Origin of the sequence: Streptomyces sp. NPDC056373, from assembly GCF_042262425.1 — a bacterium.
Taxonomy (GTDB): domain Bacteria; phylum Actinomycetota; class Actinomycetes; order Streptomycetales; family Streptomycetaceae; genus Streptomyces.
In genome coordinates this window covers 500,741-555,398 of sequence record NZ_JBHJPX010000001.1, presented here as the reverse complement: position 1 = coordinate 555,398, position 54,658 = coordinate 500,741, and the positions used below count along the sequence as shown (strand labels likewise).

Sequence of the window (54,658 nt, the reverse complement as noted above, 5' to 3'; positions counted from 1 at the left end):
TTCGGGCCGATGATCCACCCGACGCGCCAGCCGGTCATCGCGTACGTCTTCGCGACGCCGTTCACCACGACGCACTTGTCGCGCAGCTCGGGCAGCACCGCCGGCAGCGACACGGCGGAGGCGTCGCCGTAGACGAGGTGCTCGTAGATCTCGTCGGTCATCACCCACAGGCCGTGCTCGACGGCCCAGCGGCCGATGGCCTCGGTCTCGGTCTCGCTGTAGACCGCGCCGGTCGGGTTGGACGGCGAGACGAAGAGGACGACCTTCGTCTTCTCCGTGCGGGCCGCCTCCAGCTGCTCGACGGTCACGCGGTAGCCGGTCGTCTCGTCGGCGACGACCTCCACCGGGACGCCCCCGGCCAGCCGGATCGACTCCGGGTAGGTCGTCCAGTACGGCGCGGGCACGATGACCTCGTCGCCCGGGTCGAGGATCGCGGCGAAGGCCTCGTAGATGGCCTGCTTGCCACCGTTGGTGACCAGGATCTCCGAGACGTCCGGCTCGTAGCCCGAGTCACGCAGGGTCTTCGCGGCGATCGCGGCCTTCAGCTCGGGGAGGCCGCCGGCCGGCGTGTAGCGATGGAACTTCGGGTTCGAGCAGGCCTCGATCGCGGCCTGGACGATGTAGTCCGGGGTCGGGAAGTCCGGCTCGCCGGCGCCGAAGCCGATCACCGGACGCCCGGCGGCCTTGAGGGCCTTGGCCTTGGCGTCCACGGCGAGAGTGGCGGACTCGGAGATCGCGCCGACTCGGGCGGAGACCCGGCGCTCGGTGGGAGGGGTTGCAGCGCTCATGGACCCCATCGTTTCAGACCGGAAACGCGCGCGGCACGGGGGTTTCACAGACTGAACAACGTCGGGCAAACCCTTGAACAACAGTGCGGATCGCCCGCCCGGCCTGGGCGATCTTCAGCGGATTCACGTCAGTCCCGCCCCCGTTCCGCAGGCGATCTTCCGTCAACGAGCCCTCCTGCGGGCCCTTTCTGTTCGACGACCGGCCGCGGAGCACGTACACTCTCACCTCGTTGGCCTCTCGCAGGCCGCGCCCGTTCGGTGCACACCAAGCATCCGGACGGATGCGGTACGTTGGGGGACACACAAAGGGTCGTAGCTCAATTGGTAGAGCACTGGTCTCCAAAACCAGCGGTTGGGGGTTCAAGTCCCTCCGGCCCTGCTACACACTCCATCGCCAGGATGTGTGCGCATGTACGTACAGCAATGCACCGCCGTGCGGCTCAGACCGGGCGCGGCACGGCCACGACCCGGAATCAGGTGAGGACGAGTGACGGACGCCGTGGGCTCCATCGACATGCCTGATGCCCAGGACGAGGCGCCGGAGTCCAAGAAGGCCCGCAAGGGCGGCAAGCGCGGAAAGAAGGGCCCGCTGAAGCGGCTCGCCCTCTTCTACCGCCAGATCGTCGCGGAGCTGCGCAAGGTCGTCTGGCCGACCCGCAACCAGCTGACGACCTACACGACCGTGGTGATCATCTTCGTGGTCATCATGATCGGCCTGGTCACCGTGATTGACTATGGGCTCAGCCACGCCGCGAAGTACGTGTTCGGCTGAGCAGTCCGCGAAGAGCGCCGAGGTACCCGGCGCTCCTTTCGCATGTTCCACCCCTATGTATCCAGGAAGAAGCAGCCACCGTGTCTGACCCGAACGTGAACGACGCCATCGAGCCGGTCGAGTCCGTCGAGGACGAGCTCGACATCGTCGAGGGCGCGGACAACGAGGACACCGAGGCCTCCTCCGAGGCCGAGGCTGCCGACGCCGTCGCGGACGACGCCGCCGAGGCGGAGACCGAGGACGACGAAGAGGCCGCGGAAGAACTCGAGGAAGAGCCCGAGGACGACCGCGACCCGATCGAGAAGCTCCGCGAGGAACTGCGGGTCCTGCCCGGCGAGTGGTACGTCATCCACACCTACGCCGGCTACGAGAACCGCGTGAAGACCAACCTCGAGCAGCGCGCCGTCTCGCTGAACGTCGAGGACTTCATCTTCCAGGCCGAGGTGCCGCAGGAAGAGGTCGCGCAGATCAAGAACGGCGAGCGCAAGACGATCAAGCAGAACAAGCTCCCGGGCTACGTCCTGGTCCGTATGGACCTGACGAACGAGTCCTGGGGCGTCGTCCGCAACACGCCCGGCGTCACCGGCTTCGTGGGCAACGCCTACGACCCGTACCCGCTGACGCTGGACGAGATCGTCAAGATGCTCGCCCCCGAGGCCGAGGAGAAGGCCGCCCGCGAGGCCGCCGAGGCCGAGGGCAAGCCGGCTCCGCAGCGCAAGGTCGAGGTCCAGGTGCTGGACTTCGAGGTCGGCGACTCGGTCACCGTCACCGACGGCCCGTTCGCCACGCTGCAGGCGACCATCAACGAGATCAACCCTGACTCGAAGAAGGTCAAGGGCCTCGTCGAGATCTTCGGTCGCGAGACGCCGGTCGAGCTTTCCTTCGACCAGATCCAGAAGAACTGACTTCCGGATTCACCGCTTCCGCGCAGGTCAGGCGATCGCTCGAGCGTCCGCCTGACCTGCGCGGTTTTTGGCCGCGCATCTATACCCGTTATCGTTGTGCGGTATGCCTGCGTCCGGGTGGTCCCCGTGCACAGGCAGGACCCGAATCGAAAGGACCCGGAGAGCTATGCCTCCCAAGAAGAAGAAGGTCACGGGGCTCATCAAGCTCCAGATCCAGGCCGGTGCCGCCAACCCGGCCCCGCCGGTCGGCCCCGCGCTGGGTCAGCACGGCGTGAACATCATGGAGTTCTGCAAGGCCTACAACGCCGCGACCGAGTCGCAGCGTGGCTGGGTGATCCCGGTGGAGATCACGGTCTACGAGGACCGTTCCTTCACCTTCATCACCAAGACGCCGCCGGCCGCGAAGATGATCCTGAAGGCCGCGGGCATCGAGAAGGGCTCCGGCGAGCCGCACAAGACCAAGGTCGCGAAGATCACGCGTGACCAGGTCCGTGAGATCGCCACGACCAAGATGCCCGACCTCAACGCCAACGACCTGGACGCCGCCGAGAAGATCATCGCCGGCACCGCCCGTTCCATGGGCGTCACGGTCGAGGGCTGAGCCCCAACCTCCATCAGCAGAAGTGGCAGGGCCTGCTCGGCCCGGACCACGACTCCTAAGAATCCACAGGAGCAGTAGTGAGCAAGCGCAGCAAGTCCCTTCGCGCTGCGGACGCCAAGGTCGACCGGGAGAAGCTCTACGCCCCGCTCGAGGCCGTCCGTCTCGCCAAGGACACCTCCACGACCAAGTTCGACGGCACCGTCGAGGTCGCCTTCCGCCTGGGTGTCGACCCGCGCAAGGCCGACCAGATGGTCCGTGGCACCGTGAACCTTCCGCACGGCACCGGCAAGACCGCCCGGGTCCTGGTCTTCGCGACCGGTGACCGTGCTGCGGCCGCGGAGGCCGCGGGCGCCGACATCGTCGGCTCCGACGAACTGATCGACGAGGTGGCGAAGGGCCGTCTGGACTTCGACGCCGTCGTCGCCACCCCGGACCTCATGGGCAAGGTCGGCCGCCTCGGCCGCGTGCTCGGTCCGCGTGGTCTGATGCCGAACCCGAAGACCGGCACCGTCACCCCCGACGTGGCCAAGGCCGTCACCGAGATCAAGGGCGGCAAGATCGAGTTCCGTGTCGACAAGCACTCGAACCTGCACTTCATCATCGGCAAGTCGTCCTTCGACGACACCAAGCTGGTGGAGAACTACGGCGCCGCGCTGGAGGAGATCCTCCGTCTGAAGCCGTCGGCCGCCAAGGGTCGCTACATCAAGAAGGCCGCCATCAGCACCACGATGGGCCCCGGCATTCCGGTCGACCCGAACCGCACCCGCAACCTCCTCGTCGAGGAGGACCCGGCTGCGGTCTGAGCCTGAGGCTCACCCAACCGGTCACGGGCCCCGCACCTCTTACAGGTGCGGGGCCCGTTCCCTTTTCCGGTACGTACGCCGGTGGCCTGGGTTAACGTGCGGGAACCGGATGCGAACGGGGGGACGTATGCAGGGCACGACCGTGCGCCGCGTGGGCCTGGTGCTCGCGGCGACAGCGCTGACGGGGGTGGCCGCCTGCACGTCCCAGGAGTCCTCCGGCACCCACGGCCGGGACGACCGCGCCGCACAGGGCCGGGCCCTCGCAGCCCTGCGCGCCGCGGAGCGCGCCACCGAGCACGCCGAGTCCGCCCGGGTGGAGTCCACGACGACCATGGGCTCGCTGATGTCCATGACGGCCGACGGCTCCATCGGCTGGAGCGACGGCATCACCGGCACCCTCACCATCACGTACACCGGCGGCACCATCGCCGACACCATGAGACGGCTGGGGACCACCTCGATGGAGGCCCGCTACCTGCCCGAGGCGTACTACGCGCGCATGGGCGAGAAGTTCGCCGAGCAGACCGGCGGCAGGCGCTGGATCCGGTACGCCTACAAGGACCTCGAAGCTCTCGCCGGAGGCTCCGGCGCCCACCTCGGCGACCAGATGCGCAGCACCACGCCGAACCAGTCCGTGAAGCTCCTGCTGTCCTCCGGCGACGTCAGGAAGGTCGGCGAGGACACCGTCGGCGGCCGGTCCGCGACGCACTGGTCCGGCACGGTGACGGCGGCCGACGTCGCCGATGACGGCCTGCGCAAGCAGCTCACCGAGGCCGGCGTCACCACCGAGACCGTCGACATCTGGATCGACGAGCGGAACCTGCTGGCCAAGAAGGTCGAGAAGGCGCGGACGGCCACCGGCGTGATGATCCAGACCGTGCACTACGCCGACTACGGCGTTCCGGTCCGGGCCGAACGGCCCCCGCGGTCCGACACCGGGGACTTCGAGGACCTGATGCGCGAGCAGCCGCGCACGCCCTGAGGCCCCGCCCCGACTATTTCAATAGATCACATGTGCCCTCTGGGATACGCTCACGGCCTTGCTGTGAAGCAAGCATGTATTCCTTGGGGGGAAATGATGAGGACACCTTTACCTGCAGCCGGGGCGTGCGCCCTGCTTCTGGCCGTCGGCGCCGTCGGTTGCGGATCCGGGCAGTCGCCGGAGATGACGCCCGCGGCGGCCGTCGCCAAGGCGGCGAAGAACACGGAGGACATCACGTCCCTCCAGTACCGCCTGAAGGGCACGGTCCCGCAGTCGGGCCGCGTCGAGGGTGAGGCGGCCATGCGCCTGAAGCCCACGATCGCCATGAGCATGAAGATGACGGCGCCGGACCAGGCCGCCGGCCAGAGCGTGGAGATCCGTCTCGTCGACAAGGCCATGTACCTCGGTGGGGGAGCCGAGATGGCCAAGGAGATGGACGGCAAGCGCTGGCTGAAGTTCGACCTGTCCGGCTCCGACGCCGCCAAGGACCTGGACAAGATGGGGTCCCCGAGCCAGGCCGAGCAGAACCCGGCGGCGGAGTCGACCTTCCTCAAGGGCGCCAAGGACGTGGAGAAGGTCGGCAGCGAGAAGGTCGACGGCGTCGAGACCACCCGTTACACGGGCACGGTCACCCTCGCGGACCTGCGCGCCTCGCTCAAGGACGACAAGGCGGCGACCCGCAAGCAGCGCGAGAAGAGCATCAAGCAGTACGAGAAGCTCGGTGTCGACAAGCTCACGATGGACATGTGGGTCGACGGCGAGGACCACACCAAGCAGTTCCGCATGAAGGGCCAGGCCGACAAGGGCCCGATGGACATGACCATCACCTTCCTCGACTACAACAAGCCCGTCACCGTCACGGCCCCGCCGGCCAAGGACGTGGCGGACCTGGGCGAGATGTTCAAGGAGCTGGGGCAGAGCTGAACCGCCCCACGCCGATCCGCCGTACGGGCGGATTTGCCTCACGGTGAACGTTCCCGTACTCTCCTACAGAAGCCAAAGACCGCTGGTCGTTACCGCGCGCTCATCAGAGGGCGCGGTGGCCGAAGGATCCGCTGAACGGCGGACGACCCGCGCAGGTGACACTGGAAAAGCTCCCGGAGCCCGCCGCCTCGTGTGTGTGTGAAACCGGTTGAGCTACGCCCCGTGCGCTTGCGCCGGGGCGTTTCGTTTTCCCCAGTCCTCCTTCGGGTCCGCGCGGTCCGAATCACCCGGAAGGAGGCCGAGGCTCATGGCGAGGCCTGACAAGGTCGATGCCGTCGAGGAGATGCGGGACAAGTTCCGCAACTCCAACGCTGCTGTCGTTACCGCGTACACCGGTCTCACCGTCGCGCAGCTCCAGAAGCTGCGTCGTTCACTCGGTGAGAACGCTCAGTACCGTGTGGCGAAGAACACGCTGACCAAGATTGCGGCCAACGAGGCCGGGATCACGACGCTGGACGACCTCTTTGCGGGTTCGTCGGCCGTCGCCTTCGTGACCGGTGACCCGGTCGAGGCGGCGAAGGGTCTCCGTGACTTCGCCAAGGACAACCCCAACCTCGTCATCAAGGGCGGCGTCCTTGACGGCAAGGCGTTGTCCGCCGACGAGATCAAGAAGCTTGCGGACCTCGAGTCCCGCGAGGTTCTGCTCTCCAAGCTGGCCGGTGCCATGAAGGGCAAGCAGTCCCAGGCTGCCTCTGTCTTCCAGGCGCTGCCGTCGAAGCTCGTCCGCACCGTGGACGCGCTCCGTGCCAAGCAGGACGAGCAGGGCGGTGCCGAGTAACTCGGCTCGCATCCCGGCCGCCGCTGCCTGAACGCGGCGACCGTCGCGGGCCAGTAGTACGCCCGCCTCACATGTACATCCGGCACCTGCCGAATTAGTGGAAGGACCGCCAATCATGGCGAAGCTCAGCCAGGAAGACCTGCTCGCGCAGTTCGAGGAGATGACCCTCATCGAGCTCTCCGAGTTCGTGAAGGCGTTCGAGGACAAGTTCGACGTCACCGCCGCCGCTGCCGCGCCGGTCGTCGTCGCCGGTGGTGCCGCTGGTGGCGCCGCTGCCGAGGCCGCTGAGGAGCAGGACGAGTTCGACGTCATCCTCACGGGTGCCGGTGACAAGAAGATCCAGGTCATCAAGGTCGTGCGTGAGCTGACCTCCCTGGGTCTGAAGGAGGCCAAGGACCTCGTGGACGGCGCCCCGAAGCCCGTTCTCGAGAAGGTCGCCAAGGACGCCGCCGAGAAGGCCAAGGAGTCCCTCGAGGGCGCCGGCGCCTCCGTCGAGGTCAAGTAAACCCTTCCGGATCCGCCAGGATCCACGACACGTCCCGCTGGACGTGTAACGCGTAAGCGCGGAAGAGCGATCATCCATCCGGGTGGTCGCTCTTCGGCGTTCTCGGGGGCGGGCCACGGTTGCCTTGAAGCCCCGGTGACGAGGGGTATGGTGATCTTCGTCGTGTCACCGGGCGGCCCCGGATCGGGCAGGGGGGCCTTGACGAACCGCACGCAGCGCGCAATTCTCAGGACGCGTCGTCACAGGATCCGAATCCGAGGCATGGATCGGCGACGAAGAGGGCAGTATCAACGTGCGTTGAGGGCAGCGCCTTGTCGCAGGAGTGGAACAACGAGGGTGAACACGGGTTCCAGAACCCGCACTGGACATCAGTGTGCCAAGTGGCTACACTGACCCTTTGCGCTGCCTGTTAGCTGTCCCCTGCCCGTCACCAGGGGTCTGCCCTCGCCCGAGCATCGATGACAAGAAGTGTCTGACCTGGCCTTTCAGCCCTGTCGGCACAGCTTGTCTCCGTGTACGGGAGAGGGGCCGGTACGCGCGTAGTGAGTCCGAGCCCTCGGAAGGACCCCCTCTTGGCCGCCTCGCGCAACGCCTCGACCGCGAATACGAACAACGCCGCCAGCACTGCCCCGCTGCGCATCTCTTTTGCAAAGATCAAGGAGCCTCTCGAGGTTCCGAACCTGCTCGCGCTGCAGACCGAGAGCTTCGACTGGCTCCTCGGCAACACCGCCTGGCAGAGTCGGGTCGAGGAGGCTCTCGAGAACGGTCAGGACGTCCCCACCAAGTCCGGGCTCGAGGAGATCTTCGAGGAGATCTCCCCGATCGAGGACTTCAGCGGGTCGATGTCGCTGACCTTCCGCGACCACCGCTTCGAGCCGCCGAAGAACTCCATCGACGAGTGCAAGGACCGCGACTTCACGTACGCGGCCCCGCTCTTCGTCACCGCCGAGTTCACGAACAACGAGACCGGCGAGATCAAGTCCCAGACCGTCTTCATGGGCGACTTCCCGCTCATGACGAACAAGGGCACCTTCGTCATCAACGGCACCGAGCGTGTCGTGGTGTCGCAGCTCGTCCGTTCGCCCGGCGTCTACTTCGACTCCTCCATCGACAAGACGTCCGACAAGGACATCTTCTCCGCCAAGATCATCCCCTCCCGGGGTGCCTGGCTGGAGATGGAGATCGACAAGCGCGACATGGTCGGTGTGCGCATCGACCGCAAGCGCAAGCAGTCCGTCACCGTCCTGCTCAAGGCGCTCGGCTGGACCACCGAGCAGATCCTCGAGGAGTTCGGCGAGTACGAGTCCATGCGCGCCACCCTGGAGAAGGACCACACCCAGGGCCAGGACGACGCGCTGCTCGACATCTACCGCAAGCTGCGTCCGGGCGAGCCCCCCACGCGTGAGGCCGCGCAGACGCTGCTCGAGAACCTCTACTTCAACCCCAAGCGCTACGACCTGGCCAAGGTCGGCCGCTACAAGGTCAACAAGAAGCTGGGTGCGGACGCTCCGCTGGACGCGGGCATCCTGACCGTCGAGGACATCATCTCGACGATCAAGTACCTGGTGAAGCTGCACGCGGGCGAGACCGAGACGGTCGGCGACAGCGGTACGAACATCGTCGTCGAGACCGACGACATCGACCACTTCGGCAACCGCCGCCTGCGCAGCGTCGGCGAGCTCATCCAGAACCAGGTCCGTACGGGTCTGGCGCGTATGGAGCGTGTCGTCCGCGAGCGGATGACGACCCAGGACGTCGAGGCGATCACGCCGCAGACCCTGATCAACATCCGGCCGGTCGTCGCCTCCATCAAGGAGTTCTTCGGCACCAGCCAGCTGTCGCAGTTCATGGACCAGAACAACCCGCTGTCGGGCCTCACCCACAAGCGCCGCCTGTCGGCTCTTGGTCCGGGTGGTCTCTCCCGTGAGCGGGCCGGCTTCGAGGTCCGTGACGTGCACCCCTCGCACTACGGCCGCATGTGCCCGATCGAGACGCCCGAAGGCCCGAACATCGGTCTGATCGGCTCGCTCGCCTCCTACGGCCGGGTCAACGCGTTCGGCTTCGTCGAGACGCCCTACCGCAAGGTGTTCGAGGGCCAGGTCACCGACGAGGTCGACTACCTGACCGCCGACGAGGAAGACCGCTTCGTCATCGCGCAGGCCAACGCGCCGCTCACCGACGACCTCCGCTTCGCCGAGGCCCGCGTGCTGGTCCGCCGCAAGGGCGGCGAGGTCGACTACGTCACCGGTGAAGACGTGGACTACATGGACGTCTCGCCGCGCCAGATGGTGTCGGTCGCGACCGCCATGATCCCCTTCCTCGAGCACGACGACGCCAACCGTGCCCTCATGGGCGCGAACATGATGCGTCAGGCCGTGCCGCTGATTAAGTCCGAGGCCCCGCTCGTCGGCACCGGCATGGAGTACCGCTCCGCCGTCGACGCCGGCGACGTGGTCAAGGCCGAGAAGCCCGGTGTGGTCCAGGAGGTCTCCGCGGACTACATCACCACCGCCAACGACGACGGCACGTACATCACGTACCGGCTGGCCAAGTTCGCCCGCTCCAACCAGGGCACCTCGGTCAACCAGAAGGTCATCGTCAACGAGGGCGACCGGATCATCGAGGGCCAGGTCCTGGCCGACGGTCCGGCCACCGAGAACGGCGAGATGGCGCTGGGCAAGAACCTGCTCGTGGCGTTCATGCCGTGGGAGGGTCACAACTACGAGGACGCGATCATCCTGTCGCAGCGCCTCGTGCAGGACGACGTCCTCTCCTCGATCCACATCGAGGAGCACGAGGTCGACGCCCGTGACACCAAGCTCGGCCCCGAGGAGATCACCCGGGACATCCCGAACGTCTCCGAGGAGGTCCTCGCCGACCTCGACGAGCGCGGCATCATCCGCATCGGTGCCGAGGTCGTCGCCGGTGACATCCTCGTCGGCAAGGTCACGCCCAAGGGCGAGACCGAGCTGACGCCCGAGGAGCGCCTGCTGCGTGCGATCTTCGGTGAGAAGGCCCGTGAGGTCCGTGACACCTCGCTGAAGGTCCCGCACGGCGAGATCGGCAAGGTCATCGGCGTCCGCGTCTTCGACCGCGAGGAGGGCGACGAGCTTCCCCCCGGTGTGAACCAGCTGGTGCGCGTCTACGTCGCGCAGAAGCGCAAGATCACCGACGGTGACAAGCTCGCCGGCCGTCACGGCAACAAGGGCGTCATCTCGAAGATCCTGCCGATCGAGGACATGCCGTTCCTGGAGGACGGCACCCCGGTCGACATCATCCTCAACCCGCTCGGTGTGCCGTCCCGAATGAACCCGGGTCAGGTCCTGGAGATCCACCTCGGCTGGCTCGCCAGCCGCGGCTGGGACGTCTCCGGCCTCGCGGACGACTGGGCGCAGCGCCTGCAGGCCATCGAGGCCGACCAGGTCGCGCCGGGCACCAACGTCGCCACCCCCGTCTTCGACGGTGCGCGTGAGGACGAGCTGGCCGGTCTGCTGAACCACACCATCCCCAACCGCGACGGCGAGCGCATGGTGCTCCCGACCGGTAAGGCGCCGCTGTTCGACGGCCGCTCCGGCGAGCCGTTCCCGGAGCCGATCTCGGTCGGCTACATGTACATCCTCAAGCTGCACCACCTGGTCGACGACAAGCTGCACGCCCGGTCGACCGGTCCGTACTCGATGATCACCCAGCAGCCGCTGGGTGGTAAGGCCCAGTTCGGTGGCCAGCGCTTCGGTGAGATGGAGGTGTGGGCGCTGGAGGCTTACGGCGCCGCGTACGCCCTCCAGGAGCTGCTGACCATCAAGTCCGACGACGTGACCGGCCGCGTGAAGGTCTACGAGGCCATCGTCAAGGGCGAGAACATCCCCGAGCCCGGCATCCCCGAGTCCTTCAAGGTGCTCATCAAGGAGATGCAGTCCCTGTGCCTCAACGTGGAGGTGCTGTCCTCGGACGGCATGTCCATCGAGATGCGCGACACCGACGAGGACGTCTTCCGCGCTGCGGAGGAGCTTGGCATCGACCTGTCCCGGCGTGAGCCGAGCAGCGTCGAAGAGGTCTGACGGGAGTTCGGCGGCCTTCGTCATGAAGGCCGCCGGCCCCAGGACCCCCGTATCAGACCCCATGACTTACAACCCTGAGAGGGATTGACGCATAGTGCTCGACGTCAACTTCTTCGACGAGCTCCGGATCGGTCTGGCCACCGCTGACGACATCCGTCAGTGGAGCCACGGCGAGGTCAAGAAGCCCGAGACGATCAACTACCGCACGCTCAAGCCCGAAAAGGACGGACTCTTCTGCGAGAAGATCTTCGGTCCGACCCGGGACTGGGAGTGCTACTGCGGCAAGTACAAGCGTGTCCGCTTCAAGGGCATCATCTGTGAGCGGTGTGGCGTCGAGGTCACCCGTGCCAAGGTGCGCCGTGAGCGGATGGGCCACATCGAGCTGGCCGCCCCGGTCACGCACATCTGGTACTTCAAGGGTGTTCCGTCGCGCCTGGGCTACCTGCTCGACCTGGCGCCGAAGGACCTCGAGAAGGTCATCTACTTCGCGGCGTACATGATCACGTACGTCGACGAGGAGCGCCGTACGCGCGACCTGCCCTCGCTGGAGGCTCACGTCTCCGTCGAGCGCCAGCAGATCGAGCAGCGCCGCGACGCCGACCTGGAGGCCCGCGCCAAGAAGCTCGAGACCGACCTGGCCGAGCTGGAGGCCGAGGGCGCCAAGGCGGACGTGCGCCGCAAGGTGCGCGAGGGTGCCGAGCGCGAGATGAAGCAGCTGCGCGACCGTGCGCAGCGCGAGATCGACCGCCTCGACGAGGTGTGGAACCGCTTCAAGAACCTCAAGGTCCAGGACCTCGAGGGCGACGAGCTGCTCTACCGCGAGCTGCGTGACCGCTTCGGCACGTACTTCGACGGTTCGATGGGTGCCGCGGCGCTGCAGAAGCGCCTGGAGTCCTTCGACCTCGACGAGGAGGCCGAGAAGCTCCGCGAGATCATCCGTACCGGCAAGGGCCAGAAGAAGACCCGTGCGCTCAAGCGCCTGAAGGTCGTCTCCGCGTTCCTGCAGACCAGCAACAGCCCCAAGGGCATGGTGCTCGACTGCGTGCCGGTCATCCCGCCGGACCTGCGTCCGATGGTGCAGCTGGACGGTGGCCGCTTCGCGACCTCCGACCTGAACGACCTGTACCGCCGTGTGATCAACCGGAACAACCGCCTGAAGCGCCTTCTCGACCTCGGTGCGCCCGAGATCATCGTGAACAACGAGAAGCGCATGCTCCAGGAGGCCGTGGACGCGCTGTTCGACAACGGCCGTCGTGGCCGTCCGGTCACCGGTCCCGGTAACCGCCCGCTGAAGTCCCTCAGCGACATGCTGAAGGGTAAGCAGGGCCGCTTCCGTCAGAACCTGCTCGGCAAGCGTGTGGACTACTCCGCGCGTTCCGTGATCGTCGTCGGTCCGCAGCTGAAGCTGCACCAGTGCGGTCTGCCGAAGGCGATGGCGCTGGAGCTCTTCAAGCCGTTCGTGATGAAGCGCCTGGTCGACCTGAACCACGCGCAGAACATCAAGAGCGCCAAGCGCATGGTCGAGCGCGGCCGCACGGTCGTGTACGACGTGCTGGAAGAGGTCATCGCGGAGCACCCGGTTCTGCTGAACCGTGCGCCCACGCTGCACCGCCTCGGCATCCAGGCCTTCGAGCCGCAGCTGGTCGAGGGCAAGGCCATCCAGATCCACCCGCTCGTCTGCACCGCGTTCAACGCGGACTTCGACGGTGACCAGATGGCCGTGCACCTGCCGCTGTCCGCGGAGGCGCAGGCCGAGGCCCGCATCCTGATGCTGTCCTCGAACAACATCCTCAAGCCGGCCGACGGCCGTCCGGTGACGATGCCTACCCAGGACATGGTCCTCGGTCTGTTCTTCCTCACCACCGACGGCGAGATGCGCGACCTCAAGGGCGAGGGCCGTTCCTTCGCCTCGGTCGCCGAGGCGATCATGGCCTTCGACGCGGGCGAGCTGTCGCTCCAGTCGAAGATCGACGTCCGCTTCCCGGTCGGCACCATCCCGCCGCGTGGCTGGCTGCCGCCGGCGCGCGAGGAGGGCGAGCCCGAGTGGCAGCAGGGTGACAGCTTCCGGCTGAACACCACCCTGGGCCGTGCGCTCTTCAACGAGCTGCTGCCCGAGGACTACCCGTTCGTCGACTACGAGGTCGGCAAGAAGCAGCTCTCCGAGATCGTCAACGACCTCGCCGAGCGCTACCCCAAGGTCATCGTGGCGGCGACGCTCGACAACCTGAAGGCGGCCGGCTTCTTCTGGGCGACCCGCTCCGGCGTGACCGTGGCCATCTCCGACGTCGTCGTTCCCGAGGCGAAGAAGGAGATCGTCAAGGGCTACGAGGCGCAGGACGAGAAGGTCCAGAAGCAGTACGAGCGCGGTCTGATCACCAAGGACGAGCGCACGCAGGAGCTCATCGCGATCTGGACCAAGGCGACCAACGAGGTCGCCGAGGCGATGAACGACAACTTCCCGAAGACCAACCCGATCTTCATGATGGTGAACTCGGGTGCACGAGGCAACATGATGCAGATGCGTCAGATCGCCGGTATGCGTGGTCTGGTGTCGAACGCGAAGAACGAGACGATCCCGCGTCCCATCAAGGCCTCCTTCCGTGAGGGCCTGTCCGTGCTGGAGTACTTCATCTCCACGCACGGTGCCCGTAAGGGTCTGGCGGACACCGCTCTGCGTACCGCCGACTCGGGTTACCTCACGCGTCGTCTGGTCGACGTCTCCCAGGACGTCATCATTCGCGAGGAGGACTGCGGCACCGAGCGCGGTCTGCGTCTGAAGATCGCCGACCGGAACGCCGAGGGCGGGCTGATCAAGACGGAGGACGTCGAGACCTCCGTGTACGCGCGCTGCCTCGCCGAGGACATCGTGGTCGAGGGACAGGTGCTGGCCCCGGCCGGTACCGACCTGGGCGACGTCCTCATCGAGGAGCTCGTGCAGCGCGGCGTCGAGGAGGTCAAGACCCGCTCGGTCCTGACCTGCGAGTCCGCCGTCGGCACCTGCGCGATGTGCTACGGCCGTTCGCTGGCCACCGGCAAGCTGGTCGACATCGGTGAGGCGGTCGGCATCATCGCCGCCCAGTCCATCGGTGAGCCCGGCACCCAGCTGACGATGCGTACCTTCCACACCGGTGGTGTGGCCGGTGACGACATCACCCAGGGTCTGCCGCGTGTCGTCGAGCTCTTCGAGGCCCGTACCCCGAAGGGTGTCGCCCCGATCTCCGAGGCCCAGGGCCGCGTGCGGATCGAGGAGACCGAGAAGACCAAGAAGCTCGTCGTCACCCCGGACGACGGCAGCGACGAGACGGCGTTCCCGATCTCGAAGCGTGCCCGGCTCCTGGTCAGCGAGGGCGAGCACGTCGAGGTGGGCCAGAAGCTCACCGTGGGTGCCACCAACCCGCACGACGTGCTGCGCATCCTGGGCCAGCGTGCCGTCCAGGTCCACCTGGTCGGCGAGGTCCAGAAGGTCTACAACTCGCAGGGTGTGTCGATCCACGACAAGCACATCGAGATCATCATCCGGCAGATGCTGCGCCGCGTGACGATCATCGAGTCGGGCGACGCCGAGCTGCTGCCCGGCGAGCTGGTCGAGCGCTCGAAGTTCGAGCACGAGAACCGTCGTGTGGTCCAGGAGGGTGGTCACCCGGCTTCGGGTCGTCCGCAGCTCATGGGTATCACCAAGGCCTCGCTGGCGACGGAGTCCTGGCTGTCGGCCGCCTCCTTCCAGGAGACGACCCGAGTCCTGACGGACGCGGCGATCAACGCCAAGTCCGACAGCCTCATCGGCCTCAAGGAGAACGTCATCATCGGTAAGCTCATCCCGGCCGGTACGGGCCTGTCCCGCTACCGCAACATCCGGGTCGAGCCGACCGAGGAGGCCAAGGCCGCGATGTACTCGGCCGTCGGCTACGACGACATCGACTACTCGCCGTTCGGCACGGGCTCCGGCCAGGCCGTTCCGCTGGAGGACTACGACTACGGTCCGTACAACCAGTAAGCGAGTCGCTTGAGTCGAAGGGCGGCCACCCTGCGGGGTGGCCGCCCTTCGGCGTTCCCTGGGGGCCGCGTCTCGGGTGGGTCGGCCTGCACGCCGTTCCGGCGGGCTTTCAGTGCCTCGCGGTGTACTGAGGTGAGTCCGGGGCGTGTGCCCGCTCCGGAGCGCGTCTGTCGGCTGTCTGGCCGATCTGCGACGCGCACCGGTGCCGGAACCTCCGCTTCGGCGCATCATGGAAGGACTCCGGTCCCCGGGGAGGTGCTCCGTGTCGCAGTCGCACTATCCGTCCTGGCAGCCCTGGCAGGGCTCCGGTGCCCCGTCGATGCTGGCGTCGCACGCCGATCGGGAGCGGGCCGTGGACGTGCTCAGAGCCGGGTACGGCGAGGGGCGGATGGAGCAGGGCGAGTTCGAGAAGCGTGTGGGGCGTGCGTACGCGGCGCGGACCGTGGGGGAGCTGGCGCTGCTCGTCGCGGATCTGCCGCAGGGGCCGCTGCCGGCGTCGGGGGTGTCCGTGCCGGCGACGTTCATGCCCGTGCCGCGGGCGCGGACCAATGGCAAGGCCGTCGCGGCCGGGGTGTGCGGGCTGCTGTGCGTGCCGACGATGGGGCTGACCGGTATCCCGGCGGTCGTACTGGGGCATGTGGCCCGGGCCGAGATCCGCAGTCGCGGGGAGCTGGGGGACGGGCTCGCGCTGACCGGCCTGGTGCTCGGGTGGTTGTCCACGGCGGGCTGGGCACTCGTTCTGGTGTTGCTCACGGTGGTGTCCGTCGTAGCATCGTGAAGGTATGCAAAAAGGACAGTCACCGTCGAATTGAAGATCGACAACGGCCGGGGGGCTTGACATGTCCCGCATGGCGATGCGGGCGGTGCCCATTTGTTTTGACCGCAGCGAATGCGGTAGGTACGCTCAGACCTTGTGCCTGGGGTGTGCCCTGGCCCGCGTGTGTGCCATGAACCGCACGGCGGGCTGACACCGGCCACCGTAATCTGCGCTGTTTCTGCCTCGCGGCGGAAGTCCGCGGGTTCGACACACCCGACCGCGTGGGTCGGAGATGTTCCAGGTTAGCTTCACCATTCGGCACACAGAAACCGGAGAAGTAGTGCCTACGATCCAGCAGCTGGTCCGCAAGGGCCGGCAGGACAAGGTCGAGAAGAACAAGACGCCCGCACTCGAGGGTTCCCCTCAGCGCCGGGGCGTCTGCACGCGTGTGTTCACGACCACCCCGAAGAAGCCGAACTCGGCCCTGCGTAAGGTCGCGCGTGTGCGTCTGACCAGCGGGATCGAGGTCACCGCTTACATTCCGGGTGAGGGACACAACCTGCAGGAGCACTCCATCGTGCTCGTGCGCGGCGGCCGTGTGAAGGACCTGCCGGGTGTTCGCTACAAGATCATCCGTGGCTCCCTCGACACCCAGGGTGTCAAGAACCGCAAGCAGGCCCGTTCCCGCTACGGCGCCAAGAAGGAGAAGTAAGAATGCCTCGTAAGGGCCCCGCCCCGAAGCGCCCGGTCATCATCGACCCGGTCTACGGTTCTCCTCTGGTGACGTCGCTCATCAACAAGGTGCTGCTGAACGGCAAGCGCTCCACCGCCGAGCGCATCGTCTACGGCGCCATGGAAGGTCTGCGTGAGAAGACGGGCAACGACCCGGTCATCACGCTGAAGCGCGCGCTGGAGAACATCAAGCCGACCCTCGAGGTCAAGTCCCGCCGTGTCGGTGGTGCGACGTACCAGGTTCCGATCGAGGTCAAGCCCGGTCGCGCCAACACGCTCGCGCTGCGCTGGCTGGTCGGTTACTCCCGCGCCCGTCGCGAGAAGACCATGACCGAGCGTCTGCTCAACGAGCTTCTCGACGCCTCCAACGGCCTCGGTGCCGCTGTGAAGAAGCGCGAGGACACCCACAAGATGGCCGAGTCCAACAAGGCCTTCGCGCACTACCGCTGGTAGTCGCTACCCACATCGAGACCGAGAGAAGACTGAAGCCTTATGGCTACCACTTCACTTGACCTGGCCAAGGTCCGCAACATCGGGATCATGGCCCACATCGACGCGGGCAAGACGACCACCACCGAGCGGATCCTGTTCTACACCGGTGTGTCTTACAAGATCGGTGAGGTCCACGACGGCGCTGCCACCATGGACTGGATGGAGCAGGAGCAGGAGCGTGGCATCACGATCACGTCTGCTGCGACCACCTGTCACTGGCCGCTCGAGGACAACGACTACACCATCAACATCATCGACACCCCGGGTCACGTCGACTTCACCGTCGAGGTGGAGCGCTCCCTGCGTGTGCTCGACGGTGCCGTGACGGTGTTCGACGGTGTCGCCGGTGTCGAGCCGCAGTCCGAGACGGTGTGGCGTCAGGCCGACCGTTACGGCGTGCCCCGCATCTGCTTCGTGAACAAGCTGGACCGTACCGGCGCCGAGTTCCACCGCTGCGTGGACATGATCTCGGACCGCCTGGGCGCCCAGCCGCTGGTCATGCAGCTGCCGATCGGTGCCGAGGCGGACTTCAAGGGCGTCATCGACCTCGTGACGATGAAGGCCCTGGTCTGGTCGGCCGAGGCGACCAAGGGCGAGATGTACGACACCGTCGACATCCCGGACACCCACGCCGAGGCTGCCGAGGAGTACCGCGGCAAGCTGCTCGAGGCCGTCGCCGAGAACGACGAAGAGCTGATGGAGCTGTACCTGGAGGGCACCGAGCCCACCGTGGAGCAGCTCTACGCCGCGATCCGTCGTATCACCATCGCGTCCGGCAAGAGCGGCGGCACCACCGTCACTCCCGTGTTCTGCGGCACCGCGTTCAAGAACAAGGGCGTTCAGCCCCTGCTCGACGCGGTCGTGCGCTACCTGCCCACCCCGCTCGACGTCGAGGCCATCGAGGGCCACGACGTCAAGGACCCGGAGCAGGTCATCGCGCGCAAGCCGTCGGAGGACGAGCCCCTCGCCGCGCTGGCGTTCAAGATCATGAGCGACCCGCACCTCGGCAAGCTCACCTTCGTCCGCGTGTACTCCGGCCGCCTCGTGTCCGGCACCGCCGTGCTGAACTCGGTGAAGGGCAAGAAGGAGCGCATCGGCAAGATCTACCGCATGCACGCGAACAAGCGTGAGGAGATCGAGTCGGTGGGCGCCGGTGACATCGTCGCCGTGATGGGTCTCAAGCAGACCACCACCGGTGAGACGCTGTCCGACGACAAGAACCCGGTCATCCTGGAGTCCATGGACTTCCCGGCGCCGGTCATCCAGGTCGCCATCGAGCCCAAGTCGAAGGGCGACCAGGAGAAGCTGGGCGTCGCGATCCAGCGCCTCGCCGAGGAGGACCCGTCGTTCCAGGTCCACTCGGACGAGGAGACGGGCCAGACCATCATCGGCGGTATGGGCGAGCTGCACCTCGAGGTGCTGGTCGACCGCATGCGCCGTGAGTTCAAGGTCGAGGCCAACGTCGGCAAGCCGCAGGTCGCCTACCGCGAGACGATCCGCAAGGCCGTCGAGCGCGTGGACTACACCCACAAGAAGCAGACCGGTGGTACCGGTCAGTTCGCCAAGGTGCAGATCGCGATCGAGCCGATCGAGGGCGGCGACGCCTCGTACGAGTTCGTGAACAAGGTGACCGGTGGTCGCATCCCGAAGGAGTACATCCCTTCGGTCGACGCCGGTGCGCAGGAGGCCATGCAGTTCGGCATCCTCGCCGGCTACGAGATGACCGGCGTGCGCGTCACCCTGATCGACGGTGGCTACCACGAGGTCGACTCCTCCGAGCTGGCGTTCAAGATCGCCGGTTCGCAGGCCTTCAAGGAGGCCGCGCGCAAGGCCAGCCCCGTGCTGCTCGAGCCGATGATGGCCGTCGAGGTCACCACGCCCGAGGACTACATGGGTGAGGTCATCGGCGACATCAACTCCCGCCGTGGTCAGATCCAGGCCATGGAGGAGCGGGCCGGTGCCCGCGTCGTGAAGGGCCTCGTGCCCCTCTCGGAGATGTTCGGCTACGTCGGAGACCTCCGCAGCAAGACGTCGGGTCGCGCAAGCTACTCGATGCAGTTCGACTCCTACGCCGAGGTTCCCCGGAACGTCGCCGAGGAGATCATCGCGAAGGCCAAGGGCGAGTAACGCACCGCGTCTACACGCCGTAGGCTTGACTCCGGTGCTCGAGGGGCATTCCGCCGCAATCGTGGTGAGAATGCCCCGAGGCCCGGGCTTTCCAGCAAAGATCACCTGGCGCCGATGAGTAAGGCGTACCAGAACCACTCTCAGGAGGACCCCAGTGGCGAAGGCGAAGTTCGAGCGGACTAAGCCGCACGTCAACATCGGCACCATCGGTCACATCGACCACGGTAAGACGACCCTCACGGCCGCCATTACCAAGGTGCTGCACGACGCGTACCCGGACCTGAACGAGGCCTCGGCCTTCGACCAGATCGACAAGGCTCCTGAGGAGCGCCAGCGCGGTATCACCATCTCCATCGCGCACGTCGAGTACCAGACCGAGACGCGTCACTACGCCCACGTCGACTGCCCCGGTCACGCGGACTACATCAAGAACATGATCACGGGTGCGGCGCAGATGGACGGCGCCATCCTCGTGGTCGCCGCCACCGACGGCCCGATGCCGCAGACCAAGGAGCACGTGCTCCTGGCCCGCCAGGTCGGCGTTCCGTACATCGTCGTCGCCCTGAACAAGGCCGACATGGTGGACGACGAGGAGATCCTGGAGCTCGTCGAGCTCGAGGTCCGTGAGCTCCTCTCCGAGTACGAGTTCCCGGGCGACGACGTTCCCGTCGTCAAGGTCTCCGCTCTGAAGGCCCTCGAGGGCGACAAGGAGTGGGGCAACTCCGTCCTCGAGCTCATGAACGCCGTCGACACCGCGATTCCGGAGCCGGAGCGCGACGTCGACAAGCCGTTCCTCATGCCGATCGAGGACGTCTTCACGATCACCGGTCGCGGTACGGTCGTCACCGGCCGTATCGAGCGTGGTGTCCTGAAGGTCAACGAGACCGTCGACATCATCGGCATCAAGCAGGAGAAGACCACCACCACGGTCACCGGCATCGAGATGTTCCGGAAGCTCCTCGACGAGGGCCAGGCCGGTGAGAACGTCGGTCTGCTCCTCCGTGGCATCAAGCGCGAGGACGTCGAGCGCGGCCAGGTCATCATCAAGCCGGGCTCGGTCACCCCGCACACCGAGTTCGAGGCGCAGGCCTACATCCTGTCCAAGGACGAGGGTGGCCGCCACACGCCGTTCTTCAACAACTACCGCCCGCAGTTCTACTTCCGTACGACGGACGTGACCGGCGTGGTGACCCTCCCCGAGGGCACCGAGATGGTCATGCCGGGTGACAACACCGAGATGAAGGTGGAGCTCATCCAGCCCGTCGCCATGGAGGAGGGCCTGAAGTTCGCCATCCGTGAGGGTGGCCGGACCGTGGGCGCCGGCCAGGTCACCAAGATCAACAAGTGAGTCCTCGGACTGGCTTGAGGGTCTACTGACCTGAGTGGCTCGAAGGGGCCCGTACGACTTCGGTCGTGCGGGCCCTTTTGCTGTTGGTGCACCATGTGTGGGGGACCGTGAGTGTGGGGGACATGAGTAGCAAGCACGTGCGGAAGATGCTGAGGCGGATGGCGAGCGGGGAGCCCGTCGAGGTCGCGCCCGCCATCGCGACGTTGACGAAGCTCAGCCGACTCGCCTTCATCGCCCAGCAATTCGGTTATGAGTACGCCGACATACGGCAGGGCGGGGGACCGCAGGGCGACGGGTACGTGTTGCTGATCGTGCCCGACCCGAGCCCGGAGGCCCGGGCACGGGCCGAGCGGAACCGGACGGCGTACCCGGACGCGGGCGACGGGGGCGCGCTACCGCCCCTCGACCCCGAAGCGGTCGAGATCCTCAAGGCCCGCATCACCTTCGACATCACCGCCAAGTACACCGACAGGCAGCGGATCCTGATGACAGCCGTCGGCGCCGTTCCGCTGGCCCTGCCCATCGGATTCGGGCTCGGCGCGGGCGTCACGGCCGTCGTCATCACGGTCGCCGTCTGGGCCGCGGTGATGGCCCTCGTACCGGTAGGGATCACCGTCAACCGGCGCTACAGAACCAAGCACGCCGCACTTCTGCAGGCCGCCGGGTTCACGCCGGTGACCGACTCCACCGGGCGGATGCGTTACATGCCACCGGGCGGGCAGCCACCCGGGCACGGCAATCCGTTCGCCACGGGGGCGTGACGCCGACGGTGTGACGCGGGGCCGGATCACTGCATGTTCTGGACGTGCCGGTGGTCCGGGGACGCCCGGCAGACATAGAGCTGCATGCTGTAGCTCCGGCCGATGTCCAGCTGTGTGTCGCGCGCCGGGCCGAGGAAGTGGTAGCCGTCGTAGCCGGCGTCCTCGACCGGCCGCCAGCTTCCGCTGCCGCCGTCCCACTCCGTGCCCTCGAGGGTGAGCAGGGGGCGGACTCCCGCACCGCACTCGGGGCAGGACATGGGGAACGGATCGGAGAAGCTCCACGGGGCGTGACCGCCGGCCTTGCTGCCCGGGGCGACCGCGAGGTCGTACTGGTAGCAGACCTCGGCCTCGCCCTCGTCGGCCTCCTCCTCGTTCTTCTCCTCCCACGCGTCGATCCGCTCGGCGAGCTCCTCGGGCAGTTCGTGCGGTGCCGGGTACTCGGTGACGGGCTCGGGGTGCAGCACGCAGGGCTCGGGCAGGTAGCCGGCGTTGCCGATGACGGACGGTTGCGGGGCGGCGGTGAGGGGGTTCCGCACATCGGCCGCGGTACGCCAGCGCAGCTCGGTGTACGGCAGACAGTCCGGGTCGTGGTCGAACGGGCACCACAGCACCTGAAGCAGATCGGCACCGCCGGGGCAGGGCAGGCCAGGAACGTCGGCGGCGTACAGCTGGGCGACGGGCACCAACGGGACGGGCCCGTCCTGCGGTACGCGGGTCTTCTCGGTCGCCCGGCCGACGACCACCCGCTCCTCGTCGGTCAGGAGTTCCTCTCCCTCCGCGCGTGGGCGGGCCCAGGCCTCGGCGAGGATCCGCCGCCGCAGCCGGACGCCGACCGGGTCGAGCCCGTGGTGCCAGGGGCCGGTGTGCTCGGGGCAGCCGGGCCATGGCTCACCGGCCGGCCACAGCAGGGGCCCGCCGATGGAACTGTCCGCCGCGGTCGGCGCACCGGCCCGGGGATGCAGCCGCACGGCGGTGCGGGCGAGCGGGGCGAGCTCGGGGTAGAGGGCGGTGATGTCGAGTGGCCGGGGTGGTGTGGTGCGGGGCATGGGCGCAGGGTACGTCCCGGAACCGGGGTGCTGGAGGTCGGTGTCGCCCAAGGTTTGCCGGTCGAGGGAGGGGAGGGTGCCGTAACCGTCCATGTGCCAGGGGCCGTCGGTGCTCGGGTTGCCGGTGGTGGCGGTGGTCGTCCGGCGGGCTGGTGGACGGGGGTGGGGACAAGCCCCCGGGACGGCCTGGACGGCCGGGGCCGGAGCCCGGTCGGCGACCCGATCGCGGATGCGGACATCGACTTCACGAAGCTCCCCGTGCATCCGGCACCGCCGAAGGGCTCTCCCTTCCGGACGGTGGAGGAATCGCAGGCGCTCAGTGAGTCAACCGAGGGCCCAGGAGCGGCACAAGCCGGTCCCTGAGGAGGCCGCGCGCGGGCTCCATGGACATCCAGAGCAGCTTGTGACGCGTCCCGTCGGCCATCGTCAGTGTCATGCCGGAGGTGGTCAGGCCGCCGTGGATCCGGGCGTACGTGATCTCGGCGAGCGGGAGCACCTTGTTGGTGCGGTGGGCGGAGCGGATGGTGCCGGGGTCGAAGGCGAGGGTCTGGAACGTGTCCGGGGTGGCCAGTTCGGGCCCGACGAGCCCGACCATCATGGTGGTCGGCACGCCGCCGCGAACGCGGACCAGATGATCGGGGAGGAGCCACAGCTCACCGTGGATCCAGTCCAGCCAGCCGGTCGTGCAGGTACGGGCGATGAGCTGCGCCGGCTGCAGGCCGACCCGCCCGGCGCGGGCCACCGCCTCGTCGAGCAGCGCACCGACCGCCTGCACGGAGGCGACCCGCCGGGACTCCTGGACGGCCCCGCCCCCGCCCCCGCCCCTGCCGACGATCGGCGCAGTGAAGTGGAGACGCGCGTGCCCGCTGCAGTGCACCTCCACCAGCAGCCCTACAGCCCAGCCCGCGGCACTGAAGTGCACCGCCAGCCACTCGCGATCGTCGGCCCAGGGCACGGGAGACACCTGGATCTCGTCCGAGGCCCATGCCGGCCTGCGCCGCTCGATCTCCGCACGGGCCATGTCCATGGCTATCGCCTGTCTCGTCCGTCTCACTCGCTGATCTTGTCGCACCTCGCCCTCGCACGATGGGACGATGGCCGGACTTGTGATCGAGCGAACGAAAGGCCGGCGCCATGGCCCGCTACATGGAGACCCTGACCGTCGAGCGGGGCGGTTTCCGGATCAAGGTGCCGGAGTCGTGGTGGGAGTTCGACGTACGGCCGGAGTCGCGGGACGACTCCATCCGGCAGATGGTGAGCGAACGGGTGCGGCAGCGCCCCGAGTTGGAGCAGTACCGGGACGCCTACGTCGACTTCCTCAGGAAGGCCGCCGCGGACGCCTGGAAGTCGGGCGCGATGTACTGCGGCTGCATGGCGGAGAGCTTCGGCGGGGACACGCCGATCACGGGTTCGGTGACCGTCTCGCTCGTTGGCGGCCGCGACGAGCGGGGCGAACCGCTGTCGAACGACCCCGCCGTCATCGCGAGCCAGCTCGCGGTCAAGGAGGCGAAGCGGGAAGGCGACTCCTGGCGCAAGGTCACGACGGTCGACATCCCCGGCGTCGGCCCGGCCGCCCGCACCCACGGCATCGAGGACATCGAGGTCCCCGGCGACGCCCTCAACCGCACCATCCGAGCCGTGCTGATGCAGACGTACATCCCCGTGCCGGGCCAGGAGGGCAAGGTCGCCCTGGTCGCCGGCAGCAGCCAGGTCCTCGACCTCGCGGACTCCTTCTTCGACATCTTCGACGCGATCACGTCGACGTTCCGGTTCACGGGCTGATCGATGTCCCGGGGGTGGGACTGGGAGAGCGGCGAGGGCCTGCTGCGGCTGGATGACCCCGAGGAGTGGGACGCTGCGTTCGAACGTGGCGAGAGCCGTCTGGGGACGGCGGCGATCAGCTTGGCGTATCACCGCTCGCCGGCGGAGTTGTCCCTGCGGATCGTCCGGGCGATGTGGTTGCCGGACGAGGGGGAGCGGGGCTTCGCCTTTACGGCGACGGGACATGTCGCCTGCCTGAATGGGGAGTTGACGCCGGAGCTGTACGCGGCGCTGCGTGCCGAGGGCCCCGGCGGACTCGCCGCGCATCCCACCCGGGACACCCTCACCTTCGTACCGTTCCGGACGCTGCCGCCGTGGTTCAAGTGGCGGTGGGTGTACGTGACGGTGGGGGACAGGCTGGAAGCCTGGTGGCTGCGGTGCGTGTACGCCGTCGGGGACGCCTGGCGGGCCGTGCGCCGTCGCGGCGCTTGATGCCGGTCCTCGCGGTTCACGATCCGAGCCCTGCCATTCCGTCGAATGGTTGTGCCTTGTAAGTTCACGTGTGCATACGGTTGTTGCTGTAGATGTGCACGTGACGGGGGTTGCGGTATGGCGGGGCACAGGCCTGCGGACTGGCATGTCCTGGACTTGGACAAAGATCCGACGCCCGGTGATCCGCAGCGGGTCCGCACACTCGCGAAGCACCTGCACGACTTCGCCGATGACGTGTCCGACGCACTGCGTCTGGTCAAGGGCATGGCGGGGGAGGGCACGCTCCTGGAGTGGGCGGGCAAGTCGGCGGACGTCTTCAAGGAGGACTTCGCGGATGTGCCGAAGAACCTCAAGAAGCTGAAGAAGTCCTATGAGATGTGCGGGGACGCGCTGGCGGACTTCTGGCCGAAGCTGGAGCGGGCGCAGTCGCTGGCGGACAAGGCCCTGCGCAAGGGCCGGGAGGCCCGCGACAGCCTCTCCTCGGCGCAGTCCCGCCTCGCCTCGGCTGACTCGTGGGTGACGCGGGCCGGCAAGGAGGCGGACAAGTACAAGGACGACCCGACGGGCAGCAAGTCCGACGGGGACAAGCCGGACGAGGCCAAGGTCCGGGCAGCCACCCGCGACGTCCAGCACGCCAAGTCGGCGCAGACGAAGGCGCAGTCGGACGTCTCCGACGCGCAAGATGCTCTCGCTGCGGCGAAGAAGATGGCCGAGGACGCGCGCAAGATGCGTGACGACGCGGCGCGTGAGGCGAAGTCGAAGATCGACGAGGCGTCGGACGCCGGCATTCAGAACCGGTCGTGGTGGGAGGAGGTCGGCGACTGGTTCGTCGACAACTGGGACACCATCGTCGCCGCCTGCAAGATCGTCGTCACCGTGGTCGGAATCGTGGCGATGATCATTGGCGGTCCGATCCTCGGCGCGATCGTGCTGATCGCGGCGCTGGTGGTGCTGGCCGACACGCTTTACAAATACTCGAAAGGGCAGGCCTCTCTATGGGACGTGGGCCTGGCCGCGTTGGACTGCATACCCGGCATGAAGGGCCTGACCACCCTCGGCGGACTGGCCAAGGGCATGAGAGCGCTCGGCAAGACCGGCCTCAAGGGCATGGCCATGGGCGTCAGGGGCCTCGGCAAGAACGCGAGCCTTTTCGGCCGGCAGATGAAAAAGCTCATCACCCGTGGCGACCCCGTCGATCTGGCGACCGGGGAGATGGTCATGTCCGCCACGGACGTGACATTGGACGGGGTCCTCCCGCTCGTCCTGGAACGCCATTACCGTACCCGCGTCCGAAGCGGGCGGCTCCTGGGGCCGAGCTGGACCAGCACGCTCGACCAGCGCCTCCTGCTCGACGAGAGCGGTGTGCGGTTCACCGTCGCCGACGGCATGGTGCTGCACTATCCCGTCCCCGACATGGACGCCCCGGTCCTGCCGGTGGCAGGCCCGGCCTGGCCGCTGAGCTGGGACGGGAGCGCCCAGGGCGAACTCGTCGTGCACCGTCCCGAGACTGGGCACACCCTGCGGTTCCGCCCGTTGCCGGACCGGCCGGCCGCCGAACTTCCGCTGGCGGAGATCCGCGACCGCAATGGCAACACGATGGGCGTGGCCTACCGGTCGGACGGCACACCGGAGGAGATCGTCCACCACGGGGGCTACCGCATCGGCGTGACCTGCGAAAACGGCAGGATCACGGAGCTGGCTCTGACCAGTCACCCCGACCGGCCGACCCTGGTGCGCTACGGCTACGACGCACGCGGCAATCTCGCAGCCGTCCGCAACTCCTCCGGTCTGCCCCTGTGTTTCGCCTACGACGACAGCCGGCGCATCACGGGGTGGGAGGACCGCAACGAAGTCCGGTACCGCTTTGAATACGACGAGCATGGCCGCTGCGTGGCCGGTCACGGCAAGGACGGTTTCCTCTCCTACACCTTCGCCTACGACGACGAAGCCCGGCGCACGGTCGCCGTCGACTCGCTGGGGCATGCCACGCACTACCAGTTCAACGGCGCTTACCAGCTGATAGCGGAGACCGACGCGCTCGGCCACACGGTCACCCAGGAGTGGGACGACCGAGACCGGCTGCTCAGGCGCACTGACCAACTGGGTCGTGAGCTCCGCCTCGAGTGGGACGACGCGGGCCGCCCGGCGACCGTGAGGCTGCCCGACGGATCCGTCTCGACGACCCGCTACAACGAGCTCGGGCTGCCGGTGGAGATCACCGAGTACGACGGCGGCGTCATCCGCCAGGAGTGGGACGAACGCGGCAACTGTAGGTCGCTTACGACCGCCGACGGAGCCACCATCGTGTTCGCCCGCGAGGCGACCGGGGCGCTGACCTCCCTGACGGACGCGACGGGTGCGACCCACCACTTCAGCAACAACCGGGCCGGGCAGGCGATTTCAGCCACCGACCCGCTCGGTGCGGTCTCCACGTACACGTACGACCCGTTCGGCCGGTGCGCCACGGTCGTCGACCCCCTGGGCGGCCGGACCCGGCGGACCTGGTCGGTGGAGGGTCTCCTCACCTCCCGGACCGACCCCGACGGCAGCGTCCAGCGGTGGACGTACGACGGCGAGGGCAACCAGCTCACCCACACCGACGCACTCGGCCGGACCACCACCTGCACGTACGGCGCCTTCGATCTGCTCACCTCGCGCACGACACCGGACGGCGTCCGTCACACCTTCACTCACGACACGGAACTGCGGCTCCTCCGTGTTGCCGACGCACGCGACCTGACCTGGGACTACCGCTACGACGCGGTCGGCAACACGGTGGCCGAGACGGACTTCGACGGACACACGCTCACGTACACCTACGACCCTGCCCGCCAGCTGCTGAGCCGCACCAACGCGGTCGGGCAGACAGCGGCGTTCTCCTACGACGAGGTCGGCAACCGGATCCGGACCGTACTGGACAGCAGGGTGACCACATTCGTCCACGACCGCTCCGGCCGACTCGTGCGAGCCGCGGGGCCGGACGCCACGGTGGCGTACGAATACGACAGCGGAGGGCGGGTCACCGCCGAGACAGTCCTCGGGAGGGTCCTCGCCACGGCGTACGACGTCGGGGGCCGCCCGGTACGCCGGACCACGCCGAGCGGCGCCGTCACGACGTACACATACGACCCCGCCGGGCATCGCATCCGGCTCGGGGCCGCCGGCCACACCCTCGCCTTCGCCCACGACGGCCTCGGTCGCGAGACGAGCCGGAGCATCGGCTCGGCCCTCACGCTCACCCAGGACTGGGACGCGAGAGACCGGCTCAGCACACAGCGGCTGAACTCCCTGGGCAGCCCCTCCCCGCTCACGCACCGCAGTTACACCTACCGTCCCGACGGTCACGTCACCGCATGCCAAGACCGCTCAGACGGACGCCGCACCTACGGCCTCGACCCGGTGGGGCGCGTCCTCAGCGTTCGCGCGGGGGAGAGGACGGAGTCCTACGCCTACGACGAGCACGGCAACCAGACGCGGGCGGTCTGGCCGGACCGCTACGGTGCCATGGAAGCCCGCGGTGAACGCCTCTACGAGGGCAACCGTGTGCTGCGCGCCGGCGATGTCCACTACGAGTACGACGCCGCCGGACGGGTCGTGCTGCGCCGCCGGACAAGGCTGTCACGCAAGCCCGACATCTGGCGCTACACCTGGGACGCCGACGACCGTCTCACCTCGGTCGTCACCCCTGACGGAACGGTCTGGCGCTACCTGTACGACCCGCTGGGACGCCGGATCGCCAAGCAGCGGCCGGCCTCCGACGGCGAGGGCATCGCCGAGGAGACCCGGTTCACCTGGGACGGCCCCCATCTGGTGGAGCAGACAACCGTCCGCGCCGATTCACCCGAGGTGTCCACACTGACCTGGGAGCGAGACGGCACACGCCCACTGACCCAGACGGAGCGCATCACCCTCGCCGACGCGCCTCAGGAGATCGTTGACGAGAGGTTCTTCGCCATCGTCACCGATCTGGTCGGCACCCCGACCGAGCTGGTCTCGGAGACCGGTGACATCGCCTGGCGCTCCCATGCCACCCTCTGGGGACTCCCGGCACCGGACGAGGCGTACGACGCCACCACCCCGCTGCGCTTCCCGGGTCAGTACTTCGACCCCGAGACGCAGCTCCACTACAACTTCTTCCGGTACTACGACCCGATCAATGCGGCCTACCTCAGCTCCGACCCGCTCGGGCTGGACGCGGGCCCGAACCCCAGGGTGTACGTACCGAACCCGCTGTCGTGGCTCGACTACCTTGGGCTGCTGACCTGCGCCGAGAACGCTGACCTGTTGGCGAAGAACCTGGCGAGAGAAGGGCGGGGGAAGGGGGTGGGCGAAGCCGCCGCCCACATCGTGCCGTCCGGCATGAAGCGCAACAGGGCGGCGGAGAGCCGCGCCCTGCTGGAGAGGTACGGCGTCGACATCAACGACGCGGTGAACGGGATCCCGCTGGGGCATCCGCGGCCGCACAACTTCACGCACCGCAAGCCGTTCCTGCTGCGTCTGAACACCCATCTGGAGACCACGGTGGACCGGATGACGGCGGCCGGACACGGAGCCCGCGCCATCCGCAGCGCGCTGCGCTCGGAACTTCGCTCCATCGGGCAGCAGGTCGAGAGGGAGCTGGCGAGCGGGCAACCGGCGGCGAACGCAGTGTGGACGGCTCCGTGATGGACTGTGCCGGTGTGACGATGGACAAGGATGGTGACGCAATGACTGACGTGCCCGGTGGAGCGCTGTCGGTATACCGGCTCCTGCCGAGCCTCAGTGAGTACCAGCAGCTGCATCTCGACAGTGTCGGAGTGCGTCAGCTCATGCGCTGGCAGAGTGCCGGCGACGGTAAGGAGCCGCCCGTCCGGCTGAGCGCGGAGTGGATGGGCGAGCGGCGTTGGGCCAAGAGCGAGTTCCCCTCCGGCAGACCGGGCGCCCCCGTACTCAGCCGGCGTCTCGCCGACGGCTTGGGGGAAGCGTTGTCGTCGGCCGGTCGTCTGGTGCCCGTCGAGATCAAGGGCGCCAAGTACGATGAGTACTTTGTCTACCTGGTGGAACAGGTGGTCGACTGCCTCGATCTGCGCAAGTCGTCGAAGCCGAGGCGGCTGGACGGGGAAGTCAGGAAGCCGGTGTACCGCGTCGAGGAGCTGCCGACGCGGCTTGCCGCTTTCCGGCTGCCGCAGTTTCCTGGTGCGGTCCAGTGGAACGGCTGGGCGGCCGACCGGCTCGTACACCTCACCGGGGACCAGATCGAGAAGCGTCTGACCTGGTCCCAGGACCCGGCACTCAAGCCACACCCCGATCCCTGGGGTATCTGACGAAGCGCTCGGGGGCCCGGGCCCGAGCGGCTGGGCGGTGGACCGCCCGAAGGGCCATCCTCGCCCTCGCTCGCCCACCGGTTTGACCTACGTCACCCCCGGGGTATTCTCTCCGGCTCGATTGGCGTAGCCGCCGCCCCATATGGCAGACTGTCCGAGTTGCTCGGTCGAGTGTTGATGCTGCGCGCCTCCCGCCGGGGGGACCGGAAGCGAGTCCCACAGTACTCGTCGCCCTAACTGCCGTAAGGCAGCGCTGGGGCGGACGTACGGGAATCTTTCGGGAAGTGCGGTGCGGCACTGGCCAGGCACCCGGTGGGCCTTCGCCCCCGGCCTGCGGTTCCGGAAGGGCCGTGCGTAATCCCGCAGGGATGTTCGAACAAGGGACATCCGTGTCAGCGAGAGTGCGACACGCCCGACCGCGTGGGTCGGAGGAACGAAGGCAGCAGAAGGAATCCGCCGGGTTCCAGAGCGTTAGAGAGACAGGACTACTGAGTAGCCATGGCGGGACAGAAGATCCGCATCCGGCTCAAGGCCTACGACCACGAGGTCATCGACTCCTCGGCGAAGAAGATCGTCGAGACGGTGACCCGCACTGGTGCGTCGGTCGCGGGCCCGGTGCCGCTGCCCACTGAGAAGAACGTGTACTGCGTCATCAAGTCGCCGCACAAGTACAAGGACTCGCGCGAGCACTTCGAGATGCGCACGCACAAGCGCCTGATCGACATCCTCGACCCGACCCCCAAGACCGTTGACTCTCTGATGCGACTCGACCTCCCGGCCGGTGTCGACATCGAGATCAAGCTCTGAAGGCCGGTGATCTGAGAATGGCTAAGCAGATCAAGGGCATCCTGGGCGAGAAGCTCGGCATGACGCAGGTGTGGGACGCGAACAACCGTGTTGTTCCGGTCACCGTCGTCAAGGCCGGCCCCAACGTCGTCACCCAGGTCCGTACGAACGACGTCGACGGCTACGAGTCCGTCCAGATCGCGTTCGGCGAGATCGACCCGCGCAAGGTGAACAAGCCCCTCAAGGGCCACTTCGCCAAGGCCGACGTCACTCCCCGCCGCCACCTCGTCGAGATCCGTACCGCTGACGCCAGCGAGTACACCCTCGGCCAGGAGATCACCGCCGAGGTGTTCGAGGCCGGCATCAAGGTCGACGTGACCGGCAAGAGCAAGGGCAAGGGCTTCGCCGGTGTCATGAAGCGTCACAACTTCAAGGGCCTCGGCGCCGGACACGGCACCCAGCGCAAGCACCGCTCTCCCGGTTCCATCGGTGGCTGCGCCACCCCGGGCCGTGTGTTCAAGGGCCTCCGCATGGCGGGTCGCATGGGCAACGAGCGGGTCACCACCCAGAACCTGACCGTCCACGCCGTTGACGCGGAGAAGGGTCTGCTGCTCATCAAGGGCGCGGTTCCCGGTCCGAACGGCGGCCTCGTCCTGGTCCGCACCGCGGCCAAGGGGGCCTGAGGTAACCGATGAGCACTGTTGACATCCTTTCGCCGGCGGGCGACAAGGCCGGTTCCGTCGAGCTCCCCGCGGAGATCTTCGACGTCGAGAAGGTCAGCATTCCGCTGATCCACCAGGTCGTCGTCGCACAGCTGGCCGCTGCCCGTCAGGGCACGCACAAGACCAAGACCCGTGGCGAGGTCCGCGGCGGTGGCAAGAAGCCGTACCGCCAGAAGGGCACCGGTCGCGCCCGTCAGGGTTCGACCCGCGCGCCGCAGTTCGCCGGTGGTGGCGTCGTGCACGGTCCCGTGCCGCGTGACTACTCGCAGCGGACGCCCAAGAAGATGAAGGCTGCCGCGCTGCGTCACGCCCTCACCGACCGGGCCCGCCACAACCGCATCCACGTCGTCTCCGGCGTCGTCGAGGGTGACAACCCGTCGACGAAGGCCGCCAAGACGCTGTTCGGCAAGATCTCGGAGCGCAAGAACCTGCTCCTGGTCGTCGACCGCGCCGACGAGGCCGCGTGGCTGTCCGCCCGCAACCTGCCCCAGATCCACATCCTGGAGCCGGGCCAGCTGAACACGTACGACGTTCTCGTCTCGGACGACGTGGTCTTCACCCAGGCCGCCTTCGAGTCCTTCGTGTCCGGCCCGAAGGCCAATGACACCGAAGGGAGCGAGGTCTGATGGCTATCCGTCACCCCGCTATCGCCTCCAAGGCGGCGAAGAAGGCCAAGGCCGCGCGCGTCGCCAAGGCGCGCCGCCACGCCGCCGAGGGCAAGAACACCGTCGAGACCCCGCTGAGCAAGTCCTTCACGGACCCCCGTGACGTGCTGCTCAAGCCGGTCGTCTCCGAGAAGAGCTACGCGCTCCTCGACGAGGGCAAGTACACGTTCGTCGTGGACCCGAGCGCCAACAAGACCCAGATCAAGCAGGCCGTCCAGGCGGTCTTCTCGGTCAAGGTCACCGGGGTCAACACGATCAACCGCCAGGGCAAGCGCAAGCGGACCCGCACCGGCTTCGGCCAGCGCGCGTCCACCAAGCGCGCGATCGTGACCCTCGCTGAGGGCGACCGTATCGACATCTTCGGCGGTCCGACCGCCTAAGGGCGGTCCGGATCGTCCGATATCGGACGAGGACTGAGAAATGGGAATCCGCAAGTACAAGCCGACTACGCCGGGCCGTCGTGGCTCCAGCGTCGCCGACTTCGTCGAGGTCACGCGGTCCACGCCGGAGAAGTCGTTGGTCCGCCCCCTGCACAGCAAGGGTGGCCGTAACAACTCCGGTCGTGTGACCGTCCGCCACCAGGGTGGTGGCCACAAGCGCGCCTACCGCGTGATCGACTTCCGTCGTCACGACAAGGACGGCGTGCCGGCGAAGGTCGCGCACATCGAGTACGACCCCAACCGCACCGCGCGCATCGCGCTCCTGCACTACGCGGACGGCGAGAAGCGCTACATCCTCGCGCCGCGTGGCCTGAGCCAGGGCGACCGCGTCGAGAACGGTCCCGGGGCCGACATCAAGCCGGGCAACAACCTTGCCCTGCGCAACATCCCGGTCGGTACCACGCTGCACGCCATCGAGCTGCGTCCGGGCGGCGGCGCGAAGTTCGCCCGCTCCGCCGGCGCCTCGGTGCAGCTGCTCGCGAAGGAGGGCTCGATGGCCCACCTCCGCATGCCGTCCGGTGAGATCCGCCTGGTCGACCAGCGCTGCCGCGCCACGGTCGGCGAGGTGGGCAACGCCGAGCAGAGCAACATCAACTGGGGTAAGGCGGGCCGTAAGCGCTGGCTGGGCGTTCGCCCGACCGTGCGTGGTGTGGTCATGAACCCGGTGGACCACCCGCACGGTGGTGGCGAAGGCCGTACCTCGGGTGGTCGTCACCCGGTGTCCCCCTGGGGCAAGAAGGAAGGCCGTACTCGTTCGCCCAAGAAGGCGTCGAACAAGTACATCGTCCGCCGCCGCAAGACGAACAAGAAGCGCTAAGGACGGGTTGAGATGCCTCGTAGCTTGAAGAAGGGGCCCTTCGTCGACGACCACCTGATCAAGAAGGTGGACGCCCAGAACGAAGCCGGCACCAAGAACGTCATCAAGACCTGGTCCCGTCGCTCCATGATCGTGCCGGCCATGCTCGGCCACACGCTCGCGGTGCACAACGGCAAGACCCACATTCCGGTGTTCGTCACCGAGTCGATGGTCGGCCACAAGCTCGGCGAGTTCTCGCCGACGCGCACCTTCCGGGGTCACGTCAAGGACGACCGGAAGTCGAAGCGCCGCTAAGCGCGGGGTGGAATGACCATGACAGACACTGGAAGGACAACCATGGAAGCCAGGGCCCAGGCGCGGTACATCCGCGTCACGCCCATGAAGGCCCGCCGCGTGGTGGACCTCATCCGTGGCATGAACGCCACGGAGGCTCAGGCGGTCCTGCGTTTCGCCCCGCAGGCCGCGAGCCAGCCGGTCGGCAAGGTGCTTGACAGCGCCATCGCCAACGCCGCGCACAACTACGACCACACCGATGTCGACAGCCTCTTCGTCTCCGAGGCCTACGTCGACGAGGGCCCGACCCTGAAGCGGTTCCGTCCGCGCGCCCAGGGCCGTGCCTACCGGATCCGCAAGCGGACCAGCCACATCACCGTGGTCGTCAGCAGCAAGGAAGGAACCCGGTAATGGGCCAGAAGGTAAACCCGCACGGGTTCCGGCTCGGTGTCACGACCGACTTCAAGTCGCGTTGGTACGCCGACAAGCTGTACAAGGACTACGTCAAGGAAGACGTCGCCATCCGTCGGATGATGACGTCCGGCATGGAGCGCGCCGGCATCTCCAAGGTCGAGATCGAGCGCACCCGTGACCGCGTGCGTGTGGACATCCACACCGCTCGTCCGGGCATCGTCATCGGCCGCCGTGGCGCCGAGGCCGACCGCATCCGCGGTGACCTCGAGAAGCTCACGGGCAAGCAGGTCCAGCTGAACATCCTCGAGGTCAAGAACCCCGAGACGGACGCTCAGCTGGTTGCCCAGGCCGTCGCCGAGCAGCTCTCCTCCCGCGTCTCCTTCCGCCGCGCCATGCGTAAGAGCATGCAGTCGGCGATGAAGGCCGGCGCCAAGGGCATCAAGATCCAGTGCGGTGGCCGCCTCGGTGGCGCCGAGATGTCCCGCTCGGAGTTCTACCGCGAGGGCCGTGTGCCCCTGCACACGCTCCGCGCGAACGTGGACTACGGCTTCTTCGAGGCCAAGACGACCTTCGGCCGCATCGGCGTGAAGGTCTGGATCTACAAGGGCGACGTCAAGAACATCGCCGAGGTCCGCGCCGAGAACGCTGCGGCCCGTGCGGGTAACCGCCCGGCCCGTGGTGGCGCCGACCGCCCGGCCCGTGGTGGCCGCGGTGGCGAGCGTGGCGGGCGCGGTCGCAAGCCGCAGCAGGCTGCCGGCGCCGAGGCCCCCAAGGCCGAGGCTCCCGCCGCCGCCGCTCCGGCTGAGAGCACCGGAACGGAGGCCTGACCGTCATGCTGATCCCCCGTAGGGTCAAGCACCGCAAGCAGCACCACCCCAAGCGCAACGGCATGTCCAAGGGTGGCACGCAGGTCGCGTTCGGCGAGTACGGCATCCAGGCGCTGACCCCGGCGTACGTGACGAACCGTCAGATCGAGGCCGCTCGTATCGCCATGACCCGCCACATCAAGCGTGGCGGCAAGGTCTGGATCAACATCTACCCGGACCGCCCCCTCACCAAGAAGCCCGCCGAGACCCGCATGGGTTCCGGTAAGGGTTCTCCTGAGTGGTGGATCGCCAACGTCAAGCCCGGACGTGTGATGTTCGAGCTGTCGTACCCCAACGAGAAGATCGCGCGCGAGGCCCTGACCCGTGCGGCTCACAAGCTGCCGATGAAGTGCAAGATCGTCAAGCGCGAGGCAGGTGAAGCGTGATGTCGGCCGGTACCAAGGCGTCCGAGCTGCGCGAGCTGGGCAACGAGGAGCTCCTCAACAAGCTCCGCGAGGCCAAGGAAGAGCTGTTCAACCTCCGCTTCCAGGCGGCGACGGGCCAGCTCGAGAACCACGGCCGGCTCAAGGCCGTCCGTAAGGACATCGCGCGGATCTACACCCTGATGCGTGAGCGCGAGCTGGGCATCGAGACGGTGGAGAGCGCCTGATGAGCGAGAGCAACGTGACTGAAGAGACCAAGACGGACCGCGGTTTCCGCAAGACCCGTGAGGGTCTGGTCGTCAGCGACAAGATGGACAAGACCGTCGTCGTCGCCGTCGAGGACCGCGTCAAGCACGCGCTGTACGGCAAGGTCATCCGCCGTACGAGCAAGCTCAAGGCCCACGACGAGCAGAACGCCGCGGGTGTCGGCGACCGCGTCCTCCTCATGGAGACCCGGCCGCTGTCCGCGACGAAGCGCTGGCGCGTCGTCGAGATCCTCGAGAAGGCCAAGTAATTCCCGCAAGGGGATTCCGAAGGCAAGCACATCCCTCCTAGGGGGACCCCCTAGGAATCGTTCCGCCAGGCTCGGGGAGACGCGTGAGTCATTCACGCTTCTCCCCGGGAACCGGCAGACAATCAGGAGATAGACGTGATCCAGCAGGAGTCGCGACTGCGTGTCGCCGACAACACTGGTGCGAAGGAAATCCTTTGCATCCGTGTGCTCGGTGGCTCCGGTCGCCGCTACGCGGGTGTCGGTGACGTCATCGTCGCCACCGTCAAGGACGCGATCCCCGGTGGCAACGTGAAGAAGGGTGACGTCGTCAAGGCGGTCATCGTTCGCACCGTCAAGGAGCGCCGCCGTCCGGACGGCTCGTACATCCGCTTCGACGAGAACGCCGCCGTCATTCTCAAGAACGACGGCGACCCTCGTGGCACCCGTATCTTCGGCCCGGTGGGCCGGGAGCTGCGCGAGAAGAAGTTCATGAAGATCATCTCCCTCGCGCCGGAGGTGCTGTGAGCATGAAGATCAAGAAGGGCGACCTGGTTCAGGTCATCACCGGTAAGGACAAGGGCAAGCAGGGCAAGGTCATCGCCGCTTTCCCGCGCGACGAGCGTGTCCTGGTCGAGGGTGTCAACCGGGTCAAGAAGCACACCAAGGCCGGTCCGACGGCTCGCGGTTCGCAGGCCGGCGGCATCGTCACCACCGAGGCGCCGATCCACGTCTCCAACGTCCAGCTGGTCGTGGAGAAGGACGGCAACAAGGTCGTGACCCGCGTCGGTTACCGCTTCGACGACGAAGGCAACAAGATCCGCGTTGCCAAGCGGACGGGTGAGGACATCTGATGACGACCACCACCAGCCCGCGTCTGAAGCAGAAGTACCGTGAGGAGATCACGGGCAAGCTGCGTGACGAGTTCAAGTACGAGAACGTCATGCAGATCCCCGGTCTCGTCAAGATCGTGGTCAACATGGGTGTGGGCGACGCCGCCCGCGACTCCAAGCTGATCGAGGGTGCCATCAAGGACCTCACCACGATCACCGGCCAGAAGCCGGCCGTCACCAAGGCCCGCAAGTCCATCGCGCAGTTCAAGCTGCGTGAGGGCCAGCCGATCGGTGCCCACGTCACGCTTCGTGGCGACCGCATGTGGGAGTTCCTGGACCGCACCCTGTCGCTCGCGCTGCCGCGCATCCGCGACTTCCGCGGCCTGTCCCCCAAGCAGTTCGACGGCCGTGGCAACTACACCTTCGGTCTCACGGAGCAGGTCATGTTCCACGAGATCGACCAGGACAAGATCGACCGCACCCGGGGTATGGACATCACCGTGGTGACCACGGCGACCAACGACGCTGAGGGCCGCGCGCTCCTTCGTCACCTCGGCTTCCCCTTCAAGGAGGCGTGAGCGAGATGGCGAAGAAGGCTCTGATCGCTAAGGCTGCTCGCAAGCCCAAGTTCGGTGTGCGTGGCTACACCCGTTGCCAGCGCTGCGGCCGCCCGCACTCCGTGTACCGCAAGTTCGGCCTCTGCCGCGTGTGCCTTCGTGAGATGGCTCACCGTGGCGAGCTGCCGGGCGTGACCAAGAGCTCCTGGTAATCCCCCAACAGGGATTCGCAGGGCTCTCGGTAAGCACGTAGGGGTGGCAGGACGCCCGGCCCGCATGGCTTAGGCTTGTGGGGTTGGGCGTCTGCCGCCGCCCGTACGCCGCGGACACCTGTCCGCTCATTGAATGCTTACTACGCCGTAGGTCCACCGCGCCGCACCCGTCCCGTCTCGGATCGGGGAGAGGGATGGCGCACCAGGAAACCCCGGCGAGAGAGGCCGAAGGCCAATTCATGACCATGACTGATCCGATCGCAGACATGCTGACGCGTCTGCGGAACGCGAACTCGGCATACCACGACTCCGTGACGATGCCGGCGTCCAAGATCAAGTCGCACATCGCGGAGATCCTCCAGCAGGAGGGCTTCATCACGGGCTGGAAGGTCGAGGACGCCGAGGTCGGCAAGAACCTCGTCCTGGAGCTGAAGTTCGGCCCCAACCGTGAGCGCTCCATCGCGGGCATCAAGCGGATCTCCAAGCCCGGTCTCCGGGTGTACGCGAAGTCCACCAACCTGCCGAAGGTTCTGGGCGGCCTGGGCGTGGCCATCATCTCCACGTCCCACGGTCTCCTGACCGGCCAGCAGGCGCAGAAGAAGGGCGTGGGTGGGGAAGTCCTCGCCTACGTCTGGTAATTCGGGAACGGAGGAGAGACAGCAATGTCGCGTATCGGCAAGCTCCCCATCCCGGTTCCCGCCGGCGTGGACGTCACCATCGACGGCCGTACGGTCGCGGTCAAGGGCCCCAAGGGCGAACTGACCCACACCGTCATCGCGCCGATCGACATCGCGAAGGCCGAGGACGGCACCCTTCAGGTGCTGCGGCCGAACGACGAGCGGCAGAGCAAGGCCCTGCACGGCCTGTCCCGCACGCTGGTGGCGAACATGATCACCGGTGTGACCACGGGATACGTCAAGAAGCTCGAAATCAGCGGTGTCGGCTACCGTGTCCTGGCCAAGGGCTCCAACCTGGAGTTCTCCCTGGGCTACAGCCACCCGATCCTGGTCGAGGCCCCCGAGGGCATCACCTTCAAGGTGGAGTCCCCGACCCGTTTCTCGGTCGAGGGCATCGACAAGCAGAAGGTCGGCGAGGTTGCGGCCAACATCCGCAAGCTGCGCAAGCCCGACCCGTACAAGGCCAAGGGCGTCAAGTACGAGGGCGAAGTCATCCGCCGCAAGGTCGGAAAGGCGGGTAAGTAAGCCATGGCATACGGGCAGAAGATCCTCAAGGGCGACGCCTACAAGCGCGCCGCGATCAAGCGCCGCCACATTCGTATCCGTAAGCACATCAACGGTACGGCGGAGCGTCCGCGCCTGGTCGTCACCCGCTCGAACCGCCACATCGTGGCTCAGGTGATCGACGACATCAAGGGTCACACCCTGGCGTCGGCGTCCACCCTGGACACCTCGATCCGCGGTGGCGAGGGCGACAAGTCCGCGCAGGCCAAGCAGGTCGGCGCCCTGGTCGCCGAGCGCGCCAAGGCCGCCGGTGTCGAGGCCGTCGTGTTCGACCGTGGTGGTAACCAGTACGCGGGGCGCATCGCCGCCCTGGCGGACGCCGCCCGCGAGGCCGGACTCAAGTTCTGAGTCGGTTCCGTAGCTAGCGGAAACAGAGAGAGGTAATTCCAATGGCTGGACCCCAGCGCCGCGGTGGCGGTGCCGGTGGCGGCGAGCGGCGGGACCGGAAGGGCCGTGACGGCGGCGCTGCTGCCGCCGAGAAGACCGCGTACGTTGAGCGCGTTGTCGCGATCAACCGCGTCGCCAAGGTTGTGAAGGGTGGTCGTCGCTTCAGCTTCACCGCGCTGGTCGTGGTGGGCGACGGTGACGGCACCGTGGGTGTCGGTTACGGCAAGGCCAAGGAGGTGCCGGCCGCCATCGCCAAGGGTGTTGAGGAGGCCAAGAAGCACTTCTTCAAGGTCCCCCGTATCCAGGGCACCATCCCGCACCCCATCCAGGGTGAGAAGGCTGCCGGCGTCGTGCTCCTGAAGCCCGCGTCGCCCGGTACCGGTGTTATCGCCGGTGGTCCGGTGCGTGCCGTGCTCGAGTGCGCCGGTATCCACGACGTGCTGTCGAAGTCGCTCGGCTCCGACAACGCGATCAACATCGTGCACGCGACCGTGGAGGCCCTCAAGGGTCTGCAGCGTCCCGAGGAGATCGCGGCCCGCCGTGGTCTGCCCCTCGAGGACGTCGCCCCCGCGGCTCTTCTCCGTGCGCGTGCCGGGGCGGGTGCGTAATCATGGCGCAGCTCAAGATTACGCAGGTCAAGTCCTACATCGGCAGCAAGCAGAACCACCGTGACACCCTGCGTTCCCTTGGTCTCAAGGGCATCAACACGCAGGTCGTCAAGGAGGACCGCCCCGAGTTCCGCGGCATGGTGCACACCGTCCGCCACCTCGTGACGGTCGAGGAGGTCGACTGATCATGGCGGAGCAGAACCCGCTCAAGATCCACAACCTCCGTCCCGCCCCGGGCGCCAAGACCGCCAAGACCCGTGTGGGTCGTGGTGAGGCGTCGAAGGGTAAGACGGCCGGTCGTGGTACCAAGGGCACGAAGGCCCGTTACCAGGTTCCGGAGCGCTTCGAGGGTGGCCAGATGCCCCTCCACATGCGTCTCCCGAAGCTGAAGGGCTTCAAGAACCCGTTCAAGACCGAGTTCCAGGTCGTGAACCTCGACAAGCTGGCCGCGCTCTACCCCGAGGGTGGCGAGGTCACCGTCGAGGGTCTGGTGGCCAAGGGGGCCGTTCGCAAGAACAGCCTCGTCAAGGTCCTCGGCCAGGGCGAGATCTCCGTGGCGCTGCAGGTGACGGTCGACGCCGTCTCCGGCTCCGCCAAGGAGAAGATCACCGCCGCCGGCGGTTCTGTCACCGAGCTCGTCTGAACACCACAGGCGTCTCGATGACCTGAGCGATCCCGACCGGGGATACCCCACAAATGGGGTATCCCCGGTCGGTCGTTCCTAGGGCGGCAGTCTCGCCGGTAAGGTGGCCTGCACTGCCCACTTTTCACAGGGTGCTGCACTACGGGCACTCTGGGCGGCAGTGGACCGTTATTCCTGTCGTTGTTCTATTGGACTCTCAAGACGTCACCCTTGACGCAGTTGCGCGGGGGTCGCAGGAGGCACCGTGCTCACCGCGTTCGCCCGGGCGTTCAAGACGCCCGACCTGCGCAAGAAGCTGCTCTTCACGCTCGGCATCATCGTGGTCTACCGGGTCGGCACGCACATCCCGATCCCCGGCGTCGACTACCGGAACGTCCAGACCTGTATCGACAACGCCCAGGCCAACCAGGGCATCTTCGGCCTGGTCAACATGTTCAGCGGCGGCGCGCTGCTGCAGATCACGATCTTCGCGCTGGGCATCATGCCGTACATCACGGCGAGCATCATTCTGCAGCTGCTGACCGTGGTGATCCCGCGCCTGGAAGCCCTGAAGAAGGAGGGCCAGGCCGGCACCGCGAAGATCACGCAGTACACCCGCTACCTGACGATCGCCCTCGCCGTCCTTCAGGGCACCGGCCTCGTCGCCACCGCCCGCAGCGGCGCTCTGTTCCAGGGCTGCCCGGTGGCCAACCAGATCGTCCCCGACCAGTCGATCTTCGTCACCATCACCATGGTCATCACGATGTGCGCCGGTACGGCGGCCGTGATGTGGCTCGGTGAGCTCATCACCGACCGCGGCATCGGCAACGGCATGTCGATCCTGATGTTCATCTCGATCGCCGCCACCTTCCCGTCCGCGCTGTGGGCCATCAAGCAGGAGGGCTCCCTGGCAGGCGGCTGGATCGAGTTCGGCACCGTGATCGTGGTCGGCCTCGTCATGGTCGGCCTGGTGGTCTTCGTCGAGCAGGCCCAGCGCCGCATCCCGGTGCAGTACGCCAAGCGCATGATCGGCCGTCGCTCCTACGGCGGTACGTCCACCTACATCCCGCTCAAGGTGAACCAGGCGGGTGTGATCCCCGTCATCTTCGCCTCGTCGCTGCTGTACATCCCCGCGCTGGTCGCCCAGTTCGCCGGAGGCAAGTCGGGCTGGAAGACCTGGATCGAGCAGCACTTCGTCAAGGGCGACCACCCGTACTACATCATTTCGTACTTCCTGCTGATCGTTTTCTTCGCGTTCTTCTATGTGGCGATCTCCTTCAACCCCGAGGAAGTCGCCGACAACATGAAGAAGTATGGTGGCTTCATCCCGGGCATCCGGGCTGGCCGGCCGACCGCTGAGTACCTGAGCTACGTACTCAACCGGATCACCTGGCCGGGTTCGCTGTACTTGGGTCTGATTGCTCTCGTACCGACGATGGCGTTGGTTGGTTTCGAGGCAAACCAGAACTTCCCGTTCGGCGGGACCAGCATCCTGATCATCGTGGGTGTCGGCCTCGAGACCGTGAAGCAGATCGAGAGCCAGCTCCAGCAGCGCAATTACGAAGGGTTCCTCCGCTGATGCGTATCGTCCTCGTCGGGCCGCCGGGTGCCGGTAAGGGAACGCAGGCCGCGTTCCTCGCCAAGAACCTGTCGATTCCGCACATCTCCACGGGCGACCTGTTCCGCGCGAACATCAGCCAGGGCACAGAGCTCGGGCTGCGTGCGAAGTCCTACATGGACGCGGGACAGCTGGTGCCCGACGAGGTCACCATCGGGATGGCGCGCGACCGCATGCAGCAGCCGGACGCGGCCGGGGGCTTCCTCCTCGACGGCTTCCCGCGGAACGTCGCTCAGGCGGAAGCGCTCGACGAGATGCTGCGTGAAGCGGACATGAAGATCGATGCGGTGCTGGACCTGGAGGTCCCCGAGGAGGAGGTCGTCAAGCGGATCGCCGGTCGGCGGATCTGCCGCAACGACTCGGCGCACGTGTTCCACGTCACGTACAACCCGCCCGCGGCGGAGGGCGTGTGCGACGTGTGCGGTGGTGGACTTTACCAGCGTGATGACGACCATGAGGGCACGGTGCGTCGGCGGCTGGAGGTCTACCACACGCAGACCGAGCCGATCATCGACTACTACAAGGCCCAGGGCCTTGTGACCACGGTCTCCGCCATGGGGAAGGTGGCGGTCGTGACGAAACGGGCCATGTCGGCGTTGCCCGGCTCGTAACAGGTTGCAAAGGAAGGCAGCGGCTCCCCACGGGGGGCCGCTGCCTTCCTTCTTGGGTTCCCCGAAAGTGCTCTGCCGAGGAGGTATGGCCATCAAGCTCGAACAGGTGCCACGGTCCGACGATTCCACCGGGCGGGAACAGCCGTCGCTGCTCCGCCGTAGGGGACTCGGCCTGGCGGTCGCCGCGGTCGCAGTGGTCGGTGCAGTCATCGGGGTGTCCTTGGCCCTGACGGGCGGTGATCCGGAGAAGCCTTCCGAGGTCTCGGGCGTGGTGGCCCGTCCGGACCAGTCCCCGCCGCGCGAGCTGATAGCCGCAGGGCAGGTCGCCGTCTCGGCGTACTACACCTCGAAGCTCGTGCAGCAGCCGGGTGGAGATGCCGTTAAGGCACGTGAGTGGAATCTGTACAACTCCGCGACCAAGCGGTACGAGAAGACCGACTGGGCCTGGGTCGATGTCGCTCCCGGGATGAAGACGGCCGCGGTGCTGGAGGGCGATCTGCCCGCCGACCGCATAGGCCTGATGAGTCTGTCCACGGGCAAGGTCGAGCGCTGGATCGACGTCGGCAAGGGCGTCGGCGGTGTGAAGTTCTCGCCGGACGGCGAGCGCCTGGTGGCCACGGCGTACAGCGACCACCCGGACGGCCTCTTCCGGGACGCGCCGGTGCGTGTGCAGGACGGCTCGAAGAAGGGCGATGTCAAGGAGGTGCCGGGGCCGAAGCAGAGCCGTACCGGCTTCTATGTCATCGACGTCGACTCCGGCCGGGCGAAGTTCCACGAGCGGCCGGCCAAGAAGGACAGTCTCGCGGTCATGGCCGGCACCGGGCGACAGGACTTCAGCTGGAGCCGTGACGGCGAGCTGCTGTGGGAGCAAAGGCTCGACAAGCCGGGCAGGAACTACTACGACGTGGACGGCCGTCTGAAGTCGCTTCCGCAGCAGAAGACCGATCTGGTCTTTCCGCCGGCGGTCACGTCCCCGGATGGAAAACTCATGACCGGTGGCTTCGCGGGGGGTGAGGACGGCCAGATCGTTTCCGCGGTGCTGGACGCGAGGACCGGCAAACGGAGCGCAGTCGTACCCGGACAGCAGCTTCTCGCGTGGGCGGACGACACCCACCTCATCGCCTGGCGGTGTGACCCCAGCCAGTGCAAGCCCGGCGAGAGTGAGTTCCGCAACCAGCTCGTCCTGGTCGGCCTGGAAGGCGACAAGGTGACGCCGCTCTCGGGCTTCCGTAAAGCTCAGGAAGACTACGTGGGCCGCTGGACCCCGGTCTTCACCGAGCGCTGACTGCCTCCGCGGTCCCGGGCGGATGTGCGCCTGGGACCGCGCACACACAAAAAGCTCCGGCCGGTGCAGACGAATCGATCGATCGTCTGCACCGGCCGGAGTTTTCGAGCAGCGGCGATGTCATGCGCCGTCACACCGGCGAGGTCACCGTGGAGGCCTCACCTCTGTGCGGAAGCGGCCTACTCGTCGAAGAACCAGTTCGAGCGGACGCAGGTGTTGTCGCCGTTCCAGCAGATGGCCAGACCGTGCGAGATGTTGCCGACCATGTCGTAACCGTTGTTGGACCGGTCGCAGCCGGCGTCTCCGCCGTCGTCTTCCTTGATGACCCAGACCAGACCGGTGCCGCTGCTGTTGAGCCGCTCCAGGTACCCCGTGACGCCGGCGCCGTCAGCCCGCTTGTCGCAGACCGTGATGTCGTCACCGTCGTCGTTGAACGTCACCGTGCCCCGGTTGGTGTGCCAGAGGGGCCCCTCGTCGCCGGCCATGGCGGGCGAGGCCGCGGTGAAGCCGATCAGAGTGGCGGCGGCACCGGCCATGGCCAGGTGGGACAGAGCTCTCTTGATCATTCTTACCCCCGTTGGTGAGGACCGTGTATCCGGTCCGAAGTGTGTGGTCCTGAGTGCATGCACCTGACATCGCCAGGCGGCAACTGCGAGGCTAGAGTGGCTTGTTGTGTTCGTCAACGCCTTTTGTTGCTCAGGGTGCAGGTGTGACTCGGCATGGTGACCCTGGCGGGCCCCCGGGGAGTCCGGCCGTGCGAGGCCTGTCCTGAGTGCCGTAGCCCCGGCTTCGGCCCGGGTGGACGCGTATCGTGTAGGGGATAGACGTACACCCGCGGCAGGAGGCGGCAGCCCAGATGGTGCAGATCAAGAATCCCGAGCAGATTGCGAAGATGCGGGCTGCGGGGCTTGTCGTTGCCGCCATGCACAAGGCCTGCGCCGAGGCTGCGCAGCCCGGGGTGAGCACCAAGGAACTGGACGAGATCGCGGCGAAGGTGCTGGCCGATCACGGGGCGAAGCCGAATTTCCTGGGGTACGGCGGCTTCCCCGGCAATATCTGCACGTCCGTGAATGATGTCGTGGTGCATGGCATTCCCGACCGGAAGACCGTGCTGCAGGACGGCGATGTCATCTCCATCGACGCCGGGGCGATCGTGGACGGGTGGCACGGTGACGCCGCGATCACGGTCTTCGTGGGCTCCGGTCACTCCCCGGAGCTGATCGAGCTCTCCCGGGTGACCGAGGAGTCGATGTGGGCCGGCATCGCGGCCATGAAGCAGGGCAACCGCCTGGTCGACGTCTCCCGGGCCATCGAGACGTACATCCGCCGCCAGCCCAAGCCCGGTGGCGGCAAGTACGGGATCATCGAGGACTACGGCGGCCACGGCATCGGCACCGAGATGCACATGGACCCGCACCTGCTGAACTACGTCGACCGGCGGCGTGGCAAGGGGCCGAAGCTGGTGCCCGGCCTCTGCCTGGCGATCGAGCCGATGGTGTCCCTGGGGACGCCGAAGACGGAGGTCCTCGAGGACGACTGGACCGTCATCACGACGGACGGTACGTGGTCGTCGCACTGGGAGCACTCGGTTGCCCTGACCGAGGAGGGGCCGCTCGTGCTGACGGCTCCCGACGGGGGGAAGGCGAAGCTCGCCGAGCTGGGCGTCACGGCTGCGCCGGATCCGCTGGGCTGAGCGATGCCGGGCTGAGTGCCCTCCCGGCCGGGCGGTTCGGGCCGTCGGCGGCTGCCGGCCGTGGGGGTTCTTCGTGCAGCTCCCCGCGCCCCCCTACCGGCGCTTAAAGATCTGCCCGCTGGGGCAGACTCTCTCGATTCGTGTTTCCGAGGGCCCTGTCGTAGACTGACTCGTCGGCTCTTGTGTACCCGCATGCCTGCATGCGCCCCGCGCAGAGTCGATCAAGGTAGTCGATTCGAAGGGCGAAGCGTGGCCAAGAAGCAAGGTGCCATCGAGATCGAGGGCACTGTCGTCGAGTCTCTTCCGAACGCCATGTTCAAGGTCGAGCTCCAGAACGGCCACCAGGTCCTGGCACACATCAGCGGCAAGATGCGCATGCACTACATCCGCATCCTCCCTGACGACCGGGTCGTGGTGGAGCTGTCTCCGTACGACCTGACCCGTGGCCGGATCGTCTACCGCTACAAGTAGATCTTGCCCGCATCCCGCTTCCGGGCGGGGTGGTGGCACTGACCCGGAGAACCTCACCTAATGAAGGTCAAGCCGAGCGTCAAGAAGATCTGCGACAAGTGCAGGGTGATCCGCCGTCACGGCCGGGTCATGGTCATCTGCGACAACCCGCGCCACAAGCAGCGCCAGGGCTGACGCACGACCGATCCCTCTGCCTTCATCGCAGAGATTCGCGCGACGCGAGCTGAATATGTTCATACGCAGGACCCAGGCGAACGAGCGTCCGCCTGACACCCCCGGTTCGGAGGCTGGGGACCCAGTTCGTACCTGGTACGGCGGCTGGGCGTCGGTTCTGTGGAAGACCTCCGACAAGTAACTGGAGCCATTGAATGGCACGCGTTTCCGGTGTTGACATCCCGCGCGAAAAGCGCGTGGAGATCGCCCTCACCTACGTGTTCGGCATCGGCCGGACTCTCTCCCAGCAGACGCTGGCCGCCACCGGCGTGGACCCGAACACCCGTGTTCGGGACCTCTCCGAGGAGCAGCTGGTCGCGATCCGCGAGTACGTCGACAACAACATCAAGACCGAGGGTGACCTCCGTCGCGAGATCCAGGCCGACATCCGCCGCAAGGTCGAGATCGGTACCTACCAGGGTCTCCGTCACCGTCGTGGTCTGCCCGTCCGCGGTCAGCGCACCAGCACCAACGCTCGTACCCGCAAGGGTCCGCGTCGCGCCATCGCCGGCAAGAAGAAGCCGGGCAAGAAGTAGTCCACAGCGGACGCCTGTCCACGGTCTTCGCTGTAGGACCGACCACCTCCCGTAGGAGTTATAGATGCCCCCCAAGGGTCGTCAGGGCGCTGCCAAGAAGGTGCGCCGCAAGGAAAAGAAGAACGTCGCTCACGGCCACGCGCACATCAAGAGCACGTTCAACAACACGATCGTCTCGATCACGGACCCGTCCGGCAACGTGATCTCCTGGGCCTCCGCCGGCCACGTCGGCTTCAAGGGCTCCCGGAAGTCCACGCCGTTCGCCGCGCAGATGGCCGCCGAGTCGGCTGCCCGCCGCGCCCAGGAGCACGGCATGCGCAAGGTCGACGTGTTCGTGAAGGGCCCGGGTTCCGGTCGTGAGACCGCGATCCGCTCCCTGCAGGCCACGGGCCTCGAGGTCGGCTCCATCCAGGACGTCACCCCGACCCCGCACAACGGCTGCCGTCCGCCGAAGCGCCGTCGCGTCTGACGCGAGGCTGCTGAACGCAGACCGTGGTTCCGGGCGGTACGGCTCCGTAAAAGGGCCGTATCGCCCGTACCCTTGCAGTACCCGCACTTTTCCCGGTGCGGTTTCCGTCGGGCGTCATATAGCGGGCGTCCACGAAAGAAGGATCTGATCCACACATGCTGATCGCTCAGCGTCCCTCGTTGACCGAAGAGGTCGTCGACGAGTTCCGCTCCCGGTTCGTGATCGAGCCGCTGGAGCCGGGCTTCGGTTACACCCTCGGCAACTCCCTGCGCCGGACCCTCCTCTCCTCGATCCCGGGTGCGGCGGTCACGTCCATCCGCATCGACGGCGTCCTGCACGAGTTCACCACCGTGCCGGGTGTCAAGGAGGACGTCACCGACCTGATCCTCAACATCAAGCAGCTGGTCGTCTCCTCGGAGCACGACGAGCCGGTCGTGATGTACCTGCGCAAGCAGGGCCCGGGTCTGGTCACCGCCGCCGACATCGCGCCCCCGGCCGGTGTCGAGGTGCACAACCCCGACCTGGTCCTCGCCACGCTCAACGGCAAGGGCAAGCTGGAGATGGAGCTGACGGTCGAGCGTGGCCGCGGTTACGTCTCCGCCGTGCAGAACAAGCAGGTGGGCCAGGAGATCGGCCGTATCCCGGTCGACTCCATCTACAGCCCCGTGCTCAAGGTCACGTACAAGGTCGAGGCCACGCGTGTCGAGCAGCGGACCGACTTCGACAAGCTGATCGTCGACGTCGAGACCAAGCAGGCCATGCGTCCGCGTGACGCCATGGCGTCGGCCGGTAAGACCCTGGTCGAGCTGTTCGGTCTGGCCCGCGAGCTCAACATCGACGCCGAGGGCATCGACATGGGCCCGTCCCCGACGGACGCCGCCCTGGCCGCCGATCTGGCGCTGCCGATCGAGGAGCTGGAGCTCACCGTTCGGTCGTACAACTGCCTCAAGCGCGAGGGCATCCACTCCGTGGGTGAGCTCGTGGCGCGTTCCGAGGCCGACCTGCTGGACATCCGCAACTTCGGTGCGAAGTCGATCGACGAGGTCAAGGCGAAGCTGGCCGGCATGGGCCTGGCCCTGAAGGACAGCCCGCCCGGATTCGACCCGACCGCCGCCGCTGACGCCTTCGGCGCCGACGACGACGCGGACGCGGGCTTCGTGGAGACCGAGCAGTACTGAGAGCTCGGGCCTTCCGGTCCGTACTCGGGTGCGGGTGCGCTGTGCTCGATCGCGCAGTTCCCCGCGCCCCCTCCGGGAGCGCCCCTTCGGGGCGGCTCCCGGATCTCTGACAGGCGACCGTCTGCTCAGATACTGACCCCGGTACCTGATACGGCCGGGGCAGACACCTAGGAGAAACACCATGCCGAAGCCCACCAAGGGTGCCCGTATGGGCGGCAGCGCCGCGCACGAGAAGCTCCTCCTCGCGAACCTCGCGAAGGCGCTGTTCGAGCACGGCCGCATCACCACCACCGAGGCGAAGGCGCGCAAGCTGCGTCCCTACGCCGAGCGTCTGGTCACCAAGGCGAAGAAGGGCGACCTTCACAACCGCCGTCAGGTGCTCCAGGTCATCACGGACAAGAGCATCGTGCACACGCTCTTCACCGAGATCGGCCCGCGCTACGAGAACCGTCCGGGTGGCTACACCCGCATCACCAAGATCGGTAACCGCCGTGGCGACAACGCGCCCATGGCTGTCATCGAGCTGGTCGAGGCGCTGACGGTGGCGCAGGAGGCGACGGGCGAGGCCGAGGCCGCGACCAAGCGCGCCGCGAAGGACGCCGAGGCTGCCGAGGCTCAGGTCGACACGACCAAGGCCGAGGAGTCCAAGGACGCCGAGGAGTCGAAGGACGCGTAAGCGTCTGCCGGGGGGCTGTGCGTCGGCGGCTGCGGCTTCGTCGTGGTTGTTCGCACAGTTCCCCGCGCCCCTGAAGGGCGTTGCTGGCGGGTCCGTTCCCCTGTTGAGGGGGACGGGCCCGCCTTCGTTTCGGTGAGAGGATCCTGGGGTGAGTGACGAAGTAGAGGCCGGCCGCGTCCGGGTCCGGCTCGATCTGTCGTACGACGGGAGTGAGTTCTCCGGGTGGGCCAAGCAGGCCGGGGGGCGGCGGACGGTGCAGGGGGAGATCGAGGACGCCCTGCGGACCGTGACGCGGTCGCGTGAGACGTACGAGCTGACCGTCGCGGGGCGTACCGACGCCGGGGTGCACGCGCGGGGGCAGGTCGCCCACGTCGATCTGCCGCGCGAGGTGTGGGCGGAGCACCACCAGAAGCTGCTGAAGCGGATGGCCGGCCGGCTGCCCCGGGACGTACGGATCTGGGCCCTCAGGGAGGCGCCCAGCGGTTTCAACGCCCGTTTCTCGGCGGTCTGGCGGCGGTACGCCTACCGGGTCACCGACAACCCCGGCGGCGTCGACCCGCTGCTGCGCAGCCATGTGCTGTGGCACGACTGGCCCCTCGACGTGGACGCCATGAACGAGGCGGCGCGGGGGCTGCTGGGGGAGCACGACTTCGCCGCCTACTGCAAGAAGCGGGAGGGGGCGACCACCATCCGCACGCTGCAGGAGCTGAGTCTGGCGCGCGGTGACGACGGGATCATCACCGCGACCGTGCGGGCCGACGCCTTCTGCCACAACATGGTGCGCTCGCTCATCGGGGCGCTGCTGTTCGTCGGGGACGGGCACCGGCCGGCCGACTGGCCGGGCAAGGTGCTGGCCGCCGGTGTGCGGGACTCGGCCGTGCACGTCGTACGGCCGCACGGGCTGACCCTGGAGGAGGTCGGCTACCCGGCCGACGAGCTGCTCGCCGCGCGCAGCAAGGAGGCGCGGAACAAGCGGTCGCTGCCGTCGGCCGGCTGCTGCTGACGTCCGGTCACTCGTTCGCCGCGGCAGAGGCCTGGGCCTCGCCGCGGCGGCGGATCTGGTTGAACGTGAACTGGGCCAGGTCGTCCCCGGTCCGGTAGACCGCGGTGTCCTTGGGCGTCACGTTCTTGCCGCTGGTGAAGCCGGCGTTGCTGAAGTAGGCGTAGCGGCCGTAGGAGTTGCCGGTGGTGCGGCAGAAGCCGGACTCGCAGAAGGGCTTCACGCCACCGCCGGACAGTGACTTGATGTAGCTCTTCTTGGTGGACTGGGCCCTTGCCTTGGCGGCCTGTGCCTCGGTGTCGAAGACGGCCACGCCGACCGTCACCGCGACGCCGTCCTTGACGTAGGTCACCCGTATCAGGCGGGTGCAGTCGTTCCCGGTGAGGATCTTGGGAAGGGTGCCGCCGGCCGCCGAGGCGCAGTTCCTCGTGTCCGCCGTCGGGCCCTTCTTGTAGACCGTCTCTCCCACGGTGAGCTGGGTGCCCGGGAAGAGCGTGTCCGGGCTGAGCGGGGCCTTGTCCTTCTTGGCGCTGGCGATGAAGTCCTTCGGGTCCAGCGGCGGCGGGGCGCTGGTAGGGGCGAAGGACGGGGCCGAGGCGGTCTGGCTGGGGATGTCGGACGAGGGCAGGGAGGTGGGCTTGCCCTGGTTGTCGCCGCCCGCCGAGACGACGGCCACCGCGACGGCGGTGCCGATCGCGACCGTGGCGAACGCGCCGCCGCCGATCAGCAGGACCCGTCGTCGCTTGTTGCGCGCCTCGGAAGCCTCAGCGAGCGCCGCCCAGTCCGGGGACTGGCCGCCCCCGCTGTTCCAGGGCTGCTGCGACTGCGGTTTCCAGGGATCCCACTGGGACTCAGGTCCCCCCTGCCCATAGCTCATGGGGCGCATCTTAGACGGGACAAGGGGCGCGCTGGTCCGCCCGGTTGGGCTCCCGAACCCCTAGCGTTCCTCCCATGCGCACGGGCAAAGGCGACATCTGCGGGTGGTTGGGGCGACTGCTGCCGACCGTGGTGCTGCTGGTGTGTCTGCTGTCGTGGCCGGCCCTCGCGGCCGGGGCGTGGCCGTCGGTCGTGGTGGGGGCGCTGGGGGCGTTCCGCCGTCCGCGCGCCGGCAGGTCCGTGCTGCGGTGGTGTGCCGCGGTCGCCGTGGACGTGCTGGTCTCGTCGGTGTTCCCGTATGTACGGCCGCCGCGGCGGCGCACGCTGCGCAGGGTCGTCACGCTCTGTGCCGCCCTGTGTGTTTCGGTGACGGAGCGGCTGCGGTGATACCGCGTTTTGACCCTTGTGGTGCGCCCCGGTATTCTGCTTGTTCGTTGTGTATTGGCTTGCTCATTCTCACGGGACGGGCCCTTACACCGGTCCACCGGGCCGATGACCAGCGACCCCACGTACGCGGTATGCGTCGCCGCAGTGCGGTCCAGGCTGTCGTGATCGTTTCGGTGACCAGTTATGGACCATTCACTCGAAGCGAAGGCTACGAACCGTGCGTACGTACAGCCCCAAGCCCGGCGATGTGACGCGCCAGTGGCACGTCATCGACGCCCAGGACGTTGTCCTGGGTCGTCTCGCCACCACTGCCGCGACGCTCCTCCGGGGCAAGCACAAGCCGATCTACGCGCCCCACGTCGACGCTGGTGACTTCGTCATCATCATCAACGCGGACAAGGTGCACCTGTCCGGCAACAAGCGGACCCAGAAGATGGCGTACCGCCACTCCGGCTACCCGGGTGGTCTGCGCTCCGTCCGTTACGACGAGCTGCTCGACAAGAACCCCGAGAAGGCCATCGAGAAGGCCGTCAAGGGCATGCTCCCCAAGAACACGCTGGGCCGTCAGATGCTCTCGAAGCTGAAGGTCTACAAGGGTGACCAGCACCCGCACGGCGCGCAGCAGCCGCAGCCGTTCGAGATCACCCAGGTCGCGCAGTAAGTCCGGCCACCCCCTAAGACTGAAGAGAATCTGAGGAGCATCGTGGCCGAGACCACTGCCGAGCAGCCGCTCGAAGAGATCGACATCGACAGCTACACCACCGAGTCCGAGGTCCCCGTCGAGGGTGAGTACACCTCGGAGTCCATGGCGTCCCGCTTCGGCGAGCCCCAGCCGGCCGCCGGCCTGGGCCGTCGCAAGAACGCCATCGCCCGTGTCCGGATCGTCCCGGGCACCGGCAAGTGGAAGATCAACGGTCGCACCCTCGAGGACTACTTCCCGAACAAGGTGCACCAGCAGGAAGTCAACGAGCCGTTCAAGGTGCTCGAGCTCGACGACCGCTACGACGTCGTCGCCCGCATCTCCGGTGGCGGTGTCTCCGGCCAGGCCGGTGCGCTCCGTCTCGGTGTCGCCCGTGCGCTGAACGAGGCGGACGTCGACAACAACCGCGGCCCGCTGAAGAAGGCCGGCTTCCTCAAGCGCGACGACCGTGCGGTCGAGCGCAAGAAGGCCGGTCTGAAGAAGGCCCGCAAGGCTCCGCAGTACAGCAAGCGCTAAACGCGACGCCCGTCCTGGCGACTGGCTTCGCAACGATCGCCCCGGCGGCACGGTTGTGCTGCCGGGGCGGTTTCGTTTACACAACCCCTACAGCCCCCGGACAGTCTCAGGGGGTGCACTCGGGGATGCGAGCCGCATTCTCTTCAGTAATTCGGAGGACACCACTGTGGGACGACTCTTCGGCACGGACGGCGTGCGCGGTGTCGCCAACGCGGACCTGACGGCGGAGATGGCCCTGGGCCTCTCCGTGGCCGCGGCACACGTACTGGCCGAGGCGGGCACGTTCGAGGGACACCGGCCGAGGGCCGTGGTCGGGCGTGACCCCCGTGCGTCCGGGGAGTTCCTGGAAGCCGCCGTGGTCGCGGGCCTCGCCAGCGCCGGCGTGGACGTCCTTCGGGTCGGTGTGCTGCCGACGCCCGCCGTGGCGTACCTGACGGGTGAGCTCGGCGCCGACCTCGGCGTGATGCTCTCCGCCAGCCACAACGCCATGCCGGACAACGGCGTCAAGTTCTTCGCCCGCGGCGGGCACAAACTCGCCGACGAGCTGGAGGACCGCATCGAGTCCGTCTACGAGGAGCACCGCACCGGCGCCCCCTGGGACCGGCCGACCGGGTCCGGCGTGGGCCGCGTACGCGACTACGAGCAGGGCTCCGACCGGTACGTCGCGCATCTGCTGGGTGCCCTGCCCAACCGGCTCGGCGGGCTGAAGGTCGTCCTCGACGAGGCGCACGGTGCCGCGGCCCGGGTGTCGCCGGAGGCGTTCCGGCAGGCCGGTGCCGAGGTCGTCACGATCGGGGCCGATCCCGACGGGCTCAACATCAACGACGGCTACGGGTCGACGCACCTGGACAAGATCAAGGCCGCCGTGGTCGAGCACGGGGCCGCTCTCGGTATCGCGCACGACGGTGACGCCGACCGCTGCCTCGCCGTCGACCACACCGGGGCGGAGGTGGACGGGGACCAGATCCTCGCCGTGCTCGCCCTGGCGATGCGGGAGCGCTCAGCGCTGCGGTCGGAGACGGTCGTCGCCACGGTGATGTCGAACCTCGGGTTCAAGCTCGCCATGGAGCGCGAGGGGATCCGGCTGGTGCAGACCGCCGTCGGTGACCGGTACGTGCTGGAGGAGATGAAGGAGCACGGGTTCGCCCTCGGCGGCGAGCAGTCCGGGCACGTCATCATCCTCGACCACGCGACGACCGGTGACGGGACGCTGACCGGGCTGCTGCTGGCGGCCCGGGTGGCGCAGAGCGGGCGCACGCTGGCGGATCTCGCCGGTGTCATGGAGCGGCTGCCGCAGGTGCTGATCAATGTGCCGGATGTGGACAGGTCCAGGGTGGGGACGTCTTCGGAGCTGGCGTCGGCGGTCTCTGACGCGGAGCGGGAGCTCGGGGCCACCGGGCGGGTGCTGTTGCGGCCCTCCGGGACCGAGCCGTTGGTCCGGGTGATGGTGGAGGCGGCCGATATCGAGCAGGCCCGGTCCGTTGCGGGGCGGCTTGCCGATGTGGTGAAGTCCGCGCTGGGCTGATGAACGGGCCGGGGGCGGGGCGGCGGTGGTGAGCGGGCTGCGGGTGGTGCGTGGCTTGTCGCGCAGTTCCCCGCGCCCCTGGGGCGCTGCCCTATGTGGTGTTCGCACGCTTGCGTTGGTTTGACCAGAACCACTTCTGGGCCAAGAGGGTTGCCGTGCCGGCGACGATGATGCCCAGCAGGTTCAGCAGGAGTTGCTCTGTGGAGCCCCAGGTCTGGCTCGTGTCGCCGTAGCTGAGGGCGACTGCCGCGTTCGCCGCGGCCGGGATCGTGGTGACCGAGATGGCCACCCCCACCAGCGCGCCCGACTTGGCCGACGTCAGGGACAGGGTGCCGGCGATGCCGGCCAGGACCGCCACGATGAAGGAGAACTTGTCGGGGGCGTAGATGAAGCCGGTGTTGGGGCGGTCGGCCTCCAGGCGGCCCTCCGTGAACTGGCCGGCCGCGTCCATGAGGAGGCTGAAGCCGACCGTCACCGCCATCGCCACCGCGAAGCCCACCAGCAGCGCGATCAGCGAGCGAAGGGCCAGGCGCGGCCGGCGCCGGACGATCGCGGTGCAGATGCCGGTGAGGGGACCGAACTCGGGGCCCACCGCCATG

General features: G+C 67.4%; 62 protein-coding genes and 1 tRNA gene (2 of these 63 cut by a window edge). 57 read left to right on the top strand and 6 right to left on the bottom strand.

Annotated features, from left to right (window positions below):
- A protein-coding gene (locus ACFCXS_RS02590; RefSeq protein WP_376641142.1) for a pyridoxal phosphate-dependent aminotransferase crosses the window boundary here: on the bottom strand, positions 1–788 show its 5' portion. 439 nt of this gene lie to the left of the window's left edge; the window shows 788 of its 1,227 coding nt (coding positions 1–788); it begins with the start codon at positions 786–788; the stop codon falls past the left edge of the window.
- 306 nt (positions 789–1,094) lie between these two features.
- Between ACFCXS_RS02590 and ACFCXS_RS02585 the strand changes: the two genes are divergently transcribed.
- The 17 genes from ACFCXS_RS02585 to ACFCXS_RS02505 all read left to right on the top strand — a co-directional run bounded on the left by ACFCXS_RS02585 (position 1,095) and on the right by ACFCXS_RS02505 (position 21,387).
- A tRNA-Trp gene (locus tag ACFCXS_RS02585) sits at positions 1,095–1,167 on the top strand.
- Between the two features lie 108 nt (positions 1,168–1,275).
- Entirely contained in the window at positions 1,276–1,560 is a 285-nt protein-coding gene (secE, locus tag ACFCXS_RS02580; protein WP_376641141.1) for a preprotein translocase subunit SecE, read from the top strand.
- 80 nt (positions 1,561–1,640) lie between these two features.
- Complete coding sequence (gene nusG, locus ACFCXS_RS02575) at positions 1,641–2,465, top strand: transcription termination/antitermination protein NusG (RefSeq protein WP_376641139.1); 825 nt, start codon at positions 1,641–1,643, stop codon at positions 2,463–2,465.
- A gap of 166 nt (positions 2,466–2,631) precedes the next feature.
- On the top strand, positions 2,632–3,066 hold the full coding sequence (rplK, locus tag ACFCXS_RS02570; protein ID WP_003992325.1) for a 50S ribosomal protein L11: 435 nt from the start codon (positions 2,632–2,634) through the stop codon (positions 3,064–3,066).
- A 77-nt stretch (positions 3,067–3,143) separates the two neighbouring features.
- The gene (gene rplA / locus ACFCXS_RS02565) at positions 3,144–3,869 is read left to right on the top strand and encodes a 50S ribosomal protein L1 (protein ID WP_352101227.1); all 726 of its coding nucleotides are present in this window, start codon (positions 3,144–3,146) and stop codon (positions 3,867–3,869) included.
- A gap of 127 nt (positions 3,870–3,996) precedes the next feature.
- On the top strand, positions 3,997–4,851 hold the full coding sequence (locus ACFCXS_RS02560) for a hypothetical protein (RefSeq protein ID WP_376641136.1): 855 nt from the start codon (positions 3,997–3,999) through the stop codon (positions 4,849–4,851).
- A 96-nt stretch (positions 4,852–4,947) separates the two neighbouring features.
- Complete coding sequence (locus tag ACFCXS_RS02555; protein WP_376641134.1) at positions 4,948–5,775, top strand: DUF1396 domain-containing protein; 828 nt, start codon at positions 4,948–4,950, stop codon at positions 5,773–5,775.
- Between the two features lie 307 nt (positions 5,776–6,082).
- Positions 6,083–6,613 (top strand): 50S ribosomal protein L10, encoded by a 531-nt coding sequence (gene rplJ / locus ACFCXS_RS02550; RefSeq protein WP_053674508.1) that lies wholly within the window; start codon positions 6,083–6,085, stop codon positions 6,611–6,613.
- Positions 6,614–6,728: 115 nt separating this feature from the next.
- Positions 6,729–7,118, top strand: coding sequence for a 50S ribosomal protein L7/L12 (rplL, locus tag ACFCXS_RS02545; RefSeq protein WP_362234455.1), 390 nt, complete (start codon positions 6,729–6,731; stop codon positions 7,116–7,118).
- 572 nt (positions 7,119–7,690) lie between these two features.
- Positions 7,691–11,176 carry a DNA-directed RNA polymerase subunit beta gene (rpoB, locus tag ACFCXS_RS02540; protein WP_376641131.1) on the top strand — a complete coding sequence of 1,162 codons (3,486 nt, stop codon included), beginning with the start codon at positions 7,691–7,693 and terminating at the stop codon, positions 11,174–11,176.
- Between the two features lie 94 nt (positions 11,177–11,270).
- Entirely contained in the window at positions 11,271–15,170 is a 3,900-nt protein-coding gene (locus tag ACFCXS_RS02535) for a DNA-directed RNA polymerase subunit beta' (RefSeq protein ID WP_376641129.1), read from the top strand.
- A gap of 262 nt (positions 15,171–15,432) precedes the next feature.
- On the top strand, positions 15,433–15,948 hold the full coding sequence (locus tag ACFCXS_RS02530) for a DUF1707 and DUF4190 domain-containing protein (protein ID WP_376641127.1): 516 nt from the start codon (positions 15,433–15,435) through the stop codon (positions 15,946–15,948).
- 319 nt (positions 15,949–16,267) lie between these two features.
- Entirely contained in the window at positions 16,268–16,639 is a 372-nt protein-coding gene (gene rpsL / locus ACFCXS_RS02525) for a 30S ribosomal protein S12 (protein ID WP_003948652.1), read from the top strand.
- Between the two features lie 2 nt (positions 16,640–16,641).
- Complete coding sequence (rpsG, locus tag ACFCXS_RS02520; RefSeq protein ID WP_003974303.1) at positions 16,642–17,112, top strand: 30S ribosomal protein S7; 471 nt, start codon at positions 16,642–16,644, stop codon at positions 17,110–17,112.
- Positions 17,113–17,151: 39 nt separating this feature from the next.
- On the top strand, positions 17,152–19,278 hold the full coding sequence (gene fusA / locus ACFCXS_RS02515; protein WP_097219227.1) for an elongation factor G: 2,127 nt from the start codon (positions 17,152–17,154) through the stop codon (positions 19,276–19,278).
- A gap of 154 nt (positions 19,279–19,432) precedes the next feature.
- Positions 19,433–20,626 (top strand): elongation factor Tu, encoded by a 1,194-nt coding sequence (gene tuf, locus ACFCXS_RS02510; RefSeq protein ID WP_030233924.1) that lies wholly within the window; start codon positions 19,433–19,435, stop codon positions 20,624–20,626.
- Between the two features lie 122 nt (positions 20,627–20,748).
- Positions 20,749–21,387 carry a hypothetical protein gene (locus ACFCXS_RS02505; RefSeq protein WP_376641124.1) on the top strand — a complete coding sequence of 213 codons (639 nt, stop codon included), beginning with the start codon at positions 20,749–20,751 and terminating at the stop codon, positions 21,385–21,387.
- Positions 21,388–21,413: 26 nt separating this feature from the next.
- Here ACFCXS_RS02505 and ACFCXS_RS02500 read toward each other — a convergent pair whose 3' ends face one another.
- Positions 21,414–22,433, bottom strand: coding sequence for a hypothetical protein (locus ACFCXS_RS02500; protein WP_376641122.1), 1,020 nt, complete (start codon positions 22,431–22,433; stop codon positions 21,414–21,416).
- 316 nt (positions 22,434–22,749) lie between these two features.
- The gene (locus ACFCXS_RS02495) at positions 22,750–23,487 is read right to left on the bottom strand and encodes a hypothetical protein (RefSeq protein WP_376641120.1); all 738 of its coding nucleotides are present in this window, start codon (positions 23,485–23,487) and stop codon (positions 22,750–22,752) included.
- 80 nt (positions 23,488–23,567) lie between these two features.
- On the opposite strand from ACFCXS_RS02495, the gene ACFCXS_RS02490 reads away from it, so the two are divergent.
- The 28 genes from ACFCXS_RS02490 (at position 23,568) to ACFCXS_RS02355 (ending at position 43,819) form a co-directional block, all read left to right on the top strand.
- The gene (locus tag ACFCXS_RS02490) at positions 23,568–24,215 is read left to right on the top strand and encodes a hypothetical protein (RefSeq protein WP_376641118.1); all 648 of its coding nucleotides are present in this window, start codon (positions 23,568–23,570) and stop codon (positions 24,213–24,215) included.
- Between the two features lie 3 nt (positions 24,216–24,218).
- On the top strand, positions 24,219–24,686 hold the full coding sequence (locus ACFCXS_RS02485) for a hypothetical protein (protein ID WP_376641117.1): 468 nt from the start codon (positions 24,219–24,221) through the stop codon (positions 24,684–24,686).
- 156 nt (positions 24,687–24,842) lie between these two features.
- Positions 24,843–29,351 (top strand): DUF6531 domain-containing protein, encoded by a 4,509-nt coding sequence (locus ACFCXS_RS02480; RefSeq protein ID WP_376641115.1) that lies wholly within the window; start codon positions 24,843–24,845, stop codon positions 29,349–29,351.
- Between the two features lie 20 nt (positions 29,352–29,371).
- Positions 29,372–29,989 (top strand): hypothetical protein, encoded by a 618-nt coding sequence (locus tag ACFCXS_RS02475; protein ID WP_376641506.1) that lies wholly within the window; start codon positions 29,372–29,374, stop codon positions 29,987–29,989.
- Positions 29,990–30,487: 498 nt separating this feature from the next.
- The gene (gene rpsJ / locus ACFCXS_RS02470; RefSeq protein ID WP_003948644.1) at positions 30,488–30,796 is read left to right on the top strand and encodes a 30S ribosomal protein S10; all 309 of its coding nucleotides are present in this window, start codon (positions 30,488–30,490) and stop codon (positions 30,794–30,796) included.
- A gap of 17 nt (positions 30,797–30,813) precedes the next feature.
- The gene (gene rplC, locus ACFCXS_RS02465; RefSeq protein ID WP_033308969.1) at positions 30,814–31,458 is read left to right on the top strand and encodes a 50S ribosomal protein L3; all 645 of its coding nucleotides are present in this window, start codon (positions 30,814–30,816) and stop codon (positions 31,456–31,458) included.
- An 8-nt stretch (positions 31,459–31,466) separates the two neighbouring features.
- On the top strand, positions 31,467–32,123 hold the full coding sequence (rplD, locus tag ACFCXS_RS02460; RefSeq protein WP_344459254.1) for a 50S ribosomal protein L4: 657 nt from the start codon (positions 31,467–31,469) through the stop codon (positions 32,121–32,123).
- Positions 32,123–32,542 (top strand): 50S ribosomal protein L23, encoded by a 420-nt coding sequence (gene rplW / locus ACFCXS_RS02455; RefSeq protein ID WP_031105224.1) that lies wholly within the window; start codon positions 32,123–32,125, stop codon positions 32,540–32,542. Before rplD ends, rplW begins: the two co-directional genes overlap by 1 nt.
- 40 nt (positions 32,543–32,582) lie before the next feature.
- The gene (gene rplB, locus ACFCXS_RS02450) at positions 32,583–33,419 is read left to right on the top strand and encodes a 50S ribosomal protein L2 (RefSeq protein ID WP_031141294.1); all 837 of its coding nucleotides are present in this window, start codon (positions 32,583–32,585) and stop codon (positions 33,417–33,419) included.
- A 12-nt stretch (positions 33,420–33,431) separates the two neighbouring features.
- Positions 33,432–33,713 (top strand): 30S ribosomal protein S19, encoded by a 282-nt coding sequence (rpsS, locus tag ACFCXS_RS02445; protein ID WP_003992359.1) that lies wholly within the window; start codon positions 33,432–33,434, stop codon positions 33,711–33,713.
- A 42-nt stretch (positions 33,714–33,755) separates the two neighbouring features.
- Positions 33,756–34,103, top strand: coding sequence for a 50S ribosomal protein L22 (gene rplV / locus ACFCXS_RS02440; protein WP_031141295.1), 348 nt, complete (start codon positions 33,756–33,758; stop codon positions 34,101–34,103).
- Positions 34,103–34,933, top strand: a complete 831-nt coding sequence (gene rpsC, locus ACFCXS_RS02435) for a 30S ribosomal protein S3 (protein ID WP_030317320.1) — start codon at positions 34,103–34,105, stop codon at positions 34,931–34,933. Before rplV ends, rpsC begins: the two co-directional genes overlap by 1 nt.
- Before the next feature lie 5 nt (positions 34,934–34,938).
- A complete protein-coding gene (gene rplP / locus ACFCXS_RS02430) occupies positions 34,939–35,358 on the top strand; it encodes a 50S ribosomal protein L16 (RefSeq protein ID WP_003992362.1) in 420 nt (139 codons plus the stop codon).
- Entirely contained in the window at positions 35,358–35,582 is a 225-nt protein-coding gene (gene rpmC / locus ACFCXS_RS02425) for a 50S ribosomal protein L29 (RefSeq protein WP_010036720.1), read from the top strand. The genes rplP and rpmC overlap by 1 nt, the downstream gene beginning before the upstream one ends.
- Positions 35,582–35,869, top strand: a complete 288-nt coding sequence (rpsQ, locus tag ACFCXS_RS02420; RefSeq protein WP_030839660.1) for a 30S ribosomal protein S17 — start codon at positions 35,582–35,584, stop codon at positions 35,867–35,869. Before rpmC ends, rpsQ begins: the two co-directional genes overlap by 1 nt.
- A 135-nt stretch (positions 35,870–36,004) precedes the next feature.
- Positions 36,005–36,373: a 50S ribosomal protein L14 gene (gene rplN, locus ACFCXS_RS02415; protein WP_041985720.1), complete on the top strand. Its 369-nt coding sequence runs from the start codon at positions 36,005–36,007 to the stop codon at positions 36,371–36,373.
- Positions 36,374–36,375: 2 nt separating this feature from the next.
- The gene (gene rplX, locus ACFCXS_RS02410) at positions 36,376–36,699 is read left to right on the top strand and encodes a 50S ribosomal protein L24 (protein ID WP_376641110.1); all 324 of its coding nucleotides are present in this window, start codon (positions 36,376–36,378) and stop codon (positions 36,697–36,699) included.
- Positions 36,699–37,256, top strand: coding sequence for a 50S ribosomal protein L5 (gene rplE, locus ACFCXS_RS02405; RefSeq protein ID WP_003992366.1), 558 nt, complete (start codon positions 36,699–36,701; stop codon positions 37,254–37,256). The genes rplX and rplE overlap by 1 nt, the downstream gene beginning before the upstream one ends.
- Positions 37,257–37,261: 5 nt before the next feature.
- Positions 37,262–37,447, top strand: a complete 186-nt coding sequence (locus ACFCXS_RS02400) for a type Z 30S ribosomal protein S14 (protein WP_003948630.1) — start codon at positions 37,262–37,264, stop codon at positions 37,445–37,447.
- Positions 37,448–37,686: 239 nt separating this feature from the next.
- Positions 37,687–38,085 carry a 30S ribosomal protein S8 gene (gene rpsH, locus ACFCXS_RS02395; RefSeq protein ID WP_104789270.1) on the top strand — a complete coding sequence of 133 codons (399 nt, stop codon included), beginning with the start codon at positions 37,687–37,689 and terminating at the stop codon, positions 38,083–38,085.
- Positions 38,086–38,109: 24 nt separating this feature from the next.
- Positions 38,110–38,649 (top strand): 50S ribosomal protein L6, encoded by a 540-nt coding sequence (gene rplF / locus ACFCXS_RS02390; RefSeq protein WP_352101244.1) that lies wholly within the window; start codon positions 38,110–38,112, stop codon positions 38,647–38,649.
- Positions 38,650–38,652: 3 nt separating this feature from the next.
- Positions 38,653–39,036 (top strand): 50S ribosomal protein L18, encoded by a 384-nt coding sequence (gene rplR / locus ACFCXS_RS02385; protein ID WP_007494754.1) that lies wholly within the window; start codon positions 38,653–38,655, stop codon positions 39,034–39,036.
- A gap of 41 nt (positions 39,037–39,077) precedes the next feature.
- A complete protein-coding gene (gene rpsE / locus ACFCXS_RS02380; protein ID WP_009190144.1) occupies positions 39,078–39,683 on the top strand; it encodes a 30S ribosomal protein S5 in 606 nt (201 codons plus the stop codon).
- Between the two features lie 2 nt (positions 39,684–39,685).
- The gene (gene rpmD, locus ACFCXS_RS02375; RefSeq protein WP_003974250.1) at positions 39,686–39,868 is read left to right on the top strand and encodes a 50S ribosomal protein L30; all 183 of its coding nucleotides are present in this window, start codon (positions 39,686–39,688) and stop codon (positions 39,866–39,868) included.
- A 2-nt stretch (positions 39,869–39,870) separates the two neighbouring features.
- Positions 39,871–40,326 carry a 50S ribosomal protein L15 gene (rplO, locus tag ACFCXS_RS02370; protein WP_030839644.1) on the top strand — a complete coding sequence of 152 codons (456 nt, stop codon included), beginning with the start codon at positions 39,871–39,873 and terminating at the stop codon, positions 40,324–40,326.
- Positions 40,327–40,570: 244 nt separating this feature from the next.
- Positions 40,571–41,884, top strand: a complete 1,314-nt coding sequence (secY, locus tag ACFCXS_RS02365) for a preprotein translocase subunit SecY (protein WP_376641105.1) — start codon at positions 40,571–40,573, stop codon at positions 41,882–41,884.
- On the top strand, positions 41,884–42,534 hold the full coding sequence (locus ACFCXS_RS02360; RefSeq protein WP_376641103.1) for an adenylate kinase: 651 nt from the start codon (positions 41,884–41,886) through the stop codon (positions 42,532–42,534). Before secY ends, ACFCXS_RS02360 begins: the two co-directional genes overlap by 1 nt.
- Positions 42,535–42,619: 85 nt before the next feature.
- The gene (locus ACFCXS_RS02355; RefSeq protein ID WP_376641101.1) at positions 42,620–43,819 is read left to right on the top strand and encodes a hypothetical protein; all 1,200 of its coding nucleotides are present in this window, start codon (positions 42,620–42,622) and stop codon (positions 43,817–43,819) included.
- Positions 43,820–43,998: 179 nt separating this feature from the next.
- On the opposite strand, the gene ACFCXS_RS02350 is transcribed toward ACFCXS_RS02355, so the two are convergent.
- Entirely contained in the window at positions 43,999–44,385 is a 387-nt protein-coding gene (locus ACFCXS_RS02350; RefSeq protein WP_376641100.1) for a hypothetical protein, read from the bottom strand.
- A 290-nt stretch (positions 44,386–44,675) separates the two neighbouring features.
- Here ACFCXS_RS02350 and map point away from each other — a divergent pair, with 290 nt between their 5' ends.
- From map to truA, 8 genes are all read left to right on the top strand, one after another.
- Complete coding sequence (gene map, locus ACFCXS_RS02345) at positions 44,676–45,512, top strand: type I methionyl aminopeptidase (RefSeq protein WP_376641098.1); 837 nt, start codon at positions 44,676–44,678, stop codon at positions 45,510–45,512.
- A gap of 249 nt (positions 45,513–45,761) precedes the next feature.
- Entirely contained in the window at positions 45,762–45,983 is a 222-nt protein-coding gene (gene infA / locus ACFCXS_RS02340; RefSeq protein ID WP_003948620.1) for a translation initiation factor IF-1, read from the top strand.
- A gap of 60 nt (positions 45,984–46,043) precedes the next feature.
- Complete coding sequence (gene rpmJ, locus ACFCXS_RS02335; RefSeq protein WP_003974245.1) at positions 46,044–46,157, top strand: 50S ribosomal protein L36; 114 nt, start codon at positions 46,044–46,046, stop codon at positions 46,155–46,157.
- Positions 46,158–46,351: 194 nt separating this feature from the next.
- The gene (rpsM, locus tag ACFCXS_RS02330; protein WP_004984507.1) at positions 46,352–46,732 is read left to right on the top strand and encodes a 30S ribosomal protein S13; all 381 of its coding nucleotides are present in this window, start codon (positions 46,352–46,354) and stop codon (positions 46,730–46,732) included.
- Positions 46,733–46,796: 64 nt separating this feature from the next.
- Positions 46,797–47,201 carry a 30S ribosomal protein S11 gene (gene rpsK, locus ACFCXS_RS02325; RefSeq protein WP_003956432.1) on the top strand — a complete coding sequence of 135 codons (405 nt, stop codon included), beginning with the start codon at positions 46,797–46,799 and terminating at the stop codon, positions 47,199–47,201.
- A 155-nt stretch (positions 47,202–47,356) separates the two neighbouring features.
- Positions 47,357–48,379 carry a DNA-directed RNA polymerase subunit alpha gene (locus tag ACFCXS_RS02320; RefSeq protein WP_003966937.1) on the top strand — a complete coding sequence of 341 codons (1,023 nt, stop codon included), beginning with the start codon at positions 47,357–47,359 and terminating at the stop codon, positions 48,377–48,379.
- A 181-nt stretch (positions 48,380–48,560) separates the two neighbouring features.
- On the top strand, positions 48,561–49,055 hold the full coding sequence (rplQ, locus tag ACFCXS_RS02315; RefSeq protein WP_053674528.1) for a 50S ribosomal protein L17: 495 nt from the start codon (positions 48,561–48,563) through the stop codon (positions 49,053–49,055).
- Between the two features lie 148 nt (positions 49,056–49,203).
- Positions 49,204–50,058, top strand: a complete 855-nt coding sequence (gene truA, locus ACFCXS_RS02310) for a tRNA pseudouridine(38-40) synthase TruA (protein WP_376641095.1) — start codon at positions 49,204–49,206, stop codon at positions 50,056–50,058.
- 7 nt (positions 50,059–50,065) lie between these two features.
- Here the strand turns inward: truA and ACFCXS_RS02305 are convergent, their stop codons facing one another.
- The gene (locus tag ACFCXS_RS02305; RefSeq protein WP_376641093.1) at positions 50,066–50,932 is read right to left on the bottom strand and encodes a hypothetical protein; all 867 of its coding nucleotides are present in this window, start codon (positions 50,930–50,932) and stop codon (positions 50,066–50,068) included.
- Positions 50,933–51,006: 74 nt separating this feature from the next.
- Here ACFCXS_RS02305 and ACFCXS_RS02300 point away from each other — a divergent pair, with 74 nt between their 5' ends.
- The 4 genes from ACFCXS_RS02300 to glmM all read left to right on the top strand — a co-directional run bounded on the left by ACFCXS_RS02300 (position 51,007) and on the right by glmM (position 54,059).
- The gene (locus tag ACFCXS_RS02300) at positions 51,007–51,318 is read left to right on the top strand and encodes a hypothetical protein (protein ID WP_376641091.1); all 312 of its coding nucleotides are present in this window, start codon (positions 51,007–51,009) and stop codon (positions 51,316–51,318) included.
- 217 nt (positions 51,319–51,535) lie between these two features.
- Positions 51,536–51,979: a 50S ribosomal protein L13 gene (gene rplM / locus ACFCXS_RS02295; protein WP_033308956.1), complete on the top strand. Its 444-nt coding sequence runs from the start codon at positions 51,536–51,538 to the stop codon at positions 51,977–51,979.
- A gap of 42 nt (positions 51,980–52,021) precedes the next feature.
- The gene (rpsI, locus tag ACFCXS_RS02290) at positions 52,022–52,534 is read left to right on the top strand and encodes a 30S ribosomal protein S9 (RefSeq protein ID WP_062928598.1); all 513 of its coding nucleotides are present in this window, start codon (positions 52,022–52,024) and stop codon (positions 52,532–52,534) included.
- Between the two features lie 166 nt (positions 52,535–52,700).
- Positions 52,701–54,059 carry a phosphoglucosamine mutase gene (gene glmM / locus ACFCXS_RS02285; RefSeq protein ID WP_376641088.1) on the top strand — a complete coding sequence of 453 codons (1,359 nt, stop codon included), beginning with the start codon at positions 52,701–52,703 and terminating at the stop codon, positions 54,057–54,059.
- Positions 54,060–54,150: 91 nt separating this feature from the next.
- Here the strand turns inward: glmM and ACFCXS_RS02280 are convergent, their stop codons facing one another.
- A protein-coding gene (locus tag ACFCXS_RS02280; RefSeq protein WP_376641086.1) for a DUF389 domain-containing protein crosses the window boundary here: on the bottom strand, positions 54,151–54,658 show its 3' portion. Its footprint extends 431 nt past the window's final position; the window shows 508 of its 939 coding nt (coding positions 432–939); its start codon lies beyond the right edge, outside the window; it ends in the stop codon at positions 54,151–54,153.

Excerpts from the sequence above, each read along its gene's own strand:
- rplK (WP_003992325.1), top strand. The coding sequence starts at position 2,632 with ATGCCTCCCAAGAAGAAGAAGGTCACGGGGCTCATCAAGCTCCAGATC.
- ACFCXS_RS02560 (WP_376641136.1), top strand. The coding sequence starts at position 3,997 with ATGCAGGGCACGACCGTGCGCCGCGTGGGCCTGGTGCTCGCGGCGACA.
- ACFCXS_RS02555 (WP_376641134.1), top strand. The coding sequence starts at position 4,948 with ATGAGGACACCTTTACCTGCAGCCGGGGCGTGCGCCCTGCTTCTGGCC.
- rplJ (WP_053674508.1), top strand. The coding sequence starts at position 6,083 with ATGGCGAGGCCTGACAAGGTCGATGCCGTCGAGGAGATGCGGGACAAG.
- rplL (WP_362234455.1), top strand. The coding sequence starts at position 6,729 with ATGGCGAAGCTCAGCCAGGAAGACCTGCTCGCGCAGTTCGAGGAGATG.
- rpsG (WP_003974303.1), top strand. The coding sequence starts at position 16,642 with ATGCCTCGTAAGGGCCCCGCCCCGAAGCGCCCGGTCATCATCGACCCG.
- fusA (WP_097219227.1), top strand. The coding sequence starts at position 17,152 with ATGGCTACCACTTCACTTGACCTGGCCAAGGTCCGCAACATCGGGATC.
- ACFCXS_RS02505 (WP_376641124.1), top strand. The coding sequence starts at position 20,749 with ATGAGTAGCAAGCACGTGCGGAAGATGCTGAGGCGGATGGCGAGCGGG.
- ACFCXS_RS02500 (WP_376641122.1), bottom strand. The coding sequence starts at position 22,433 with ATGCCCCGCACCACACCACCCCGGCCACTCGACATCACCGCCCTCTAC.
- ACFCXS_RS02490 (WP_376641118.1), top strand. The coding sequence starts at position 23,568 with ATGGCCCGCTACATGGAGACCCTGACCGTCGAGCGGGGCGGTTTCCGG.
- ACFCXS_RS02485 (WP_376641117.1), top strand. The coding sequence starts at position 24,219 with ATGTCCCGGGGGTGGGACTGGGAGAGCGGCGAGGGCCTGCTGCGGCTG.
- ACFCXS_RS02475 (WP_376641506.1), top strand. The coding sequence starts at position 29,372 with ATGGACAAGGATGGTGACGCAATGACTGACGTGCCCGGTGGAGCGCTG.
- rpsJ (WP_003948644.1), top strand. The coding sequence starts at position 30,488 with ATGGCGGGACAGAAGATCCGCATCCGGCTCAAGGCCTACGACCACGAG.
- rplC (WP_033308969.1), top strand. The coding sequence starts at position 30,814 with ATGGCTAAGCAGATCAAGGGCATCCTGGGCGAGAAGCTCGGCATGACG.
- rplD (WP_344459254.1), top strand. The coding sequence starts at position 31,467 with ATGAGCACTGTTGACATCCTTTCGCCGGCGGGCGACAAGGCCGGTTCC.
- rplW (WP_031105224.1), top strand. The coding sequence starts at position 32,123 with ATGGCTATCCGTCACCCCGCTATCGCCTCCAAGGCGGCGAAGAAGGCC.
- rplB (WP_031141294.1), top strand. The coding sequence starts at position 32,583 with ATGGGAATCCGCAAGTACAAGCCGACTACGCCGGGCCGTCGTGGCTCC.
- rpsS (WP_003992359.1), top strand. The coding sequence starts at position 33,432 with ATGCCTCGTAGCTTGAAGAAGGGGCCCTTCGTCGACGACCACCTGATC.
- rplV (WP_031141295.1), top strand. The coding sequence starts at position 33,756 with ATGGAAGCCAGGGCCCAGGCGCGGTACATCCGCGTCACGCCCATGAAG.
- rpsC (WP_030317320.1), top strand. The coding sequence starts at position 34,103 with ATGGGCCAGAAGGTAAACCCGCACGGGTTCCGGCTCGGTGTCACGACC.
- rplP (WP_003992362.1), top strand. The coding sequence starts at position 34,939 with ATGCTGATCCCCCGTAGGGTCAAGCACCGCAAGCAGCACCACCCCAAG.
- rpmC (WP_010036720.1), top strand. The coding sequence starts at position 35,358 with ATGTCGGCCGGTACCAAGGCGTCCGAGCTGCGCGAGCTGGGCAACGAG.
- rpsQ (WP_030839660.1), top strand. The coding sequence starts at position 35,582 with ATGAGCGAGAGCAACGTGACTGAAGAGACCAAGACGGACCGCGGTTTC.
- rplX (WP_376641110.1), top strand. The coding sequence starts at position 36,376 with ATGAAGATCAAGAAGGGCGACCTGGTTCAGGTCATCACCGGTAAGGAC.
- rplE (WP_003992366.1), top strand. The coding sequence starts at position 36,699 with ATGACGACCACCACCAGCCCGCGTCTGAAGCAGAAGTACCGTGAGGAG.
- ACFCXS_RS02400 (WP_003948630.1), top strand. The coding sequence starts at position 37,262 with ATGGCGAAGAAGGCTCTGATCGCTAAGGCTGCTCGCAAGCCCAAGTTC.
- rpsH (WP_104789270.1), top strand. The coding sequence starts at position 37,687 with ATGACCATGACTGATCCGATCGCAGACATGCTGACGCGTCTGCGGAAC.
- rplF (WP_352101244.1), top strand. The coding sequence starts at position 38,110 with ATGTCGCGTATCGGCAAGCTCCCCATCCCGGTTCCCGCCGGCGTGGAC.
- rplR (WP_007494754.1), top strand. The coding sequence starts at position 38,653 with ATGGCATACGGGCAGAAGATCCTCAAGGGCGACGCCTACAAGCGCGCC.
- rpsE (WP_009190144.1), top strand. The coding sequence starts at position 39,078 with ATGGCTGGACCCCAGCGCCGCGGTGGCGGTGCCGGTGGCGGCGAGCGG.
- rpmD (WP_003974250.1), top strand. The coding sequence starts at position 39,686 with ATGGCGCAGCTCAAGATTACGCAGGTCAAGTCCTACATCGGCAGCAAG.
- rplO (WP_030839644.1), top strand. The coding sequence starts at position 39,871 with ATGGCGGAGCAGAACCCGCTCAAGATCCACAACCTCCGTCCCGCCCCG.
- ACFCXS_RS02360 (WP_376641103.1), top strand. The coding sequence starts at position 41,884 with ATGCGTATCGTCCTCGTCGGGCCGCCGGGTGCCGGTAAGGGAACGCAG.
- ACFCXS_RS02355 (WP_376641101.1), top strand. The coding sequence starts at position 42,620 with ATGGCCATCAAGCTCGAACAGGTGCCACGGTCCGACGATTCCACCGGG.
- ACFCXS_RS02350 (WP_376641100.1), bottom strand. The coding sequence starts at position 44,385 with ATGATCAAGAGAGCTCTGTCCCACCTGGCCATGGCCGGTGCCGCCGCC.
- map (WP_376641098.1), top strand. The coding sequence starts at position 44,676 with ATGGTGCAGATCAAGAATCCCGAGCAGATTGCGAAGATGCGGGCTGCG.
- rpmJ (WP_003974245.1), top strand. The coding sequence starts at position 46,044 with ATGAAGGTCAAGCCGAGCGTCAAGAAGATCTGCGACAAGTGCAGGGTG.
- rpsM (WP_004984507.1), top strand. The coding sequence starts at position 46,352 with ATGGCACGCGTTTCCGGTGTTGACATCCCGCGCGAAAAGCGCGTGGAG.
- rpsK (WP_003956432.1), top strand. The coding sequence starts at position 46,797 with ATGCCCCCCAAGGGTCGTCAGGGCGCTGCCAAGAAGGTGCGCCGCAAG.
- ACFCXS_RS02320 (WP_003966937.1), top strand. The coding sequence starts at position 47,357 with ATGCTGATCGCTCAGCGTCCCTCGTTGACCGAAGAGGTCGTCGACGAG.
- rplQ (WP_053674528.1), top strand. The coding sequence starts at position 48,561 with ATGCCGAAGCCCACCAAGGGTGCCCGTATGGGCGGCAGCGCCGCGCAC.
- ACFCXS_RS02305 (WP_376641093.1), bottom strand. The coding sequence starts at position 50,932 with ATGAGCTATGGGCAGGGGGGACCTGAGTCCCAGTGGGATCCCTGGAAA.
- ACFCXS_RS02300 (WP_376641091.1), top strand. The coding sequence starts at position 51,007 with ATGCGCACGGGCAAAGGCGACATCTGCGGGTGGTTGGGGCGACTGCTG.